The following is a 57,671-nucleotide window of genomic DNA, read 5'->3' as shown; positions in this document are numbered from 1 at the left end:
AATCTCCTGGCCGGCAGCGTAGTTGCTGGTCCAGGAGGTGGAGTTATTCTCAATGCGCAGAGTCTGGTCACGGCAAATGAACTTGCGGTGATCGTTCTTAATCATCGAACCGGGCAACAGGTGAGACTCGGTCAGAATCTGAAAACCATTGCAAATACCCAGAACAGGCAGGGGCGAAGAACCGGAGGTACCGGCAGCGTTAGCGGCATCAATCACCGAACGCATCACGGGAGCCTTCGCGGCAATAGCGCCGGCACGCAGGTAGTCACCGTAGGAGAAACCACCGGGAATAATGACGGCATCAACATTCTTCAGATCAGCGTCGTCGTGCCACAGCTCGACGACGGTACCGCCAGCCAGACGGACAGCACGCGCAGCGTCACGGTCATCCAGGGTGCCGGGGAAAGTCACCACGCCAACGCGTGCATCAGCGAAGGCGGGGTTCGGGGCGGAAGTAGAAAAGTCGCCAACCAGGGGGACTTCAGTAGGTGCGAGGGACTCTGCCATAGGTCTTAGTCCTCCAGAACCGAAACGTTCACGACGTCTTCAATCACGGGGTTGGACAGCAGCTCCTCAGCAGCCTTGCGGGCAGCTGCGAGGTGCTCCTCAGTAGCCTCACCCTCGACGGTCAGCTCGAAGCGCTTGCCCTGGCGAACATCCACGAAGGAATCAACACCGATACGGGGCAGCTCGTGAGAAATAGCCTTACCCTGCGGGTCAAGAATTTCGGGCTTGAGCATAACATCAACAACAATACGGGCCATGTGTGGGCACTCCTTGGGTGCGTGGGTTCTGTATGAGCCGTATCTCATCTTACCGTACTAACGACCGTAACGGGGGTATGCGTTCGGTTGGTGGATACCCTAAGAGGCTCGAATCACGTCTTTTACGCCTCGAGGGGCGGAAGATAGCGCGCGCACACCTCCAGCAGGCGCTCGCGCAGGCCAATCGAACGCTCGGACAGCTCACGCTGAATACGCACGTACTCTGCCTTACCCTCGGCAGTCTCCACCGGGATTGGCTCGTAGCCCCACTCGCGAATCTCGTAGGGGGCCGCGCGCATGTCCAGCTCGCGAGCATCCCATGCCAGGTCGAAGCAATCCATGACCAGGGTTGAATCAACCAGCGGCAGCAGCTTGTACGCCCACTTGTACACGTCCATGTTCGCGTGCAGGCACGCCGGCTGCTCCAGCACGCGCTGCGTCTCACGGGTGGGCTGCAGCTCGTTCATCGGCGCCGCCTGCGGCATGAAGAAACGGAACGCGTCAAAGTGCGAGCAGCGGATGCGATGGCTCTCCACCACCCGGTCCGTGCCCTCCGCGCCCAGGCGCAATTCCAAGTAGTCGTGGCGGATATTGTTCTCCACCGACTTGTACGCCATCGCCCACTCGTGCATGCCGAAGCAACCGAACTGGCCCTTCTTCGCGGCCGTATTGCGCAGAATCTCGTGGGTGAAGGCGAGGGCGGTGGCGCGGCGCTCCACGAAGTCGGTGACGTCTACGGTGACGGCGGAGGCCGCCTCCGCCTGAGCGCGCGCCTGCTCGGGGGCGCATCCGGCCTCTAGGAGTTCCTGCTCGGTGGCCGGTCGGTAGAAGCGCCAGGAGGCGCGCTCGGGGGCGTCCAGCAGAATGACGCCGGCGCCGGGGTGCCAGCGCTTGAACTGGCCGGGCTTGAGTGTGTAGTAGGTGAAGAGGAAATCCTCCACGGGGTGCACCTCGTGGCGGGCGCGACGCTGCGCAAAAGGGTCGGCGTAGCGGCCGGCGCGCACCTCGTGGGCGGTCGCGGCGGCACGCCATTGACGGGCATCCATCATTCGAAGCGTCGTCTGAAGAGTAGTCATTCTTCTAGCCTAAACGATGCCGTGACAAGGTGTGGCAGGAAGTAAAACTACTTTATTTAGTGAAGATATCAACAAGACTGTGTTCATCCTCGAGCTCCCAGAGCTCTTTGAGAGCTTGCTCCTTCTGAGCAACGGTCTTCTTGAGAAGTCCCTTACGGAAAGCATCAGCATCCTCGGTGCGAATACGGAAGTGGCTACCCACCTTATGCGCCGGGAGGTCACCAGAGCGAATAGCCTTCATGAGTGTCGGGCGTGAAATACCGATACGCTGCGCCGCAATCGTCGTCGTCAAATCGTGAGGGACAACCTGAACATCGATACTTTGCCCGTTAGCCAGGGCATGCAGGACGTGCTGAATGACCTGGTTGAGGGCATCGCCAAGCTGCTGGCTTTCTCGGCCCGAAACGGTCAGCTCAATGGTGGTTTCTTCAGAGTTCTTAAGGATTTCCCGTGCCTCTGCGCGAGCCTGATTGAGGGTATCTTCCTCCAGAGGGTTGGTTAGGGTTGTGGTCATTATCTTCTCCTTGGTGCTGTTGCCGGCAGAGCCAACCTCCGAAGATGCCACGCCGGTGGGGTGAATATCATTCGGTGAGAGGCTCATCCACGGTTGATACAACCCTAACCCTATCTGAAATAACTGTAAAGCATTTCAGTTATTTCACATGTGCACTGATAAAAGGGAGGGGCGGCGCCGGACCAAACCGGCGCCGCCCCTTACCGAAGCGTGCAGCTCGTGAACGAGCTAACCCTCTCAACCCTAGCGGCCGGTGCCACCGTACACGGTAGCCTCGCCCTCGGTGTCCAGGCCGAACGCGGTGTGCACCGCGCGAACAGCCTCATCCAGCTTGCTCAGCTCGGTAATCACCGAAATACGAATCTCAGAGGTCGAAATCATGTCGATGTTCACGCCCGCCGAGGACAGCGCCTCGAAGAAGGTGAACGAAACGCCGGGGTTGGTCTTCATGCCCGCGCCAACCAGCGACAGCTTGCCGACCGACTCGTTGTAAATAACCTCCTGGAAGCCCAGCTCAGCCTTGGCATCCTCCAGCGCCTTCAGCGCGGTGGGGCCCTGCGCCTGGTTCAGGGTGAAGGAAATATCGGTCACGCCGGGGCGGTCGGTGGGAACGTTCTGAACGATCATGTCCAGGTTTACCTTCGCCTCGTTAATCAGGCCGAACACCTTAGCGGCCGAACCGGGAACGTCCGGAACGCCAACAACGGTAATCTTTGCGCGGGTGCGATCGTGCGCGACACCGGAAATCAGGGGCTGCTCCAAGGGAATCTCCTTCAGATGAATGGGGGTCAGTTCCGCGGACTCCTCCGGAACCACGATAGTGCCTTCAAGGTCCGAGAACGAAGAACGCACGTGAAGCTTCAAGTTAAAACGACGAGCATACTCGACGCTACGCAGGTGCAGAATCTTTGCACCGTTCGCCGCCATCTCCAGCATCTCCTCGCTGGTGATGGTATCCAGCTTGTGCGCGGTCGGCACGATGCGCGGGTCGGCGGTGAACACGCCGTCCACGTCCGAGTAAATCTCGCACACATCGGCGTTCAGCGCGGCGGCCAGCGCAACGGCGGTCGTATCGGAGCCGCCGCGGCCCAGGGTCGTAATGTCGCCGCTCTGACGGTTCATGCCCTGGAAACCGGCCACAATCGCGATGTTGCCGGCCTCGACGGACTCACGGATGCGATCGGGGCGAACCTCCACGAGGCGCGCCGAACCGTGCACGCCGTCGGTAATCATGCCAGCCTGCGAACCGGTGAAGGACTGCGCCTTAGCGCCCAGGTCGTTAATGGCCATCGACAGGACGGCGGTCGAAATGCGTTCACCGGCGGTCAGCAGCATGTCCAGCTCACGCGAGGGAACGACATTGCTGGTGACCTCTGCGGCAAGGTCGAGTAGCTCATCGGTGGTGTCGCCCATAGCGGACACCACGACGACCACATCGTTACCTGCCTTCTGAGTGTCCACGACGCGGCGGGCTACGCGCTTGACGCCCTCCGCATCCGCTACGGAGGAACCGCCGAACTTTTGGACGATCAGGCTCATAGAATTCTCCAGGTCTGTTATATCTGTGCCGCCGGCAGAGCGCCGGCTCCTCACCTATAGTAGACGGCGTTCAGGCCGGGCGGCTAACTTGCCAGCCGTATGTATTGACTTGTGGAATATTACCGAATGTTACGCGGGTCGTGGCGGGCCCGGGAGCGCGAACCCTACCGCGCACGTACTAGTGGTGGAAGGCTAGGTCCACGGGTTCACGTAAGTGACACCCGGCAGCGGCGGAACGTCCGGCTTCGGGGTGCGTAACGGGGCGTTCTGAATCGAGCGGATGCGCTCCTCGTAGTCGGCGCTGCGGAACACCTCGTGAGCCTCCTCGGGCTCTTCGGGGTTCTCGGAGGCAGCGGAGCCCTGGGAAACGGTGGGGTCCTCGGAAGCAGTGGAGTCCTCGGGGCTTTCGGACGTCTCAGGGTTTTCGGGTGTTTCGGCGTTCTCCGCTGCGGGCTCCTTGGCGGCGGGTTCGGCCTCGGGGGCCTCAGCCTCGCCGTTTTCGGCGGCCGGAGCCTCCCCGCCGTCCTGCAGGACCCGTTCGATGAGCTGCTCATCTACCGTGGCCTGCACGCCGGCGGGCGCGGGAGCCTCACTGGCGAGAGCCCCCGGGGCATCCAGGTCGTCGAACATGCTCGAATTCCAGCGGCGACGACTCTGCTTCGCCTCCTGAGCCTGAACCTGAGCCGCCTGCTCACGCTCCTGCTCCTCCTCGCGGTTCACGCGCTCAAAATCCTCGGCGGCAGTATGAGCCACCGCCGTGCCCTCGCTAATGACGCGGCGGCCCTCCAGCGCGCGGCCCAGGGTAATCTCGTCCGCGTACTCCAGGTCGCCACCGACCGGAAGACCCGATGCCAGGCGCGACAGACGCACACCCAGCGGCACGAGCATGCGCGAGAGGTAGGTTGCGGTCGCCTCACCCTCAAGATTCGGGTCCATCGCCAGAATAATCTCCTGGATGCGCTCATCCGCCAGGCGGGATACCAGCTCGCGGATGCGCAACTGCTCCGGGCCCACGCCCGCCAGCGGGTTAATGGCGCCGCCGAGTACGTGGTAGCGGCCGGTGAAGGAACGGGTGCGCTCAATCGCCACGACGTCCTTGGACTCCTCGACCACGCACAGCACCGACGGGTCGCGGCGCTCGTCGCGGCAGATGGGGCACAGCTTCGTCTCGGAGACGTTACCGCACTCCTCGCAGAAGCTCACGCTGGTCTTCACCGTGGAAATCGCGTTGGCCAGGCGCGCCATATCGGCGGCGTCAGCGTTCAGGATGTGAAAAGCGATGCGCTGAGCCGACTTGGGGCCCACGCCGGGGAGGCGTCCGAGCTCGTCAATGAGGTTTTGTACTGCACCCTCGTACATGCTTCTCCAATCTGCCGTGGTCCGCGGTGAGTGTCTAGGATACTCCGCGTGGGGGGCTACTTCGGTACCAGTGTGGCCCAACCCCCTGACAGCTTAACGGGGATTCGGGCAGAAAAATGCCCGCCGGCGCCGAAAATTCCTGTCATTCTCGGCGCCGGCGGGTGCGTTGGACGCGTTGGGCGGCTCACTGGAACGACCGGCCAAAACGCGTGCCCTTGGGTGTCTAGCCCTGGTGCAGGGGGCGCTCGTCGATGACGGTGCCGCCGATGATCTTCTCGATGGCCCGCAGGCCGATGAAGGTGCTGTTTTCGACCTTCTCGTCGTCCTCCGAGATGTAGTCCTCCTCGGTCACGACGTGCACGGGCTTCGTGGGCACCACCTCGGATGAGGCGGGCTCGGCGGGAGGCTCAGGCTCGGTAACCGGTTCAGAAGCCGACTCATTGGCCGGCGCCGGGGCCAGAGGACCCGCCGCCAGAGGACCGGCGGCCAGGGGTCCTGCCGCCAGAGGGCCTGCGGGCGCAATCGGCTCAGCCGTGGGAGCCGCCGCCTCGGGGGCCTCGGGCATTGCCTCGGCCGGTTCGTTGTAAGAGGGCTCCGCATCATAGGGCGGCTCGTCCTCGAACGGAGGCTCCTGCGCATCGCTACGACCGGGGGCCTCCTGCGGAACCCCGCTGCCGGAGGCTGCGAAGGAATCGCGCTCGCCAAAGCCGCCGGCCGGAGCATCCGTGCCGGGCTGAGAGAGCGGTCCTGCGTGGGGGCTCGGCTCAGGCTGGGCCGGGGGCACCTGCGCGGGGAAAGGCTCTGCAGGGGAGGGCTCCACAGCGGCCGCGGGCGCAGCCTCCTCGCTCTGCGGGATGGGTGCCACGTCCCAGGCGCCCAGGGGCGCATCCACGCTGGTGGCTGCCGGAGACGCGGCGTCGTTCACCGGCTGACCGTGGCGACGCCACGCATCCTCACCGCCGCGGGGGCCCTCCGCCAGGGGTGCGGTGGGCTGCTGAGGAGTCGGCGCGGCGGGCTGAGCCTCCCGCTGGGGTACAGGGGCGCCCGGCTTGAGGGGCTCGCCGGGCTTGACGACCTCGGCGTGAATCGTCACGGGGCCGCGCAGGAACTCGCTCACGCGGGCGGTTAGCTCGGGGACGTAGCCCTTGACCGCGCGCAGGGTTGCGATGTCGGCGCGCACGTAGAGCACGGTGCCCTCCATGCGGGCGGGGTAAACCTTCGCCAGCTGCTCCGCGGAACCCGGAACGCTCATTCGGTTAAGGATGGCACGCCAATTGCCCTGGACCGCCGCCAGCGGGTCATTCGGATTAAGCTTCAAAGGCGCTGAGGGCGTACCCTCCGGAGCGGCATCAGCTGCAGGGGAAGCCGGAGCATTAGGTGCCGTCGGGGTGGTACCCGCCAGGGGCGCACCGACCGGAGCGGCAGGAGTCCGAGTCGAAGGTGCCTGCGCTGCCGGGGCCAGGGGCGCAGAGCTAAGCGGACCGCCGGCCAGTGGGGGAGCACTCGCCCCAGCCTGCTGAGAGCCGCCCTGCTGAGCCGCCTCCTGAACCGGGGCGCTAGGAGCCTGCGCGTTAGGCGCCTGAGTCTTAGGGGTCAGGCCTGCCGCAGCCATGCCCGCCGCACGCGCGGCCGACATACCTGCCGGGGCCTGAGAACCAGCCTGAGAACCGGTCTGCACGCTTGCCGGGGCGGAACCACCGGCGGCCACGCGGCGCTCCAACACCTGCAGGCGCGAGGCCAGCGCCGCAACCTCCGCGCCGTTCGCCGATCCCTCCTCCACCGGCAGAAGCAGGCGGGCGCACAGCAACTCCAGCTGAAGCTGCGGGTTAGCGGTGCCCGTCATACCGTTCAGTGCATCGTTGACGGTTCCCGCCGCCAGGGTCAGTTCGCGCTCGGTCAGCGCCTGAGCCTGAGCGGCCAGGCGCTCCAGCTGATCCTGCGGAACGCCCTGCAGAATCTGCGCGGCCGATTGCGGAACAGCCTTCACCACAATCAAATCGCGCAGACGCTCCAGCAAATCCTCCACAAAACGGCGAGGATCCTGACCGGTTGCCACCACGCGAGACACCGCGCCAAACAGCGTTGACGCCTCCCTGGCGCCCAGCGCCTCTACGACCTCATCCAGCAACTGGGCGTGCGTGTAGCCCAGCAGGGCCACCGCAAGGTCGTACTCAATACCCTTCTCGGAGGACGCACCAGCCATCAGCTGATCAAGAATCGACAGCGAATCACGCACAGAGCCACCACCGGCACGAATCACCAGCTGCAGCACGCCCGGCTCCACCGCCACCTGCTCCTGGTCGCACAGGGACTGCAGATACGGCAAAAGAACCTCCGGCGGCACCAGGCGGAACGGGTAGTGGTGGGTACGCGAACGAATCGTGCCCAGCACCTTATTCGGCTCGGTCGTCGCGAAGATGAACTTCACGTGCTCCGGCGGCTCCTCCACAATCTTCAGCAGGGCGTTAAAGCCCTCGCGGGTGACCATGTGGGCCTCGTCAATAATGAAAATCTTGTAGCGGTCACGCACCGGCGCCAGGGTCGCGCGCTCGCGCAGGTCACGGGCGTGGTCCACACCGCCGTGGCTCGCCGCGTCCATCTCAATCACGTCGAGGGAACCGCCGCCGTCACGCGAAAGCTCACGGCACGAATCGCATACGCCGCACGGGGTGGGGGTCGGGCCCTGCGCGCAGTTCAGGCAGCGCGCCAGAATACGGGCCGAGGTGGTCTTACCGCAGCCGCGCGGTCCGGAGAAAAGGTAGGCGTGGTTGACGCGGTTCTTCTCCAGGGCCGTCATGAGGGGCACGGTAACCTGCTCCTGCCCGATGACCTCGGCGAAGGTCTCGGGGCGGTAACGACGATAAAGGGCAGTGCTCACGGCAACCTCTTAAGCTCGGGGATGCGGATAGGACAGTCCCTACCATTTTAGACGCTTTACCCCGCGCCCGAGCGGCCCGCCGTCACCGCCCGGCGAACCCCCGCCGGAGGTTCGGGTGCGGTGTTTGCACGGGCTCTGTTCAAGGGTGCGCGACCGAGTGCCGCGAGGATGCGCCGGCCCGCAACTACCGCGCGTTCGCCCCGAGTTCCCAACGCGCCAAAAATCCGGTACACTGGTTCTTGCCTCTTACGTGGCGTTATCTTGGAAAACTCCCCCAGGACCGGAAGGTAGCAAGGGTATTCGAGCTATGACGGGTGCGTAAGAGGTTTTTTCATGCCCAAAAACGGGTACTTGGATAGTTCGCACCCGTCATATGCACTACGTGCCCGCTCCGCTGGCGCTTCGCGGCTTCGAATCCGGATTTGATTCTTCGCGCGCTCAGAATCCGGATTCTCAGCGGGTGCGTAAGAGGTTTTTCTATGCCCGAAAACAAGCCTTTCTCCTGAGAATGTGCACCCGTCATGTCCGTCTCGCTGTCGTTCGACGGCTTCAACCCAGGATTCCGCCTCGTTAGGGCTCGGCGGCTTCGGCGCATGATTTATTGCCTCGCGCGCTCGGAATCCTGCGCCTCAGTTCGCTCGCTCGGAATCCTGGGTTTCAGCGGTTGCGTAAGAGGTTTTTTCATGCCCAAAAACGGGTGCGTAGGCAGTCGGATACCCGCCACACTCAGCAGCAATGTGCTTTCTATTACTTTTCCCTCATAAGGCTTGCGTGGCATCGCAAACCTGTAGTAAAGTTTTATTCGTTGCCTACGCAATGCGCAGGGAACATAGCTGGAGGATTCGCCTAGCGGCCTATGGCGCACGCCTGGAACGCGTGTTGGGTTAACAGCCCTCGGGGGTTCAAATCCCCCATCCTCCGCCACCGATCCCCGGTCTTAGATTCTAAGGCCGGGGATTTTTTGCACCCTTGCTACTATTTCCTCAGAGCCCCTCGGGGTCCGTGCCGCCGGGCGTCCGAAAAACCTGCAGAAAGCACCACCATGATTTTCAAAAAAGTAGGCGACAGCCGCCCCTACCCCCAGCACGGCATGACCCACGCCGACTGGGGCGGTATCGCGCCACAGCAGGTGCGTCTCGACACCCTCATCACCACCCAGAAGACCCTCAACCTTGAAACGCTCCTGGCCGAGGACTCCACCTTTTACGGCGACCTCTTCCCGCACGTGGTCAAATGGGGCGGCGAACTCTACCTGGAGGACGGTGTGCACCGCGCGCTCCGCAACGCCCTGCACCGCCGCGCCGTCATGTACGCGCGGGTGCTCGACCTGGACTCCATCTCACCGGCGCTGTTGCCCGGGGCCCGCAACTAGGCAACGCCGGGCGGCTTTCCGAGCCCGGACCGCGCGGTTGCCCGCAGAACCGTACAACGCAGGTGCCGAGCCATTCTATGAACGGCTCGGCACCTGCGTTTTAAAGTTTTAACGTATATCTGCGCGACGGAACTCCGTCGAACACGCCACCGCGGTAGAAAGGGGCCTACGCGGCATCCTTCTGGCCGGAGTCGTCCTGCGCGAGGGCCAACTGGGGCGCGAGTTCCTCGGAGTCCAGGCGTACCGGGTTGCCCTCGGTATCGAAGCGGGCGCCCAGACCCATCTGAATAAAGCGAATCGTGTTGAGAATCTGGTGCTCTCGGGTCTGCTCGTCCGGCGCGTCCTCGGTGCGTCCCGCGCTCGAAGAAAGCGAGCCGTGCACCAGCATCGCCAGCTCGCGGATATCGTTCTGCGGAATGTACTTCTCGGCGATGGCCGCCGAAAGGATGTTTGCCAGGACCAACTGCAACTCCTGCACGTGCTTGCCGAGCTTCGCGTAGGACTCGGGGGAGAGCATGGAGCGCATGGCCGGGCCCGGGGGCAGGTGGCGGCGCGCCAGGTCGTTGATCTGCAGGCGGATGTACACGGCTAGTTGGTCTATGGGGTTCTCGATGCCCTCCAGACCTTCGCGTAGCTCCTTGAGGAAGCGTCCGGTCTCGTCCAGGGCGTAGGCGACCAGCAGTTCACCCATGTCGGCGAAGTAGTTGTACACGGCGGTGCGGCCGATGCCCGCGTTCTTGGCGACGTCGGTCATGGTCAGGCCGGGCAGGCCTCGGGTGTAAAGAATCTCGCCAAAGGAGTTAAGGATGGCGCGCTTGGTGTTCTCGCGCTGGGCGGCGTTGGTGGCTGCAGAAATACGTGGCATAGTGACACCTTACCGCAGAATGTCAGTAAATGACGAATATATCGAATGTGTCACCAAGAAATTTGCCTACTTTATGCGAATTTTACGCCGGGAGGCGGTAAAACCCCTCGAAAACCCCTCGAACAGCCCGGATACCTCGCACCGCGCGGGCCGAGGGAGGCAGAAGCTAGCTCAGAGGTATCCCAGGCGTGTAGCTGCAGAGAGATCCGCGGCCACCAGCGCGGGAATGGGGTAGCCCGTGTGCCCGCGCCCAGGAATAACCTGCAGGGCCGTGCGCGCGCCGAGCGCCTCGTAGAAGGCGATACCCTCCTGCGCCGCAATACGCGCCGACCAGCTACCCTCAGTGCTCGTCGCCATACGCCGCCGAGCCGAAGGGGAACGCCCATCCAAAACACCCACGTGCCAGCTCATCAGCAGATGCGCATGCGAAGACGGGCTCAACGCCGCCCGCTCACGCACCCGCGCAGGTATGCCGTCAGCGCCGCCGCCACCAATGAAGGTGGCACCGCCACCGTGAAGCCAGTCAATATCGTGCGACAGCAGCTCATAGCTGAGGAACTCCGCACCACCCGAATAGCCCGCAAGCCAGACGCGGCTCATATCCACCCCGTACGCCAAGGAAATCTCCTCAATCAGGGCGCGAACCATCCTGCCGTTTGAGCGGGCACGAACCCACCAGTTATAGGTCAGCGGAGGCGCATAAGAATCGGTGTCGGTAAGGCGCGGCTCCCGCAGACTACCCGGCGACAGCACCGGCACCGACAGCATATTGAACTCAGCCGCCACCTGCGCCAGCTCGGCACGCAACGGGGAGGTGCGGCGCAGCAGGCGGCTTCCGGCGCGTGAGATGTGGTCGCCGTCGAAGTAGAGGAGCAGCCCGGGCGCCCGGCCGGTAGCGGGGTTGCTGAGCAGGTTGAGGTTATCCACGCGGTAGTAGATAGTGCGCCCTCGGTGCGAGAACGGGCGGTAACCCACAATCTCCGAAGAGGCGAGTACGAGCGGCTCAAATACCGTGGCGGCCGCTCGAACCAGGCGCGCCGCGCGGGGGAGGAGCGGATGCAACCGCGGAATGTGCGCGCTGAGCCGCCGCTGGTTGCGGTGGATCAGCGGACGACGCAGGCGGTGGCTCAACCTCTTCATGGCTCCATTGTAGGCAGAGCCTCGAAGCCGGACGCCACCTCTCGCCGCGGGCCAAAACGCCCCAGAGGCGCATGGCGCGGCTGCGCCCGAGCGTCCGAACTTTAGCGCGGGCGGCCCCCAACCTGCCCGGCGCACGGTATATGGGTACTATTAGAGAGGCTCGGGTGGCAGACGAGCCCACCGAACGCGGTCCACGTGCCGCATTTGAAGTTTACGGTGGTCAGCCCACCACACAACCACCACTAGAAACACAACGCATGAGAAAGAACCTGGGGAGAGTTATGGCTAAACCCGTTAGCGAGTCGAAGGCTCAGACGAGCACCGTGAAGGTGCCGTGGGCCGGTCGTCGCGGCTACTTTGATCTGTTGCTGGCTGCATCCTGCGTCATCCTGATTATCTCGAATATTGGCGCAACCAAGGGCGTGGAGTTCGGCCCGCTGCCCTTCGATCTGCCTGTCATCGGTAACACCATCGTGACCGACGGCGGTTTCTTCCTCTTCCCCCTGGCCTACGTGATTGGCGACCTGCTCTCCGAGGTGTACGGCTTCAAGCGCGCTCGCCGCGCCATCGTGGCTTCCTTCGTGGCAGCCGCCTTTGCCGCCGTGTGCTTCCTAGTCATCATGTACCTGCCGGCCGCGGGATTCTACGAGAACCAGAAGTCCTTTGAGGCGGTGCTGGGCCCCGTGTGGCAGATTTACGCCGGTTCTCTGCTCGGCTACCTGTGCGGTCAGACCCTGAACGCCTGGATCATGGTGTCCATGAAGAAGGCTACCAAGGGTCGTTTCCTGTGGCTGCGCATGATTGTCTCCACCCTGGCCGGCGAGCTGGTTGACACCTTGATTTTCTGCTCGATTGCGGCTCCGGTGCTCGGCATCGAGACCCCCGAGGCTTTCCTGAACTACGTGTTGGTCGGCTACGTCTACAAGTGCCTGGTTGAGGTTATCCTCATGCCCATTAGCTACCCGGTCATCGGCTGGTTTAAGCGTCACGAGCTGGAGTACGTGGCCTAGCCCCGACACCGGACTGACGCACGGGGCCGCTCGATCGTTTTGTTCGGGCGGCCTTCCTCTATTCACACTTCATTTTTCGATACACAGCATTCCTAACGAAAGCGACACGTTATGTCTACACTGCGGGAGAATACCTCTGAGCAGTCGAAGGGCGACTCCCTGAGTCGTTCCCTGTCCCACGGTCAGCTGACCATGATTGCGATGGGCTTGGCGCTGGGTACGGGTCTGTTCCTGGGCTCGTCCTCCGCGATTAAGATTGCGGGCCCGGGCGCTATTGTCTCCTACGCGATTGGTTCGATGATTGCGGCGATTATCGCCGCCTGCGCGGGCGAGATGTCCGTGCGTCACCCGGTTCAGGGTGGTTTCGGAACGATTGCGAGCCGCTACCTGAACCCCTTTAGCGGCTACATCACCCGCTGGGCCTATTGGGCCTGCACCGTGCCGCTGGCCGGTGCCGAGCTGGTGGCCGTGGGTCATTACGTGGCGTTCTGGTTCCCTCAGATTCCACTGTGGGCTTCGGTGACGTTCTTTGGCGTGCTAATCCTGGTACTGAACCTGGTGAGCGTGAAGTCCTTCGGCGCGTTGGAGTTCCTGCTCTCCTCGATTAAGGTATCTGCGGTCATCGTGTTCATGGTGATTGGCCTGCTGCTGGTGTTCGTGGGCCTGCCGAACCACGGCGCTGCGGGCGTGCAGAACCTTGTCAACGACGGCGGCTTCCTGCCGAACGGCCCCATGTCGATTTGGATTTCGATGGCCGTGGTCATGTTCTCCTTCGGCGGTGTCGAGATGATTTCGCTCTCCGCCGCGGAGGCGAAGGACCCTGCCCGCTCGGTGGCCTCCAGCGTGAAGGCGATGATTTGGCGTCTGTCCACCTTCTACGTGGTGTCCATGGCGATTATTCTGTGCCTGGTGCCGTGGCAGACGGCGGCGCAGAACTCTGAGCTGACCGAGTCCCCCTTCGTGATGGTCTTCTCCGAGATGGGTATTCCCTTCGCGGCCGACATCATGAACTTTGTGGTGCTGGTGGCAGCCCTGTCGGGTGCGAACGCCTCGCTGTACGCGGCAACCCGTCTGATGCACGCCCTGGGTGCCGATAAGATGGCCCCCTCGGTTGCGGCCCGCACGACCTCCCGCGGCGTGCCGATGGTGGCCCTGCTGATTTCCTTCACCGGCGTTGTCGTGGCGACCGTGATGGCCGTGGCCAAGATCGGTAACATCTTTGCCCTGCTGATGGCCCTGGTGACCCTGTGCATACTGATTGTGTGGATTATGATTCTGCTGACCTACCAGGCCTACAAGAAGGACCAGGGGGATGCCTCCTCCTTCACGGTGCTGGGCGGCCGCTTGACGGCAGGGCTGGCCCTGGTGGGCGTGCTGGGCACCCTGGTGGCCCTGTTCATGCTGGACGGCTCGGGCGTGCAGGAATCCATTATGGTGGGCGTGGTCTTCTTCGTGCTGATTTCTATCGGCTACGTGATTGCCTCGCGCCGCCTGGGCGGGTTCAAACGCCCCGACCTGGATGCAATGCACGAGGCCGAGGAGCTACAGACCCGAGCCACCGAGTCTTAGTCTCAAGTTGAGGTTATAGGATGGGGCGTCGCGGGCAAGAGCCGCGGCGCCCCGTCGCATCCGGTAGCTCCCGCCTCTGCCGCAGGACGTGCGAACCGGCACCCGTACAATGGAATTATTCGCGCCCGCGACCCAGCGGTTTTGACCCCTCGGTTTCTGCAGCGCGAGCACACAGCACACATCACGCCCTCGGGCGTACTAAAGGAAGGCACAGCCGTGTCCCACAATGACAGCACCCGCGGCCCCGTCGCCGCGGGAACCGCCGAGCCTCGAACCCTTAAGCGTTCCCTGTCCCACGGGCAGATGACCATGATCGTGATGGGTTCGGCTCTCGGCACCGGCCTTTTCCTGGGGTCGGGCACCGCGATTGCCATGGCCGGCCCTGCGGTTATTCTGACCTACGCCATCGGTTCGGCGCTCGCTTCGGTGATTGGCGCGGCGACCGGTGAAATGGCGATTCGCTACCCGGTGCGTGGCGGTTTCGGCACGATCGCGACCCGTTACCTGGGGCCCTTCGCGGGATTCCTGACGCGCATCGCCTACTGGACGGCGACGGTGCTGATTGCCGGCGTGGAGCTCGTGTCGGTGGCGACCTACCTGAGCTATTGGTGGCCGCAGTTGCCGCTGTGGGTGGGCATCGCGGCATTCGGCGCGGCGCTGATTGTGCTGAACCTGACGAGCGTGAAGTCCTTCGGCATGCTGGAGTTCTTCCTCTCCTCGATCAAGGTCATTTCGATTGTGGCCTTCCTGCTGGTGGGCCTGTGCCTGATTTTCTTCGGCCTGCCCGGCCACGCCGCGGTGGGTACCGCAAACCTCTTCAATGACGGCGGTTTCATGCCTAACGGCCCGGAGTCGGTGTGGCTGTCGCTGGCCGTGGTGATGTTCTCCTTCGGCGGTATTGAGATGATCTCGATCTCTGCTGCGGAGGCGAAGGACCCCTCCCGTTCGGTGCGTTCTTCCGCGAAGGCGATGATGATTCGCCTGGCGACCTTCTACGTGCTGGCCGTTCTGATTGTTGTGGCTGTTATTCCGTGGCGTTCGGCATCGGGTCTGGGCGACGCTGTGGAGGCATCCCCGTTCGTTCTGGTCTTTGAACAGCTCGGTATTCACGGCGTGGCGCACTTCGTGAACTTTGTGGTTCTGATTGCGGCACTGTCCAGTGCGAACGCGAACCTGTATGCGGGTGCGCGTCTGCTGCACTCCCTGGCGGTTGACGGTATGGCTCCTCGACCGCTGGCCGGGGTGAACCGCGCGGGTGTGCCTGCGCGTGCCGTGTGGCTGTCGACCAGCGGCATGGTGATTGCTATTCTGCTGGCGCTGTACAGCCCCAAGGAGGCGTTCCTCTCCATGATTTTTGTGATTATGGTGTGCGCGCTGACCGTGTGGGTTCTGATTCTTTTCGCCTACATCGTGTACAAGCGCGTTGAGCCCGCCGCGCACGGGTTCCGCCTGTGGGGTGGACGCTTCACCGCCGGCGTGGGCATTGTTCTGCTTTTCGCGGTGTGGGTGGCGCTCTTTAGGGTGCGCGGTTCCGCGATTCCCTCCGTGGTGGGCGTGGGCTACTTCGTGGTGCTGAGCGTGCTGTACTTCGCTCGTATCCGTCACAGCCACACGATTGACGACCAGACGTTTGCGGAGGCGCAGCGGGCGACGGAGGGCTACGACGCGGCGCAGCACGACGCCGACCATGCCCTCGAGACCGCGGCAAAGCTGGGACGCTAATCCCTCTCGCGGCTCCCCCGCGGCGCGAACGTCAAGAAACGAAAAATACGGAAGATTAAGGCTTCTTCCGTAATATAACCGTAAAAATAACGCAGGCCCTCGAAAGAGGTCTATTATAAATAGTGAACCGTATGATCTTGTATGCGTTCAAATGTCTGTGTGTTGGATGAGGCCTGAAAGCATCGTAGCTTTCGGGCCTCATCGTTTTAATTCGAGCCAATATTTTTAGTAGTGAAATTTCCGAAGAACATAGATTTTAATGTAAATATGTGTTTATGTGTGAATTTTCCGGAGTATTTCCGAAAGGAGTAGAGTTAAAGCCATGCAAAGCCACGAAAACCCTCAGAAAACCACTTCTGCGGCCGGCGCCTCCGCCGCCACGACCGCGGCCGATGAGCTGACCGTGTACGTCCCCGCCCGCTGGGGCGACATGGACGCCTACGGACACGTCAACAACGTTGCCATGCTCTCGATCATGGAGGAGGCCCGCGTGGCCCTCTTCGGCCCGCCGCCCTCCTCGGGACAGAAACCGACCGTGGCACCCAACCCGCCCATCCCGCTCTTCGACCTGGTGCCCGAGGGCGTTCAGGCCCTCATCGCCGAGCACGGCATCCGCTACCTCGCGCAGCTGCCCTACACCGGTGAGCCCGTGCCCGTACGTGCACGCGTGGAAAAGGTGAGCGCCGCATCCGTGCGTATCGGCTACTCGATTCTCTCCCCGGTGGATCAGCGCGAGTGCGTGCGCGCCTTCACCGTGCTGGCCTTCTGGGACTCCGTGGCGGGGCGATTGACTCGACTCAGCCCCGAGCAGCGAGGACTGCTGAGCTCCTTCCTGCCGAAGGAATAAACGCGGGAGGGTACGGGCCTGCGCAGCCCGGATGGCTTGCGCGCAGGCCCGTATTCAGGCGGTGTTCACGGGAAACGCGTATGCTTAAGGTACCTTCTGCAAAGGGTGCAAAAGGTACAGCCCAGGAGAGAACAATGTCGTTTCACCACACCCAGGTAGCCCCCGCAGGCTGGGGTCGCCGCACCGTGCGCGCCACCGGATGCGCCACCGCCCTACTCTTCGCCCTGACCGGATGCTTCGGCGGCTCCCAGAGCACCGCCGAGTCCTCCCCGAACCCCACCGCCACGGCCTCACCCACCCGCCACCCGCTGCCTTCCTCCACGGCCACGCCGGCTCCGAACACACCGACGCCGCACGCAACGACCGGGCCGACCGTCACGGAAACCACGGCACCCGCCTCAACCGCTGAGCCCGCCCCCTCCGAATCCTCGGCGAGCGTTGAGGCAAAGGCAACTCCCGTCGCGGATGCCAGCCCCACCGCCGCTGAGACGCCGCGCGCGCCCGAGAAGGTGGAGGTCGAACGCGCCTCCGCCGGTGAGCGTTGCGGGCACATTGGCCGCAAGGGCTACCTGAAGACCGGCGCGGAAATCATGGTGCTGCGCGGCACCGTGGACTGCGCCCACGCCCTGGACGTGCTGACCGAGTACGTCACCACCCCGCGGGCCGACGACAACCTGACCCAGAACCAAATCGCGAAGGTTCAGGATGCCACCTGCTACTGGAACCCGCAGTACGAGATGGCCGAAAACCGCCGCGAAGATCGCGGCGCCCCCGAGTGCACCATCGGCGAGGACACCGCCTTCGTGGCTCGCCTGCAGAACCCGGACGCCCCCGAGATCCCGTTCCTCATGGAGCCTGCCCGCTACGATTCCGGTGCCGGCTACTACCGCTTCAAGAGCTACGACGAGCGCACCGTCTGCGAGCTGAACCCCGCCGAGTCCACCCTGACCTGCGAGCGTCGTCTGGGCGGTCAGCTCACCGACGGTAACGGCGCGGTGGGCCGCACCTTCTCGGCACCGGTGCGCGTCACCCGCATGAACTTTGCCACGGGAGCCTACGACGAGCGTGTGGAGGATGTCGCCCCCGCGACCCTGCACGCCGAGAGCACGACCGCAAACACGCTCATGCTGCGATCGAATAACGTGACGGTGTTCCCCACCGATTCCGGCAAGCAGATTACCTGCTACGGCGAGCCGGAGGAAGGCGCGATGACCTGCCACGACGGCGGAACCTACTCGGTGCCCATTGGCGGCGGCCAGTTCTAGATTGGAGTGAGATCTCGGACGTGACGAATCGCGGAGGGGGCTCCCCACAATGACGGGCCCATACATAGCTTGTGGAGGTGCGGCATAGCCCCCGCACAGGCGGCGTTCTAGAATGGTTAAGGAACCCGGAACCAAAGACGCAGAAAGGTCACCATGCAACCGGCACAGACCCCTCACCCGCACCGCCGGACGAAACGCTACGCCCCCGCAGCCCTTGGCGCGACGCTCCTGCTCGCCCTCGCGGCCTGCTCCGGAGGCGGCGGAACCTCGGCCTCGCCGAGCGTCACCGCGACCCCCAGCCCCAGCGCGACGAGCGCGAAGGCAACTCCCACCCCCAGCCCCACTCGCACCGTGACCGTCACAGAAACCACCCCGACCCCCGGAACGGTGCAGACCGCGACCGCGGAGGCGACCGTCACCCCGGGCACCATCACGACCGCAAGCGCTACGGCTACCGCGAGCGCGCAGACCGGCGGTCAGGCTCAGGCTTCTTCGACGGCCCGAGCTTCTTCGGCCCCCTCGAGCACCGCCTCGCTCTCCTCCTCCGAGGTGAAGTCCGCGGGAGGCACCTGCGGCACCCTGGAGGCCACCGGATACCTGAAGCACGACGCCACGATTCAGGTGGCTTCGGGCGCGGTGGATTGCCTCTTCGCCAAGGAACTGATTCGCCAGTTCGTAGTACAGAACCCCGCCGAGGTCACCGACAAGGCCAATGGCGAGCGTACCGTCATGTCGGCACGCTGCTACTGGAAGCCGGGCGACGGCGTGGACCGCGCGACCCCCGAGTGCGTGTCCCTGGACGGCGGTAACACCGTCATCACCGCGAAGTTGACCAACTAGCAGGCATCTCAAAGCCCGCGCGATTCAAGAGACGGACCCTATAGCATGAGCGCCGCGCTGACGATTCAATCGTCAGCGCGGCGCTCATGTTATTTCGAGAAGCCCGTGCGGTGGGGTCTACGCCTCGCCGCGGGTGGCGAGCACGTCATCCAGGCGGGCGAAGGTCGAACGCCAGGTGGTGCGCACCTCCTCGTGAACCGAGGGAGGCATGGGGCCGATCTCCACGACGATACGGGTTCCGGACCCCACGCCGTCGGCGGTAATCACGGTCTCGGGGAAGAAACGGTGACGCTGGTAGACCAGCACGCTGCCGGGGTTGCCCAGGTGATCGGGCAGCTGCTCGGCGTACTCAATCTCCTTGAAGGGCTCGATGGCCAGAAAGCGGCTCTGCAGGATGCAAGACACCGAGGGGTCCACCTCGTTGATCATGGACAGGCGCTGCATGCCGCCCACCACGGGTTCAAGCACCACGTCGGTGGGGCGCACGTGCCAGCCGGCCGGGCCGTACCAACGGACCAGCAGCTCGGGGTCCATGTACGCGCCGAAGACGTCTTCGATGGGTGCGGCAATCTCGTGGTCGAAGACGAGGAGCTCCTCGTCGGGGACGCGGGTGATGCTCATGGTTTTCTCCTGATGAGGTCGTGGGCTGTGCGGTCGGCGGGCTTAGGGCTTCTTACCGGAGTAGTAGTTACCGAGGAACTCGTCGCGGTACTCGAAGTAGGTGCCGTCCTTGATGGCCTCGCGGGCGTCGTCCACCATGCGCACGATGAAACGCTCGTTGTGGATGGAGGCGAGGGTCGCCGCCAGGCGCTCGTCGGCCTTGAAGAGGTGACGCAGGTAGGCGCGGGTGTAGTGGGTGCAGGTGTAGCAGTCGCAGCCCTCGTAGATGGGCGAGAAGTCCGCCTTGAAGCGCGCGTTGGTGATGTTGTAGCGGCCGGTGGGGGAGTAGACGGCGGCGTTGCGTGCCACGCGGGTGGGGGAGACGCAGTCGAAGGTGTCTACACCGTTTTCGATGCCGACGAAGATGTCGTCGGGTTCGGAGATGCCGAGCAGGTGGCGGGGCTTGGATTCGGGCAGCTCTTCGGCGCACCAGCGCACGATGGTGCCGAGGTTTTCCTTCTCGAGCGCACCACCGATGCCGAAGCCGTCGAAGGGCATGGAGCCCAGATCCTGGCATGCCTTGCGGCGCAGGTCCTCGTACTGTGCACCCTGAATGACGCCGAACAGCGCCTGGTAGGGCTTGCCCACGCGCTCAGTGGTCAGGCGCTGGTGCTCGGCGATGCAGCGCAGCGCCCACAGGCGGGTGCGTTCGAGCGCCTCCTCCTGGTAGCCGCGGGAGTTGTAGAGGGTGGTCAGCTCGTCGAAGGCGAACATGACGTCGGCACCGATCTGGTGCTGCACCTGCATGGACACCTCGGGGGTGAAGCGGTGAATCGAGCCGTCAATGTGAGACTTGAAATTCACGCCGTCGTCGTCAATGTGGGCGAGGCGTTCCTTGCCCTTGGCCACGTCGTCGTCGCCGAGGGGGCGGCCATCGGCGCCCTTAGCGTCCGCGACGGTGCCCATGTCGATGACCTTCTTGAAGCCGGAACCCAGGCTCATGACCTGGAAACCACCCGAGTCGGTGAAGGTGGGGCCGTCCCAGTTCATGAAGGCACCCAGGCCGCCTGCCGCGTCCAGGATTTCGGGGCCGGGCTGCAGGTACAGGTGGTAGGCGTTGGAGAGCAGAGCCTGCGCGCCGAGCTCCTTCATGGATTCGGGCAGGACCGCCTTGACGGTTGCCTTGGTGCCCACGGGGGTGAAGGCGGGGGTCTGAATCTGACCGTGCGGGGTGGTGATAACGCCGGTGCGACCGAGGAACTGTCCGCCGTTCGCGTCGATGCGTTCGGCGCCGGGGGAGGCGGTGTCCGCCAGGCGGCTGGTGATGGTGAATCCGAAGTCTTCGGTGGGGAAAGAGTTATCTAGAACGCTCATTCTTCTCTCGATCTGCGTGCGCTGTCCGTCTGAATGTTCATACTTAGGGTACCGGAAAACCCCGCCTCCTTTGCCGGAGGCGGGGTTGCAGGGGGGCGTATACCGGACTAGCCGGCGAAATCGCCGAGCATATCCACGGTCGGCACGAAGAAGAGGGTGCCGGTCACCGCGGTGCTGAAATCCAGCAGGCGGTCGTAGTTGGCGCCGTCCACGCCGGTGAACATGTTCATGAGCATCTTCTGAACGGTCGAGAAGGTGCTGGCGTAGCAGATGAAGTAGGTGCCCAGCTCGTTGTTACCCACGGTGCCGAAGGGCATGTTGTCGCGAATAACCTTGAAGTCGTCACCGATATTGGCGACGGCGGAGTGCGAGTTGGCGGGCTTTTCGTCCTCGTCCATCTCGATGTCGTCGTGCTTGGAACGGCCGATGACCTTTTCCTGCTCGGAGACGGGCAGGTTGTTCCACGCGGTCATGTCGTGAATGTACTTCTGCACGAACTGGTAGCTGCCGCCCTTGTACATGGGGTCATTGTCACCGATGAGGCCGAAGTATTCGCGTGCCGCGGGGGTCTGCGGGTTCTCAGTGCCGTCCACGAAGCCGATGATGGCGCGGCCGTCCCAGTAGCGGAAGCCGTGCACCTCCTCGAGCACCTCAGCAATATCGCGCAGAGCCGCGGTAATAGCGGACGCCATATCGTAAGCGACCGAAGGCTGAGTCGCACGGATGTGGAAGTGCAAATCACCGGGAGTGGACACCGCGGTGTGCTTATGGCCCCTAATCTCCTCGAACTCCACAAGCTCCTGCGGCAGCGGCTTGGGCAGATCCAGGGTCAGCCACGCGCTGTGGCTGATACCCAGCACAATGCTGGCGTTCTCGGGCGAGTAGCGGTTTGCGGCGGTGTGGTTGAGGTTAATGACGAGCCCGCAGAGGTTCTGGAACCCCTCAATGAGCGCATCCTGGCTGAGGCCTTCCTTGAACTTCCACACCATGAAAATGGTGTTAGCGTTCGGGCTGGCAGTGACCTGTTGTGATTCTGAAGCAAGCATAAAATTCACCGTACGCCCGCGCGCACGCCCCCGCAATGAACCCACCCCTAACATACGCCCGGGTTTTAGTAGCCGCGGTGCGAAGCGATATCGCGAGCATGGGCCAGGCGCGCGGCGGTCTCGAGAATAATCCAGGCCTGCAGCTGCGTGGAGAACTCTACGGGCACGCCGGGCTTGAGCGCCTCGCTCGTGGCCTGCGTGAAGCGCGGGGAGAACTGCACGAGCGCCCGACCGCGAATCTCGTTGGGATCGATACCCAGCTCGTTCATCGGCAGGTTCGGGTCGAATTCGCGGCGGCCCTCCCACAGGGCACGGGCGGTCGAGTAGATAAGGCTGGAGGCCAGGGCGCGGGCCTCGTCGCTCAGCAGGGGCGAGGATGCCGCCATGCCCAGGTAGCGCACCAGGATACCGGTGAAGAGGCCGCCATCGCCGTCGCCGTGAGAGATGAGGACGCGGCGGCGCGCTCCGGAGACAAATTCGACCTCCTCGGTCATGTGCTTCACGATGCCCACAATAAGGCGCTCCGCACGCTCGATGGGGTCCACCTCGCAGGGCACGCCGGAGGCCGCCAGGGTTAGCAGGGCACCCAGTGCGGTGCCTTGGTTGTAGGTGTACTCGCCGCGTTCGAGCTCGTACTCCTCGCCGCGAACGTTCACGCCGTCCATATAGAGCGAACGTTCTGCGTCCCAGAGGGTTGCGTTCATCCAGTCAATGAGGGCGGCGGCGGCGTGCGGGTCACCCGCGCGAGCGTATGCGATAGCTGCCGGTGCGGTGGCCGCGGCGTTCACGAAGTCGCGCTTGGACTTGCGCCAGCTCATGCCTCCGCCGGGCGCGAAGCCCTTGGCGAGCTGCTCGAAGAGGGCGGCCCCGGCGTCCTGCGCGGCCACGTCGTTTGCGCCGGTCAGCTCAATCGAGAAGGAGTTCATGCGGCCCACCGCGAGGGTCAGCCAGGCCATGTCGTCAAAGTAGTCGTTGGCGTAGCGGCCAAGGTTGCGCACGTTGATGCCGCGCAGCAGCGAGCGGGCGCGGTGCAGCTGCTCCTGAGCCTCGGTGATGCGACCCTCGCGCAGGTGGCGCTGGCCGGCGTCGATGATGCACTCGAGCAGGTGGGCCTGCCACCAGTAGTGCCACGTGTTGAGGCGCTGGCTCAGCGGGCGGGGGTCGGGTACCTGAATGGATCCGATGAGCGCTCCGGGCACGCCGAGGATGCGGTGCACGAAGGTGTCGGTGACGCTGACGGCTGCGGCCTCGGCGTGGGAGGAGGTGCGTTCCGCGTACTCGCTCATAGATGCCGGGGAGTGCGCGGTGTGGGAAGACGGCTGGGAATTCACGGTGCCCTCTATATGTGTACGGTGAAGTCTTACTTCTGCATTATCGCATTTTTTGGTGCCGGGTCATCACCGGTCCCTCCGGGGGTTCAGCTTGCCTCCCACACCGCGCTGTTCTTGCTCTCCCATGCACTTAATGTGCGACCGCTACGCAGGCTGATGGGCTCGCCGGTGATGGGATGTTCGAAGCTCAAAGTGTAGGCCAGCAGTTGTAGCGGGTGCTCGGAGCGGTCGGGCCCGTCGGGGAGCACGCGCGGGTAGAGTACGTCCCCAAGAATCGGGGCGCCCAGCAGGTTCAGGTGCGCTCGCAGCTGATGGGTCTTACCGGTGTGCGGGGCGAGGTCGTAGAGGCCCCACGGGCAACCGGGTTCGACGCCCCAGGCCTCGGCCTCGGCCGGGTCGGGGGTGAAGGTTTCCAGGATGCGCGCGGTGGTGAGGGTGTTCGGCTCCACGCCCCGCGCCACGCACTCCGTCTCAGAGAGCTGCCGGACCTGCAACACGTCGCGCACCTTCTGAATGTGTGAACGCACCCGCAGCCCCTCCGCGCTCAGGGCTTGTTCGGCGGCGGTGGGGTCGGCGGGCACCGGGGCCACGGCGCGGTAGGTCTTCGATACCAGGCGGTGCTGGAACATCATCTGGAAGGGGCGGCGCGCCTGAACGGTTTTGGCGAAGAGTAACACCCCGGCGGTGGGGCGGTCGAGTCGGTGAATTGGGATGAGCAGCGGGTTGCCCTCGCGCACGCGTAGCTTGGTCAGCGCGGTCTGCGCGATATAGGAACCGCGCGGGGTGGTGGGCAGAAAGTGGGGTTTGTCGATGGCCAGCACGTGCTCGTCCTCGTAGAGTACCGGCATGTCGGAGGGGAGTTCGGGCTCATCGGCGAGCTCGCGGAAGTACCAGATGCGCTCGCCGGGCGCGTAGGGGCTGGAGGCGGTCAGCACAGTGCCGTCATCCAGGCGCACCTCGCCGGTTTCGAAGCGGGAGTGAATAATCTGCGGGTCGTTCGGGTAGAAGCGCGCGATGAGGTAGTCGGCAATCGTGGCGGGGGCGCGTCCGCCGGGGGCGAGTTCCTCCGGGAGCTCCTCGGGGTGGGGGAGCACGAGCTGGATGGGGTCGATGCCGTTCTTCTGCGCCAGCGGAGGGGCCAGCAGGCGGCGATGCGTGCGGCGGGCGGGCTTGGCGTGCTGCACGGAGGTTTTCTGCGCGGAGGTTTTCTGCGCGGAGGTTTTCTGCACGGAGGTGATCCGGGTGGAGGTGCTCAGCTCCGGGGTGTTACGGGCCCTCGGCGTGTCGCGGTGGGAATCGTGGGTGGGCATGGCTCTACTGTACCGGTTGGCGCGGCGGCCTAGAGGAATCGCAGATTTATCTGACACTCATCTGCGCTTGTGGGAATAGGTGGGGATAAAAACGAAATACTCACACATTTTTGAAAATATTCGGGATTTAATTTAAAAAAATATAGCTAATTTTACAAAAACAAATGAATATATACGTTATTTTCGAAAACCCTGTAAAACCATCAGTAATAAATACTTCATTTAGAGTATATAGCCCATTGCAGATTAAAAGATGTGAAGCGTATAGAGACCTGGTAGGCTGAATAGCCTACGTCATAAATACTTTTAAAAAGGCTGAGAAGCGCATTAAAGCGTTACGATTAAGACACAGAAGTTCGAAAAATCGAACGAAGGGGTCGAAATGGGACAGAAACAGCGTAAGGAAGCTGAGATTAAAGGAACTCCCCCGGTTGCACCGGTACAATCTGACACTTCACACGCACCTCAAGGCACAGTCGCCGAGGCTAAAGTTTCTGCGCCGTCCACCGAACAGGGCGCAGAACACCGCACCGCGAGTGCGTTGCGAATGGAACCGCACGAGCGTGAAGAGCAGATTCTTCAGGTGGCTTCGGAACACTTTGCGCGCAAGGGCGTGCTCGGCGCATCCATGAGCGCCATCGCTCGCGATGCGGGCATCACCCGCGCGCTGCTCTACCACTACTTCCCCGGCAAGGACTCGCTCGCCGCGGCGGTCACCCGCCGCGAAGCTAAGGCGGTTCTCGAGGCGTTGGGCGAGCATAACGAGAACCCCGAAGAGGCCCTGCGCAACGCACTGCGCACGTACTTCCTCGTGGTGGCGGGCGTCCCCACCCCCGGCGGTGAGGACTTCCCCAATAACCCCACGGACTACCTCGAATGGATGCTCAAGCGTACCGGCATGCCGATTAACGACCGCACCCGCGTCATTCTCGGCGGCTGGTTGCAGCTCGTGGATTACTTCGCCCTGCACGTGGTGCAGCTCAACCCCCGCGACCAGCGCACCGTGCGCACCCGCGGTCTGGGGCTGGAAGAAGCCATTGACCTGTGCCTGGGCGCCGTCGATACCCTCACCGGAGGCTACTAGCCTCACGGTCCGCAAACTTCCCTCTCCGATGTTTGGTTGCAGGATTCGACGACAATGGGGCCGCGGATCCCCGGACGGATATTCCTCCGCCGGGCCCCCGGGCTCGAGCCGGTGGGCCGAGGTATCGCGCCACGGCCCACCGGCTCGAGGACCCCGAGAGCACGGCGGATTCCGGGAATACCATCCGGTTTGTGAGTAGGGAACGCAGAGCGCCCCGCACCTCCCTCATGGGGAGGCGCGGGGCGCTTTGTCGTGCGCGGAAGGCCCCTCGCAGATGCCTCGTCGCGTCGGGGAGTCGTCCTAAACCGGTACGGGCGAGCCGGCGCTAGAGAGGCCGGCGCATGGAGAGCCCGCGCACCGTGGCGTAGAACCCCTGATGCTGCAGGGCGCGGCGCAGAATCTGCACCGGATCCTCACCCTGCCGGTTGAGGGTGGGGGAGTCGGTGAGAAGCTCCACGTCGTTGACCTTCTCAATCGAGATCTTATCCATGCCGCCCGAGTCCATCATGCGCGCGATGGCCGGGGCGGCCGCCTCGAGCAGAACCGGGTCGGTCGTAAAGATGAGCAGGGTCTTCGCGCCGCGCTCCAGGTAGAGCACAGGCGCACCATCCACAAGCACCACGCAGGCGCCGGCCTTGCGAGCCGGGCGGTGCCGCAGGGGTGCCGAGCCCTCCGAGAGCTTCGACAGCTCGGGCCAGGCGAGGGCGGCACCGTAGGGGTTGGCCGGGTCCGTGGCGGCCAGAAGCGTCACCGTGAACGTGCCGAACACCTCCTCGGTCGCGGTGCGGCGCGGTCGCTCATCGCGCGGGCCGAGGCGGTCGGCCGCCGAGCGTAGCGCATCCACCGTGGCGGGGGCCGCGAACTGTGCGGCGCCCAGGCCCTCGATAAAGTAGCCGCGGCGCACGAGCGCACGGTCCTCGGCCTCGGAGTAGATGCGGTAGAGCTGGCTGAAGCCGCCGGGGGAGTCCTCGCCCTGCAGGCAACCGCGCGTAAGCACACCGTAGCGGTCCAAGAGCAGGTCGGCGCGCGCCAGGGCAGCCACCGTGGGATCCAGAGGCTCGCCCAGTAGGGAGTCTACGCGAGAGAAGCGGCCGCTATCCTGCGGGGCCACCGGCGAGGGACCGCCCCCGGCGTACCCGCCGCGCAGGGAACGGCCCATCGAGGCTCGCGCCGCCGCGATGCGGCCGGCTCCGCGGCGACTCACCCGCGAGAGGCGAGGGGCGGCCGCCGGGGTCGGATGCGCGCTCCTGACCCCCGCAAGCGTCGCGCGAACCGGGCCGAAGGAATCGTTCGTCAGCACGCCGGCCCACACGAGGCGCCACAGGGCGCTCGAGAGCTCGGCGGCATCCGGGAAGGAGACCGTCTGGCCGGGGGCCGCCGCCTCACCGAGAATCTGAACGACCCGCTCGCGCAGGGCCGGCACGAAGAGGCCGCCGTGGGCGAGCGCTTCGTGGATTGCGTGCTCGAGGGTGCCGGGGGTCTGCAGGCGCTCGAGGAGCTCGGGCTCCTCCTCCCGCAGAAAATCCGCGGGGTAGCTGGGGCCCAGGGTGAGCGGCGCGCTCTCGCTCAGGTGCAGGCGAATCCAGCCGTCGGAGCGCTGGGAAGCGCCGCCGAGCCGACCGGCCCCGGTGAAGAAGACGCGGCCGGTCATCATGAGCTCGTCGAGCAGGTGCGGGCGGTAGCCCTTCACACGGGCCGGCAGGATGAGCGTTTCCAGAGCGGAGGCGGGCATGCGCACGCCGGCCAGCTGGTCGATGGCGGTCAGCAGCTCCTCCTGCAGGGCGGGCTCGTCGAGGCCTTGAGCGCCGTTCGGCGCGCCGGTCTGTTCCTCCCGGGCGTTCTCGGGCGCGGCGGAGGTGAGGGGCGCGGGTGCCGCGTCGATAATTCGGGCCGTGCGTTGCGGCTCGAGGTACGCGCCGTAGGCGCTCGCCTCGGCCAGGGGCCGGGCCACTCGTACCGATAAAGAACGAACGTTCTGCCATGCGGGCAGGAAGAATCCGTAGGCCCGCGCGGGGACCGGCTCAATCTCCTGCCGCAGTGCCGCAAGCGAGCGGGCGCGAATCGTGCGTAGAACCTGCACATCCACCCACTCGGGGGAGCCGCCCGGCCCCTCGGCCCGCTCGGAGGCGCCCCGCATCACCTCGGGCAGGAACTCGCCGGAGGTCACGCGCCGCTGGCGCTGCAGGCGCAGCAGCACGGGGAGAAGCACGCCGGTGCCCACCGGAGTCAAGCGCGAGAAGTGGGCCGCAGCCTCGTGCACTCCGAAGGGAATGTGGGTGCGGGCAAAACGGGAGACCAGGTCCTCGAGCGGTTCGGCCACCGGCTCCAGGAAGGCGAGCGGTAGCGCCGCGGCGGGCATAATGCCCAGGCCGTCGCGCAGGCGGGCCGCATCCTCAACCGCGGCGTAGTAGAGCTGCGGGCCGCTTTCCGGGGTCCCCGGCCCCTCGAAGGAATAGGCGCGCCGCGCGTGCACGAGTCGCTCGGCCAGCTCGCGGGCGTACTCCTCGCTCGCCGGGGGTTCCGCGGGGCGGTGCTCGGCGGATCGATCCGAAGTTGCCGGCTCAGGCTCGACGGACTCCGGGCGGAGTCGCTCGGCCAGCTCGCGGGCGCTCAACGGGCCCAGCTGTCGCAGCAGGTCCGCCGCGCCCTCCACCCCGGAGGCCCGGTAGCGTTCGCCCGTGCGCTGCAGGCGGGCCAGGGTCTGCGTCAGCACCGCAGGGTCCAGTAGCTCGCGCAGCCCGGTCGTGCCCAAAAGCTCCGCGAGCATGGCCGGGTCCAGGGCTAGGGCGGCGGCGCGGCGCTCGGCGGCGGGCGCATCCGCATCGTAGAGGTGCTCGGCCACGTACTCGAAGAGCAGGGTGCGGGCGAAGGGCGAAGGAGCCTCGGTCTCCACCTCCATCAGGGCAATACTGCGAGACTCCAGGGCGCGGTGCACCTGTAGTAGGGCCGGCAGATCGTACACGTCCTGCAGGCACTCGCGGGCGGTCTCCAGCAGGATGGGGAACTCGGGGTACTTGCGGGCCACGTCCAGAAGCTGCGCGGCGCGCTGACGCTGCTGCCAGAGCGGCGTGCGCTTGCCCGGATTACGCCGGGGTAGCAGAAGGGCGCGGGCCGCGTTCTCGCGGAAGCGCGAGCCGAAAAGAGCCGAATCGGCCACGCTATCGGTGACGATGCCCTCCAGCTCATCGGGGTCGAAGAGGAAGAGGTCGGCCCCTGGCGGAACGTCCTCCATCGCGGGCAGACGCAGGATGATGCCGTCGTCAGCCGCCATGACCGAGGCGTCCACGCCGTAGCGTTCGATAATGCGGGCGCGCACCGCGAGGGCCCAGGGGGCGTGCACCGAGTAGCCCAAGGGCGAGTGGAGAATCAGCCGCCAATCGCCCAGCTCGTCGCGGTGACGTTCCACGATGAGGCGCCGGTCGGAGGGAACGGCACCCGTGGATTCGCGCTGCTCGCGCAGGTAGGCCAGCAGATTGTCCACGGCCCAGCGGTCCAGGCCGAGCTGCTCGAGCTGTCGGCGGGCGGCGGGCGCATCCGCGGCCTCCAGAGAGGCGAGGGCTCGGGTGAAGGCGCCCGTTTGCAGGCCCAGGGCATAGGGGCGTCCTGCGCGGTCGCCGTGCCAGAAGGGCAGGCGCGCGGGCAGACCGGGGGCGGGGGTAACGCGCACCGCGTCGTGGGTGATTTCCTCGATGCGCCAGCTGCTGGCGCCGAGGGTGATGACCTCGCCGGCTCGGGATTCGTAGACCATTTCCTCGTCGAGCTCGCCGACGCGCTTGGGGCCGCGTTCCTCGTCCCCGCCGACGAGGTAGACGGGAAAGAGGCCGCGGTCTGGGATGGTTCCGCCGCTCGTGACGGCGAGGCGCTGAGCCCCGGGGCGGCCCTCGATACTGCCGGAGGGTGCCTGCTCGGTGGGGGTTCGATCCCAGAGGATGCGCGGGCGCAGCTCGGCGAACTCGTCGGAGGGGTAGCGGCCGGCGAGCATTTCGAGCGTGGCGTCGAAGAGGGCGCGGGGCAGCTCGGCGTAGGGGGCGCTGCGGCGCAGAGCCTCGTACCAGGAGTCAACGCTGATGGGCCCGAGGGCGCAGGCGGCCACGGTCTGCTGGGCGAGCACATCCAGGGGGTTGGCGGGGATTGCGAGCGGCTCGAGGGTGCCGCTGCGCATACCCGCGAGGGTCACGGTCGCCCCGAGGAGGTCGCCGCGGTGCTTGGGATAGAAGACGCCGCGGGAGATATCGCCCACGCGGTGGCCGGCGCGGCCCACGCGCTGCAGGGCGGAGGCGACGGAGGGAGGCGCGGCCACCTGAATGACGAGGTCCACGTGGCCCATATCGATACCCAGTTCGAGGGAGCTGGTGGCCACCACGCAGCGCAGGGTTCCGCCCTTGAGCGCCTCCTCGATGAGGGTGCGCTGTTCCTTGGAGACGGAGCCGTGGTGGGCGCGGGCCAGGGGAGGCACGGCCTCGGGGGAGTTCACATCAGTCTGTGCGGCGTACTCCTCGGGGTCGATGCCCCGCCGGGCGAGCTCGCGGCGCAGGTGAATGTCGTTGAGCGCCGCGGTGAGCTTTTCGGCAAGCCCGCGGGAGTTCACGAAAACGATCGTAGAACGGTTGTTCTCGATGTGGTCGACGATGCGTTCCTGCACTCGGGGCCAGATGGAGGTCTCGGCGCGCCCCTCCGTCCCGCCCGCGGCCTCCGCGTAGGCCTCTGCGGGGTCAAGAACGGCGTTGAGGCCGAAGGAGGCGAGCTCCTCCGCGCCCGTTCCGCCCGTTCCGCCGGTTTCGTCCCCGGGCACTCCGGGAGCCTCGGAACCGGCCGAGGGCGCGGTGGGGAAAACCCCGATGGCATCCTCGAGGGTGTAGCCGGGGGCGGAGGGGCTTTCTGCGGAAGGGTCGGCGGAGGGATCGGCAACGGGCATGGCGGCGGGAAAGGCCGGTTTCGGTGCGCCTCCTGCCCCCTCGCCCGGCCCGTAGAGCCCCTGCCCGTAATCGTTTGCCCCGCCGAGGGCCGCCATATCGGGAACGGGAACGCTCAGGCTCAGGTCCCAGCGCTTGGGTACCGGTTTGTTGACGATGTTCACGGGCTGCACGCAGCCCAGAAAACGGGCCACAGCGTCGGGGTTCTCGATGGTCGCGGAGAGCCCGATGCGCTGGGCGGGTTCGGGCAGGAGCGCGTCCAGGCGCTCGAGGGAAACGGCCAGGTGCGCCCCGCGCTTGGTGGCGGCCAGGTTGTGAATCTCATCCACGATGACCGTGGTGACGCCGGTGAGGGTGTCGCGGGCGGCGCTGGTGAGCATGAGGTAGAGAGACTCGGGGGTGGTGATGAGAATGTCCGGTGGGTTGTTGATGAGCTTGCGGCGCTCGCGGGCGGGGGTGTCGCCGCTACGCACACCCACGGTGGTGAGGGGCTCCTCCGGCGCGTTTTCGGTGTCCGCGGCGCTCAGTCGCGTGATGCCGGCCAGCGGTGCCCGCAGGTTGCGTTCGACGTCGGCGCCGAGGGCTTTGAGGGGCGAAATGTAGAGAATCCGCGTGCCGCGCGGAGGCTGCGCGGTGCCGGCGGCCCGCTCACGGTGTTCGCGGTAGAGGGCGTCGAGGGACCAGAGGAAGGCTGCGAGGGTCTTGCCCGAGCCGGTGGGTGCAATGATGAGGGTGTTGCGGCCCTCGCGGATGCTCTCCCATGCGCCTTCCTGCGCGGCGGTGGGCGTGCTGAAGGCGCGGCGGAACCACTCGCGGACGGGGGCGGAGAAGTGGGAGAGTGCATCGGTCATGCTTCAATTATGACGCGTGTTACGGGTCACTTGATTTACGGGTGGTGCGGGGTGATGATGACTTGACAGATAACGTGCGGACCCCGCAATATTTTACTTGTAAAATAATTTAAGAACTCAGCAAAGGAATCATCATGACCCGCCTGAACGAAGAACAGCTCGTCGCGCTCTTCCATGAGCCTCGCACCGCCTATTCCTTCACCGACGAGCCCGTCACCGACGAACAGTTGCGCCGCATCCAGGAGCTCACCTTCTACGGCCCCAGCGCCTTCAACAGCCAGCCCCTGCGCATCACCTGGATCAAGAGCCCTGAGGCTCGCGAGCGCCTCATCTCCCACCTGATGGACGGCAACAAGCCCAAGTCTGAATCCGCACCCATGATTGCGCTGCTCTCCGCAGATCACGGCTGGGTCGAGAAGGCAGATACCTTCAACCCCAACTCCGCCGAGTTCATCAAGGGCTACTACGGTGACGAGAACCTGGCAAAGCCCACCGCCGATATGAACGCGCACATCCAGGCTGGCTACTTCATCACCGCGATTCGCGCCCTCGGCCTGGACGCAGGTCCCATGACCGGCGCAGACTTCGAGGGTCTGAAGAAGGAGTTCCTGGCGGGTACCAACGAGCAGCCTTTCCTGGTCGTCAATATCGGCCACGGCATCCCCTCCGGCTACGATCGTTCCGCACGCTTCAGCCACGAGGAAGCCACCCGCTCCGTCTAAAACGAGCGAAGCTGCCACATAACCTTGAGCCTAAGAATTAGGCTTAGAAATAGTTCAAGGGCGGTTCCCCGCGATGGGGAACCGCCCTTGAACTATATACGCGTTTAACGTCTTACTGCGCCGCCTGCTGGGTCGCGCTACCTAGCGTGCCCCAAACTGGCCCACGGACAGCTGCGGGACCGAAGAGGAACAAGCCGTCGTGTCGAAGGGTACGGTAACGCCGTCCCGATCGCCGGCAAGGCCCACCAGGAAGCCCTCCACCTGCCGCGCGCCGCAGCTATCGCCGAAGCGGCTCGTATTGATGGAGCGCATTACCACCGTGGTGCTATCACCCGGGGCGATGGTCACACCGGCGGGGTTCATGAACTCGGAGGAGTTAGAAGCCTCTCGCCCCACCCAATTACCCGAAGAGTCCGCGTAAATCACGCGCGGGTACCCGCGCAGGGAACAGGGTGAATCGCTGGAATTCTGGAAGTACAGCGTGAGGGTGCGTGCACCGGGGGAGTTGTTCGTCACGGAGACCGAAACGTTCAAATCATCCATGGAGCACTGCGAGGGTCCCTCGGCGTTCTTCTGGCCGGAATTATCGGATCGGCTTGAGCTACCGTTGTTATTACCGTTGCTGTTGCCACCGTTGTTACCGCCGGAGGAATTCGACGAACTCGAGTTCGAAGAAGAGGAACCGGAATCCGAGGAAGAATTCTGATGGTTCCCGGAATCGGAGTCGTTGTGCGCTTCACCGTTATTGCTATCGCTCTGCTCCGGGGGAAGGCCCTCGTGCTTTGCCTCGCTCGAGGAAGAAGACGAATGATCGTGCTTCGACTCGTGATTCTCCGAGCTAGACTCCTCGGCGTGAGCGGAGGAAGAATCCCCGTGCTCCGGGGACGCGCTATTGACAACTGTGATGGAGCCCGGGGCCACCGAAGCGCTGGGGCTCTCGGAAGCCACACTAATCGTGCCGGGCTTCACCGATGCGGAGGCACTCGGGTGTGCCGAGGTGTCCTCTGCACCCTGACCGGCCTGGGACGCGCCGCATCCACTGAGCGCGAGCACGCCGCAGAGGAGGGTGGTTGATGCGAGTACCTGAGCCGATTTAAACATTGTTACATCGCCGCCTGCATTTGGATTTCTGCTCCGTCCATACCGGGGGCGTACTCAACCTGGCAGCACAGGCGGGAATATTCGTTTGCGACATCATCAACCATGTCGAGCAGGTCCTGCTCGGCCTCGGTGCGCTCACCGGAAGCCGCGTAGTGCTCGGGGTCAATGAAGGCGTGGCAGGTTGCGCAGGATGCGTTACCGCCGCAGGTGGCGAGGACCGGCACGCCGTTGGCCTGGAGGGTCTCCAGGAGGGTGTGGTGGTCTTCCCACTGAATATCGTAGTGTTCGCCTGCTTCGTCAGTGACCTTAATCGTTACGCCCATGCGTTCTCCTTCTTCTGTAGTGATGCGTTTCTATTGTAGAGGCAGGGGCCGGTATTAACCCCACCGATGTGATACCCCGAACTCTAGCGTCACGCATCCTGCGGGAACGCATATTAATTTTTATGCTGAAGAGCACGTATAGCTCGCTTCTAGTCTACCCTTTGATCCCTTGACAAGCGGGGAAAGACCCGTCATTTACTCCTGCCCCGGGGTGCAAATAAATACCTTGGAAAGCATAAAGACGCAGGGGCGGGGCGCCGGGAGCACAGCCCCCGAGCCCCGCCCCTTCTGCGGACGCACGGCCTAACGCGCTCCGGGTCTGCCAACCCGGTCTATACGCACGGGCTATTCGGCCCGCCCACCCTCGGAACGCTGCCCTTCAGCTTTCTTGCTCGCGCTATCCGCGGGATGCTTGCCGCCCTCCGGCGCGGAGCCCTCCGCCGGGAGCGCATCCTTTGCGGGGCGGGTACCCCGCACGATGCCGCGCACGCTATCGCGCGGATCGGCGTAGCGCAGATCAACACCGAAGGTATTGCGAATCTGACGCGCAGAATTCAGGTGCCAACGCTGCGAGTCGGAGGGAGTCACCGACGTGACGGCCTTCTGCCCCGGAGCCAGCGCCTCGTGGCGGATATCGTAGTGCTTACCGCCCATCGTCACCGTGAATCCGTGCTCCTGCAGCAGCTGAACGAACTCGTCCACGTCGTGCGGGATCTTGCGGCCGCGCTGGCGCTTTCGTCCGCTCATGCGCGGCTGAGATTCAAAGGGATTACGGTTCGCGGCAACACCGCGCGCAATGCGAATGACCTGCTGATCGGAGTGCGAGAACTCCACCTGGTAACCGTTGAGGGAGTACACGGTGCGGCTCGTACCAGGAATGGGCTGGCGGTTATCGGCCTCATCCAGGATGCGCGTAATGTACTCGCTCGTCAGGCCCAGCGCCTTGAGCTGGCTCTGAGCCTCGAGGGAGAGCTGGTAACCGCCGGCCGAGGCCTCGAGCGGGCGCAGGGCCAGAACCTCCACGGTGAGGGGGTTCAACACAACCTGGTAGCCCAGATCCTCGTGGGTGTAGAGGGTGACCTCGCGGCCGTAACGGTTTTCCTCGGCGGTCTCCTCGCGCACCACGCTCTTGGGGGATTCGATAATCTCGAGCAGCAGGGCGTAGCCGAGGTCGTGGCGCATCATGTAGTCCATGACGCCGGGCAGTACCCCGTAGATGCGGCGGCTCTCCGGCACCTCGCCGTAAAACTCCTGCTCGATGCGTGCGGCGATACGCTGATTCTCGAGCGGCACCTCGGTCAGCGGGATGAGCCGCTGGTTGGAGGGACGAATCTTCGCGCGCGCCGCGGCGGGCTTGGGAGTCTTGCGGTAGGCCTCCACGAGGGCCTGCTGCTGCTGCACGAATTCGTGGGCGATGAGCGGCATCAGGGTGAAGTAGAGCTCTGCGGCCTCGGGGCGAATCGCGCCGCGCTCATCGAGCAGGGAGGCGCCCTCGTCGTTGGTGAGGTCCCAGGTACGCTCCGTCCCCTCCTCCGCCTCGCGGTAGCTGTAGCCGGCCAGGGAGGCCAGCTCCTGCAGGCGCACGTACACCTCGAGAGGAACGGTAATCTGCTTGGCCGACATTACTTCTCCTCCTCGGCGTTCTGAGCGTTCTGATGCTTGGGCTGTTCGGATGTGGCGGCCTCGGCCTGCCGGTTAATGGCATCGCTGAGATCCTCAATCTGCGCGCGGCGAAGGCTCTCGCCGTGCAGGGCCTGGAAATCGGGGGTCTTGGTCAGGGAGAGCACGGTCCGCTGATCCGGGGAGATGGTCATCTCCAGCCCCTCCGCGGCGTAGATGCGGGTCCAGCCCTCACCCATGCGCACGCTTTCGGGGTTCTCGAGCGTGCGGACCATAATGTCGAAGACGAACTCGGGGTTCTTGGAGAGGAAGACGCGGGCGCGCTCGCTGAAGGCCATTTCGAGGGCATTGAGCGGGGTGTACTCGCCGCGGGCCAGGGTGGTATTGGCCCCGTCATTGCACTCGGCTTCGTACTCGTCGACGACGGTTATTAGCTCGGCGGAGGCGGTGTTGACGTCCACGCGGTAGTCGTCATGTCTGAAGCGAATCGTCCAGTCGTTGACTCGTTCCGCCGTGCCCTCGCGCAGGACGGTGCGCACGAGGTCCTCGGTGAGTCCCTCGCGCTCCATGCGCTGACGCAACCCGGGACGGATGCGGTAGGCGCGCTCACGATCTTCCGCGGTGACCCCTGTGGGGCGGGTGGGAGCCTCGGGCGCAACGTTCTTCGTCGCGGTCCGCGCGGCTCCGGCGGAGGGCACGGGCATCGGCGTCGGGGTGCTCGGGGTGTCCGAAGCGATGTTTTCGGGGGCGGCGTTCTGCTCAGTGGCCTGCTCTGCTGCCTGCTGCCGGGCACGCAGGCCCTGCAGGTACTCCTCGATCTGCGGCGGACGGTAGGTGAGCGACGCCTTGCGGAACATGCTGGGTGAGGGGGCCGCGGAGGGCGCCGGCGGTTTCGGCGCGGCCGGGCGCGTCTCGGAGGAAACCTCGAGGGGCGCGGGGGCAACCGGTGCGCTGGGCTTCGGCGGGGCAGGTTTGGGGGCTGCAAATTGGGCGGCGGAGGGCTTGGGTGCGCTGGGCTTCGGGACGCTGGGCTTGGGGGCCTCCGAGGGGGCGAGACCCTTCTCCTCGACCGTCTGCTCTCCGGGAGTCTCCTGCTCGGCTACCGGTCGGGCGCGGCGAGCCATCAGCGCGGGGGAGGGCTTGGGCTTCTCCGCAGCCGGTGCAACGGCCTCGGCCGATTCACTCGTTTCTTCGCCGCTCTGCACGACGATTCCCTCGGTAGCTTCCCCGGCCTCGGTAACGGTTTCTGCATCGTTACCCTCTGCGCCGGTGTCTTCGGTGCCTTCTGCGGTGTCATCTCCTCGCAGGAGGGCGGCCATAAGCTCCTGACGCGAGGTGTACGGGATAATCTGGTCGGGCGTATCGATATAGCGCGGGAAGTTTTCGTAGAGAATTTTTGCCGCGCTCTCGAAGAGCTTCTCAACGCTCGGCACCTCGGCGGGGGCGCAGGGGCAGAGCAACTCGCGGCGTTGATTGTCGTAGAGGGCCCAGTGTGCGCATCGCTCGCTGGGGGCGAAGTAGTCGAGTGTTCCTAGATCTGCAATATCGATAAGCGCACCTATGAGGGATTGCGGGATGGATAACTGAGCCATGGTGCTCCTTCGCGTGATGTGTCCCTCCAACTTGGGCGTGGAAGGTCTTGTTTCCATCCTATGCGTTTTTTCACCGGTGTGCGCCGGCGCACGTCATATTGTGCGGGTGAAATGCGGATTTTTGGTGAGGATGCACCCGCCGCGCCCACAATAGGCAGGGGAAGGTGGCCCCGTCCGGGCTCACATGTCCGGGGATACAAAAAATCCCCGGTTCCGAAGAACCGGGGATCGGTGGTGCGCCCGAAGGGATTCGAACCCCCAACCTTCTGATCCGTAGTCAGATGCTCTATCCGTTGAGCTACAGGCGCATGTTCCTCGCTTCGGATTTCTTCAATCCGTCGCGGCAACAGGTAATACTATACGGAGGTTACGAGGGGCCTGCAAGTCGAAAAACTCAAAAGGGTCCCATTTTTGGGTCACCGGAGTGTTGTAATGCCTCGTTTTACCGCGAAATTCCGGGGTTTTTGGTCCCCGGAAAATTTTTTAAAATATTTTTGTGCTGCTCTGAACAGGAGGTGGGGAGCCTCCGAGGAGACTCTCCATCCCGTGCGATTCTTACCCTCCGGCCCTCGAATTTCTCATTGATTACCCTCGGTGTCTTCCTGCTGAAGGTGTGACGGGCGGAACGTAAGAAATAACGTCATAGAAGGATGTTCGGGTCGTTAATGCGTTATTCTGTAAGCATCACGAGGAAGTGGCTTCTGTCCAAGCGTGCATATTCACCATTATTTGCACGCTTGTAGTTTTTAACTGCTTCTTCGCTACCGCAGACCTATCGCGGATCAACGTAGTATCCGCGGTATTTACCGATTGAAGGGGAAAACGTCAATGGCTGACACCTCAACTCGTACTCTCTCTGCCGAACTCGAAAAGGAGCTGCAGAGCGCACCCACCACCCACCAGGGTCTTCTGGAATGGGTTCGCGAGGTTGCCGCGCTGACGCAGCCCGACCACATCTACTGGGTGGACGGCTCCGAGGAAGAATATAACCGCCTTGCGCAGGAGCTGGTGGACGCCGGAACCTTTGTTCGCCTGAGCGATCACGAATTCCCGAACTCCTACGCCGCTTTCTCCGACCCGGACGACGTGGCACGTGTCGAGGAGCGCACCTTCATCTGCTCCGAGACCGAAGAGGGCGCCGGCCCGACCAACAACTGGCGCGACCCCGTCGAAATGAAGCAGACCCTGACCGGCCTGTTCGAGGGCTCCATGCGCGGCCGTACCATGTACGTCATTCCCTTCGTCATGGGCTCCCTGAAGGCTAAGAACCCCAAGATTGCTGTTGAGCTGACCGACTCCGCATACGTTGTGTGCTCGATGCGCATCATGGCAACCATCGGCAAGGACGTTCTGGCCAAGCTGAACGAGACCAATGGCTTCTTCGTCAAGGCCCTGCACTCCGTTGGTGCACCCCTGGAGCCCGGCCAGAAGGATGTTTCCTGGCCCTGCAACCCCGAGAAGTACATCGTCCAGTTCCCCGAGACCCGCGAAATCTGGTCCTTCGGTTCCGGCTACGGCGGCAACGCACTGCTGGGCAAGAAGTGCTACGCACTGCGCATTGCATCCGTCATCGGTCGCGACGAGGGCTGGATGGCAGAGCACATGCTCATCCTGAAGATGACCAACCCCGAGGGCAAGGTTCGCTACATCTCCGCAGCGTTCCCCTCGGCTTGCGGTAAGACCAACTTCGCAATGATGGAGCCCACCATTGACGGCTGGAAGGCTGAGATGGTCGGCGACGACATCGCTTGGATTGAGTTCGACGAGAACCACCAGGCACGCGTGGTCAACCCCGAGGCCGGCCTGTTCGGCGTGGCACCGGGTACCGGTTACTCCACCAACCCGAACGCTATGAAGGCTATTGCCAAGGGCAACACCATCTTCACCAACGTTGCACTGACCGACGACGGCTCCGTCTGGTGGGAGGGCAAGACCGACGAGGTTCCCGCACACCTGATTGACTGGACCGGCAAGGACTGGACCCCCGAGTCTGGCCGCCCGGCAGCTCACCCGAACTCCCGCTTCTGCACCCCCGCATCCCAGGTGGATATGCTCGCTCCCGAGTACTACGACCCCGAGGGTGTGCCGCTGAGCGCCATCGTTCTGGGTGGCCGTCGCAAGACCACCGTTCCGCTGGTGTCCGAGTCTGACAGCTGGGAGCAGGGCGTGTTCCGCGCCGTCACCCTGTCCTCGGAGACCACCGCGGCCGCTAAGGGCGCCGTCGGCGTGATTCGCCGCGACCCGATGGCCATGCTGCCCTTCATCGGTTACAACGCCGGTGACTACTTCCAGCACTGGATTGACCTGGGCAAGAAGCACGGTGCAGAGAACATGCCGAAGATTTACTACGTCAACTGGTTCCGCCGCACCCCCGACGGAGGCTTCGCATGGCCCGGCTTCGGTGAGAACTCTCGCGTGGTCAAGTGGATTTTCGACCGCCTGGATGGCAAGGCCGGCGGCGAGGAGACCTTCCTGGGCACCGTTCCCACCAAGGAAGACCTGGACCTGACCGGTCTGGAAATCTCCGAGGAAGAGCTGAAGGCTGCCCTGGCTGTCTCGAAGGACGAGTGGGCCGCTGAGCTTCCCGGCATCGACGAGTGGCTGGCTAAGTTCGGCGATAAGCTGCCCGCCGAGGTTCGCGAGCAGCGCGATGCCCTGGCCAAGTCCTTGGAGGACTAATTTGGTGAGGCTAAATCGCTAACTCTTTGAGCGGTTGAAGGGGCGGAATCTCGGTTGAGGTTCCGCCCCTTGCCTATCTGCCGGGCACCGAGCGCGCGAATTTGAAATGTAAAGCTATGCACCGTAAAAGATAATGCGAACGAGCCGAAGAAATATTTGGACACCTTCAACCGAGTGGGGAAGAGGCCTCTAACTTTCAGCACATGGAGCGCATCGATACAATGCCTGTGTATGTTTTTGACGCGCCCCGGTCGATCGATGTGGTGCGCGTGCCACCGGATGCTCGGCGGGTTCCCCGCTGAAGGCGAAGTAGTAAAGGAGTATCCATGCGTTTGACAGCATTCTCGGATGTCTCGCTCCGTGTGCTGATGCTCCTGTCTGCCCTGGAGCCGGGGCAGAAGCTGTCGACCCAGAAGATCGCGGAGGGCGTGGATACCCCCTACAATCACGTAGCGAAGGCCGTGGCGTTCCTGGTGAACCAGGGGTATCTGGATTCGACGCGCGGTCGCTCCGGAGGTGTAATGCTCTCGGAATCCGGGCGTTCGGTGACGGTGGGCACCATTCTTCGTGCTACTGAGGGTGACATCCCCATGATTGAGTGTGAGGATGAGAACGGCCACTGTCCCCTGGATAAGTTCTGCCGCCTGCGCAACGTACTGGCGAGGGCTCGCGAGGCTTTCTATGCTGCCGTGGATTCGGTGACGATTACCGAATTGACCGCGGGTGCCAGCCCCGTGGGTCCGATCCTTCTGGAGCTCGGAATGGCTCCTCCGGAGAACGCGATTCCCGCTTTTTCGTAGGTCATCTGGAGGCTCGGCGGAGAGCCTTGCCGACTAGTTCCGGGACGACTACTCGGGGCTGTAAACGTGCACTATTTTCGAAAATATGCAGATTTGAGCTCACGGTACAAAAATGTGAGCAGAGTCATTATTTCGTGAGTGTGCAAACTTTCTCGTGAAAATATATATTCATTGCAGAATTTTTATGCATGCACCGTCGCTAGTCACTCGCGAAATCAGCTTTTCTAGCGCAAATATATTGTGTCTCACTTAGTTGACACTTCAGGTCTAAACAAACCTTAAGTACCCGTGAGTCGGGGTGCTCCCGGCACACAGTACGCCCTGAGAAAACGCAAACATAGGTCAAAGTGTTAGGGTAGGGGTGTTTTATAAACACTTTGTCACCAACGGGGTGACCTTCGGGGCACCTCGGGGTCGCCACCAACGTCGGCCCGCAACGCTTCCGGATCCCGTGGGTGACCGTTACAGGAAGAAGGCATACACCGATGCTCTCCGAAAAGTCCCGCCCGGTTATCGAGGCGACCCTGCCCATCATCGCCGAGCGCATTAACGACATCACTCCCGACTTCTACCGTCGAATGTTCGCCGCCCGCCCCGACCTGATGGACGGCATGTTCTCCCGCTCCTCTCAGCTCGAGGGCACCCAGCCCCGCGCACTGGCCGGCTCCATCGCCGTGTTTGCCTCCTACATTGTCGAGCACCCGAACTCCTACCCCGACGAGGTCCTCTCTCGCGTTGCACACAAGCACGCCTCCCTGGGCCTGAAGGAAGAAGAGTACCCCACCGTCTACAAGTACCTCTTCGAGGCTATCGCCGCTAACCTCGGCGACCTGGCCACCCCCGAAATCGTCGACGCCTGGACCGAGGTCTACTGGCTCATGGGCAACGCCCTCATCAAGCTGGAGAAGGGCCTGTACGCTTCTCAGGCCAACGATGTGACCCGCGCACCCTTCAAGGTTGTGGACCGCAAGGAGACCGGCGAGAACGTCGTCGTGCTGACCTTCGAGCCCGCCGATGACACCCCCATGACCGAGTCCAAGGGCGGCCAGTACGTCTCCGTCACCGTTCCCGCACGCGACGGTCTGCGCCAGGCACGCCAGTACACCCTGCTGCCCAGCGAGAAGAACCAGCGCCGCATCGGCGTGAAGCTCGACCCCAACGGCGAGATGACCTCCATCCTGCACGAGCTGAAGATTGGCGACGTCGTCGAGATTTCCAACCCCTACGGCGACCTGACCCTGGAAGGCTTCGGCGACCCCGAGGCACCCCTGTACCTCTTCTCCGCGGGTATCGGCACCACCCCCATGCTCAGCTTCCTCTCCGAGCTGGTTGAGAAGGGCTCGAAGCGCCCCGTAACCGTGGTCCACGCAGACCGCCGCCTGGACACCTGGCCCCTGCGCGAAGAGCTCGTCGAGCTCGTCGGCAAGCTGCCCAACGGTCGCCTCGTCTCCTTTATCGAGGGCGAGGGCGGTGACTACACCGGCCGCGTGGACGTCTCCAAGCTGGACGTTCCCTCCAACGCCAACGTGTACCTCTGCGGCCCGCTGCCCTTCATGCAGGGCGTGCGTTCCGCACTGGTGGATGCGGGTGTCCCCGGCAAGAACATCAACTACGAGATCTTCGGCCCGGACCAGTGGATGCTCCACGACCAGGCACGCGAAGCGTAAAAACCTCGCAAGCCGGTTCGTCGACTGGGTTCCCCTGTTTGACAGAAAAACTTAGTCGGAATCAGCAATCAAAATAAAAAATCCCGCCCCGCAGACATATTCTGCGGGGCGGGATTTTTTAGTAGCTAGCGAAGAGCTTAGCCCTGGCGAACCAGAGCCAGAACCTCGTCGCGGACGCGCTCCATGGTGGCGACATCCGGTGCCTCAAGGTTCAGGCGCAGGAACGGCTCGGTGTTCGACGGACGCAGGTTAACCCACCAGCCCTCTTCGGTGTTGGTGAAGGTGGTGCCGTCGGAATCCTCAACAACCACGGGAGCGTTAGCGTAGTGTGCACGCACACGGTCCACAGCGGCAGCCTTGTCTTCAATCTCGGAGTTAATCTCGCCGGAGGCAACGTACGGGGAGTACTTCGCGCTGATCTCGGAGAGGGGCTTGTCGTTGCCACCCAGAGCAGCCAGCACGTGCATAGCGGCCAGCATACCGGTGTCGGCGTTGAAGAAGTCCTTGAAGTAGTAGTGAGCGGAGTGCTCGCCACCGAACACACCGTTCTCCTTGGCCATGACGGCCTTGATGAAGGAGTGACCAACGCGGGTCTTCACGGCGCGGCCGCCCAGCTTCTCAACGAGCTCGGGCACAGCCTTCGAGGTGATCAGGTTGTAGATGATGACGGGCTCTTCGTTGCCCTCAGCCTTGGCACGGGCAATCTCGCGCTCGGCCACCAGAGCGGTCACGGCCGAGGGGGTCACTGCGTTACCCTTCTCGTCAATCACGAAGCAGCGGTCGGCGTCGCCGTCGAAGGCGAGACCGATGTCTGCGCCGTGCTCCACGACAGCCTTCTGCAGGTCGACCAGGTTGGCCGGCTCCAGCGGGTTGGCCGGGTGGTTCGGGAAGGTGCCGTCCAGCTCGAAGTACAGGGGAACGATTTCCAGGGGCAGGCCCGGCAGGATGGTGTCGCCCAGAACGGCGGGGGTGGTCATGCCGCCCATGCCGTTACCGGCGTCCACCACGACCTTCAGCGGGCGGATGGAGGAGAGGTCCACGAGCTTGCGCAGGTACTCTGCGTAGGGCTTGAGGATGTCCTTCTCGGTCACGGTGCCGACCTTCTCAACCGAGGGAATCTCGCCGGCGTCCAGGTACTTCTGTGCCTGGTCGCGGATGTCAAACAGACCGGTTTCGGAGGACACCGGAACGGCGCCGGCCTTAGCCATCTTCATACCGTTGTATTCGGCAGGGTTGTGGCTAGCGGTAAAGGTAACACCGGCGGCGTTTTCAACGCCACATGCAAAGTAAAGAACGTCGGTAGAAATCAGACCGATCTTTTCAACGTTTGCGCCGCGAGCGGTTGCACCCTGGGCAAATGCATCCATGAATTCGGGAGAGGAGGGACGCATATCGCCGCCGACCAGGACGGTCTGGCCCTGCAGTCCCAGAACATCGACAAATGCCGCACCGGTAGCGCGAACAGTCTCTGCAGTAATGGTCTCGCCGACGATGCCACGCACGTCGTACGCCTTGAATGAGTCATGTAGATTAATAGTAGTCACGCCTTTTATTTTAGCGGTAAAGAAGTCTACTAAGCCCCTATAATGGGCAGGTAAAACCTTATAAATTCCGCTGAATATATGGGTTTTTTATCACGTCACTTATATCAAACAGCCCCCGGCGAGAGGTATTTTTCCCCATGGGTGAGATTTTTTCCCTTAAAAACCAGATTCAGAATTATGCGTGGGGTTCACGCGAAATTCTAGGACGTATGCGTGGCGTGCCCGTACCCACCGAACAGCCCGAAGCTGAGGTGTGGGTGGGTGCGCATCCGGCTGCGCCCTCGCGCGCTACCGTGGACGGCGCCGAATCCCCGCTGAACGAGCTGATCGTGGAGAATCCCTCCCGCTTCCTGCGCCCGGACCGAACCTCCGACTGGTTCCCCTTCCTCTTTAAAATCCTTGCGATTGACGCCCCCCTGTCCATTCAGGTGCACCCTACCCCCGAACAGGCCATCGCCGGCTTCGAGGACGAGCAGGCCCGCGGTATCGCGATTGATGCGCCCTACCGCAACTACAAGGACCGCTACTCCAAGCCCGAGACCGTCATCGCGCTGAGCCCGATGCGCGTGCTCACCGGCGTGCGCCCCGTCGAGCAGCTCAAGACCCTGGCCGCCGCATTCGGTGCCGCCTGGCTGGCCGAGCGTGCCGAGCTCAGCCCCAAGCAGCTTCTGACCGAGATTATCCGCCTGCCCGAGGAGACCGCCTCCGCCGCAGTGCAGCACCTGGTAGACACCGCCCCCGGGCTGCTGGGCGCCTCGAACGATGTGGTAGCCGACGCCGCCGAGCTCGTGCGCATCGTGGACGGCAAGTACCCCGGTGACCGCGGTCTGCTCGTGGCCTTCGTGATGAACCTGGTGCACCTTGCTCCCGGCGAGTCCGCCTTTACCCCCGACGGCCAGGTGCACGCCTACGTTTCGGGTACCGCCATTGAGCTGATGAACCCCTCCGATAACGTGATGCGTGCCGGCCTGACCGCCAAGCATATCGACACCGAGGAACTCATTAAGGTGCTCGGCGAGAAGCAGGACGCCCCCGTCATCCAGCGCCCCAACCCCGAGGACGGACCCCTGGGCACCTACGCCATGTGGGATGAGCGCATGAGCGTGACCCGTGTTCGCGTTGAAGAGGGCAAGCCGCTAAGCTACACCTTCAAGGGCATTAGCGCGGCCCTGAGTGTCGCGGGTAAGGTGACGATTCAGGCCAAGGACGGCAACGGCACCGAAGAGTTCGTTCTGGGCGCCACCGAGTCGGTACTGCACGTGGGTGAGCCCTCCGAGGCCGTGCTGAGCGGTAGCGGCGAGCTGTATATCGCATCCTACGTTTAATATCTAAGTTCCGTTAGGGGTTTTAGATACACAGACTTATAAGAATCCGCGGTTTTTTCGATATCTATATCGGTGAAGCCGCGGATTTTTTATTCTCGGGTTTTGAAGGTTTGGGGTGCGGCTTTGCAAAATAGTGCCCGTTCCCCTGTTATCTGTGGCCTGGGTAACCTATAATTGTTGGTATAAGTATGCATAGGTTCGTTCTTCTATGCATAAAACCCGGGTGATTCCGCCCGCCGCGGCAGCTGGACGCATCCACCGTCAGTATTCGCACCATCCCCAAGGAGAACACCGTGAAGATCATCATCACCGTTACAGGCATCGACCACGAGGGCATCATCGCCGCGGTCACCACCGCCCTGGCTGAGCGCAAGGTCAACGTCCTGGACGTCTCCCAGACCATCATGGGCGAATACTTCACCATGATTATGCACTGCTCCTTCAACAAGGACGAGCAGAACCTCATCGACCTGCAGGAAGCCATGGTCGGCGTCGAGCGCGAGCAGAGGGTGCAGATCCGTATTCAGGCCGAGTCCATCTTCAAGGCAATGCACACCCTCTAGGCGGCCACCATGATGAACAGCAATATTCTCGAAACCATCCGCATGATCGAGGAAGAAAAACTCGACATTCGCACCGTCACCATGGGCATCTCCCTGCTCGACTGCGCCGACTCCGACGGCGAAGTAGCCCGCCGCAAGATTTACGAAAAGATCACCACCCGCGCGGCAAACCTCGTGAGCGTCTGCGAAGGCATCGAGGCCGAGCTCGGCATCCCGATTGTCAACAAGCGCATCGCCGTCACCCCCATCGCGCTGGTGGCCGGTGCATCCGATGACGAGGACTACGTGGAGTTCGCCCGCACCCTCGACGCGGCGGCCAAAGCCGTGGGCGTGAACTTCGTGGGCGGCTTCAGCGCCCTCGTCGATAAGGGCATGACCCCCGCCGACGAAAAGTTGATTCGCTCCATTCCCCGCGCCCTCGCCGAGACCGACGTGGTCTGCTCCTCCGTGGATATCGGCTCCTCCCGTGCCGGCATCAACATGAGCGCCGTCAAGCTCATGGGCGAAACCATCCGCGCCACCGCCGACCTGACCGCCGATACGCACGGCTTCGGCTGCGCCAAGCTCGTGGTCTTCGCCAACGCCGTCAGCGACAACCCCTTCATGGCCGGCGCCTTCCACGGCGTGCAGGAGGCAGACACCACCATCTCCGTGGGCGTCTCCGGCCCCGGCGTGGTGCACCGCGCCCTGCAGAAGGTGCGCGGCGAATCCTTCGACACCTGCGCGGAAGAAATTAAGAAGGCGGCCTTCAAGATTACCCGCGTGGGCCAGCTGGTCGGTACCCTCGCCTCCGAGCGCCTGGGCGTGCAATTCAACATCATCGACCTCTCCCTGGCACCCACCGCCGAGATCGGTGACTCCGTGGCTCACATCCTCGAGGAGATGGGTCTGGAAACCGTCGGCACCCACGGCACCGTCGCGGCCCTCGCGCTGCTCAACGACGCGGTTAAGAAGGGAGGTCTCATGGCCTGCTCGAACGTCGGCGGTCTTTCCGGCTCCTTCATTCCGATCTCTGAGGATATCGGCATGATTGAATCCGCCGCCGCCGGCCAGATTACCCTGGATAAGCTCGAGGCTATGACCGCCATCTGCTCCGTCGGCCTGGACATGGTAGCCGTTCCCGGCGACACCTCCGCCGCGACCCTCTCGGCCATGATTGCAGACGAGGCTGCCATCGGTGTGATGAACCACAAGACCACCGCCGTGCGCGTTATCCCGGCCGTGGGTCTGGGCGTGGGCGATATGGTCGAGTTCGGTGGCCTGCTGGGCCGCGCGCCGGTCATGCCCACGCACACCCCGAGTGCAGAGGCGTTTATCGCCCGTTGCGGCCGTATTCCCTCGCCGGTGCACGGTTTCCGTAACTAGGCGGGTGCCGGTTCGCCCGGGCTAACGCGAGCGTACGGTACCGGGCGAAGAAATCGCTGTAATAAAATGCGGGGGCCTGCTTAACCTCGGGCGCGAGCCTACGCGACGAAGCGGCTCATGAGCGCCTCAAGCGCCAGGCGCGCGTTCGCGTTCGTGCGCAGGCGGCGCATGGTAATCTCTATCGCCTGCACGTCCTGCAGGAGCTGCTCGGGGGAGCGACGCTCGCACCACGCTGTCAGCGGCTCGCGCAGGTGCTCGTTAATGAGCGGTAGCTGCGCCGAAAGGGAGAGCGTCAGTGCATCGCGAAGTACGGTCTGCACCTGGGCCACCGAATGCAGCAGTGTATCGGAAGCCACGCGCTTGGCCCGGCGCTTCTGCTGGTCTTCAAGCCTGCGCACCTGGGCGCGCAGGGTCGGAGCCACGCGCTCGCCCTCGCGGATGCCCAACAGGGCCATCAGCTCGGCGCGCTCCCGCTCATCCTTTGCAGCGGAGACCGCCTGGGCATCCTGTTCTGCCAGGTCGGTGAGTTTTTCCGCCGCGCTAAACGCCGAAGAAATGGAACGGACGTTCAGAATGAGGGAGGTGGTCATCTCCCGGCGGGCCATGGCCTGCTCATCGGTGGCCAGGCGGTACCCCTCCTCGGCGTCGCCCATGGCCAGGCGTGCCGCGCGGCGCGCCAGCGGGTCGGCCACACCGCGCGAGAGAAGATACCCGTGCACCTGCTCCTCCGAGGGCACCGGCAACTGCACCGGACGGCAACGCGAACGAATCGTGACCAGCACATCCGTGGGAGAAGGAGCCGTCAACAGCCAGATGGTGTGCGGGGGCGGCTCCTCGATGGCCTTGAGTAGCACGTTCGAGGTGCGCTCGGGCATGCGCTCGGTATCCTCGAGCAGAATCACTCGCCAGCGGCCCACCGTCGGGCGGTCCTGGGCCTTCATGACCAGCTCGCGTGCCTCCTCGATGCTGATGTTCGTGGCCTCGGTCCTAAAGTGCGTGAAGTCCGCATGCGAACCGTTCATCACGGTCACGCAGCCCTTGCACTCACCGCATCCGCGGTTCTGCGGATCGGGCTGTTCGCAGAGCAGGGCCGCGGCAAACACCTTGGCCGCCTCGCGATGGGGCGCGCCGGCCGCGCCCGTAAACAGCCAGGCGTGGGTCGGGCGCGAGGAAGCGGCATCGCGGCGTAGCTGGTCGCGCTCGCGCTCAGGAATCAGCAGAGAATCCCACAGGCTCATGCATCCCCCTCGGTCTTCTGCTCGGTTACCCGCGGCGCGGCGGAACGATCGAGGATACGTTGGCTCAGCAGAGGCTCGACCACCTCAAGGACGCGGGCATGCACCTCATCGATCGTTCCCACACCGTCGACGATGCGGTGCGAACCGTTGGAATCCTCGCGAGCAATCCGCTCAAAAGCGGAGTGGATGCGCGCCTTAAAATCGGCGCCCTCGGCCTCGATGCGGTCCACAGTGCCGCGCTCGGTCATGCGCTCCTGCTCGGCGCGCAGGGGCACGCTCAGGAGCAGGGTTGCGTCCGGCACCAGGTCTGCGGTGGCCCAGCGGCTCAGGTCAACAATAGTGTTCATCCCGAGATCGCGGCCCACGCCCTGGTAGGCGGCGGAAGAATCGATGTAGCGGTCGCAGAGCACGATCGCTCCCTCGGCGAGTGCGGGGCGAATCAGCTGAGCCGCGTGCGCGGCGCGGGAGGCCGCGAAGATGAGCGCCTCGGTGCGGTCGTCAATAGCACCCTGGCCCGCCTCGAGCACGAGGGCGCGTAGCTTCTCGCCGATTTCGGTGCCACCCGGCTCTCGGGTGGTGACGACCCGGTAGCCTCGGGCGCGGAGCGCCTCATTCAGCAGGGTGAGCTGGGTGGTTTTGCCGGCGCCGTCGCCTCCTTCGACCACGATGAAGAGCCCGCGGCGGTTGGCGGGGTCCGCGGAATCGGGGAGGGGGGTGTAGCTGAGAGTATCCATCACCCCTTAAGGGTACCGGGTTCACCGTGGGCCTGCGGTGCGCGTCGGCAGCCTGCCGGTGGGAGCCGCAACGGCCTTCGCGCGGGACTTGGCAGCGCCCCCGCGTAAAAAGCGTGTTAATCCTGAGCGGAAAATGCCGGGTGAGGTATGCGTTCGAGGCCTCGGTGTGCCAGGCTTAAGGCATGAGTGCAGATAACCATGACATGAACTATTCCGCTGAAACCTATGTAGTCGCCGGTGGCCGCCCCGCCCACGAGCATGATGCGCCGGTGAACCCTCCGATTGTTCTGACTTCCACCTACCGCGGCGTGGACGCCGTCAACATTGAGCACGACCGCGTGTACGCCCGTTTCTCGAACCCGACTTGGGAGGGCATGGAAGAGGTTGTCGCTAAGCTGGAGAACGCTTCCCAGCCCGGCCTGCTGTTCCCCTCCGGCATGGCCGCCGTTTCCTCCGTGATTGACCTGGTGCCGGTGGGCGCTATCGTCCTGATTCCTAAGCACGCCTACATGGCGTCCGTGACCCTGTGCAAGGACCTGGAGCGCCGCGGCATCATCGAGCTGGTGCGCGTGGACATTGAGGACACCGCCAGCGTTATCGCAGCCCTGGAGGACGCCGCATCCCGCGCCGGCGTGACCCCGGAAAACGTGAACTACTCCTCCCCGAAGGTCCTGGCCTGGCTTGAGAGCCCCACCAACCCCATGCTTGAGGTGGGGGATCTGCCCGAGATTCTTGCCGCAGCCCGCCGCCTGGGCGTCGTGACCGCCGTGGACAACACCTTTGCCACCCCGATTCTGCAGCGTCCGCTCGACCTGGGCGCCGACGTTGTGGTGCACTCGGCCACGAAGTTCCTGGCCGGCCACTCGGACGTGCTGCTGGGCATGACCCTCACCTCGAACGAGGAGCTGTACAAGGCGATGCTGCACTACCGCATCACCAACGGCGCGATTCCCGGGCCCATGGAGGCCTGGCTGGGTCTGCGCGGCCTGCGTACCCTGGCGCTGCGCGTGGAGCGTGCGGTGCAGAACGCGCAGGTGCTGGCCGAGCGTCTGAGCGAGCACCCCTTTGTCTCGGAGGTGCGCTACCCGGGTCTTGAGAGCCACCGTGGCCACGAGGTCGCGAAGAAGCAGATGTCCGGCTTCGGCGCGATTCTGTGCATCACACTGGATACCGACGCGCAGGGCGCCCGCAACGTGGTTGAGGCGCTGAAGGTGTGGACCCCCGCCACCTCCCTCGGTGGTGTGGAATCCCTCGTGGAGCGCCGCCGCCGCCATGGCAGCGAGCCGGAGTCGATTCCCGAGTCGATGCTGCGCCTGTCCGTGGGTATCGAGAACGTCGATGACCTCTACAATGATCTGGTCGAGGCCTTCAAGGCCGTTCGATAAGGCACCGTTAGCTACGGTAGTGTGCTAGGGTACTGGGTACCCGGCTATACGGCCGCTCGAGTGAAGGAATACAATGTCTCCTATTGTCCTGGTCCTCTACGCGACCTTTCTGATTAACCTGCTGCTGTCGGCCGCCGGTGCCGTGATCGGCGTTCTGGCGCTGTACCGTGCATGGACCGCGCCGGCCAACGCCTACGAGTTCGCGGGCAAGCGTCCTAAGAACACCTGGCTTGCCCTGACCGGCGTCTCCGCCGTGGTGCAGGTGCTGGGCGTCTTCTCGGCCTTCACCGGCGCGGGTAACACGATGCTGATGCTGCAGCTGATGGCTGCCGTGGTGAGCGGCGTGTTCCTGGCCGGCGTGTGGCCCGTAGTGGGTGGCCGCCGCTTCTAGGAGGTTTTCAGCGGAGTATCCGCGCCCACCTTGTGGCCGTCGCAAGCGCATACGGTGAGCCCCGCATACCGCGTCCCGGAACGATTTCCGGGCGCGGGGTGCGGGGCTTTCTGCCAGCTAAGCGGTGCATCCGGCAAGTTTTTGGGAGAACCCGGATTTTCTGCCCTCGAAGGCATGACAAACCGGCGGGTAAATGAAAAAATAGAAGCATGACTTACAAACTAGTACTCCTGCGCCACGGCCAGTCCGAGTGGAACGAGAAGAACCTGTTCACCGGCTGGGTGGATGTCAACCTGACCGACAAGGGCCGCGCCGAGGCTAAGCGCGGCGGCGAGCTGCTGGCAGAGCGCAACATCCTCCCCGATGTTGTGCACACCTCTTTGCAGCGTCGCGCCATCAACACCGCAAACATCGCCCTGGATGCAGCGGACCGCCTGTGGATTCCCGTCAAGCGCACCTGGCGCCTGAACGAGCGTCACTACGGTGCCCTGCAGGGTAAGAACAAGTCCGAGATCCGCGAGGAATACGGCGACGAGAAGTTCATGACCTGGCGTCGTTCCTACGACGTTCCGCCGCCCCCGCTGGACGACAACGACCCCTATTCGCAGGCACACGACCCTCGTTACGCCAACGTTGAGAACGCTCCCCGCACCGAGTGCCTCAAGGACGTTCTGGGCCGTATGCTCCCCTACTGGGAGTCGGACATCAAGCCCGACCTGGCAGCAGGCAAGACCGTTCTGGTGGCAGCGCACGGTAACTCCCTGCGCTCGCTGGTGAAGCACCTCGAGGGTATCTCCGACGAGGACATCGCCGGCCTGAACATCCCGACCGGTATCCCGCTGTACTACGAGCTGGATGAGAACTTCAAGCCCACTAAGGCTGGCGAGTACCTCGATCCCGAGGCCGCTAAGGACGCCATCGCAGCCGTGGCAAACCAGGGTAAGTAATTACCTCTCGCGAGGTTCGCTCTGCAGAGCGCCCGCGTGATTATGAGCCGCTCACCGTTTCGGTGGGCGGCTCATTGCGTGGGCCGACCTCTTGGGTGGGCGGCTGTTCAATATACTTGTGGAAGATACCCACGCAGGAGGAGAACGTATGGATGCCGGTCTGATCGCCTTCATCGCGGGCATGATAGGTCTGCTGGTCGGCGTCCTGAGCATGAACGCGGTGGCCCGTAGTGAGCGTGAGCGTGAGCGTAGCCTCGTATCCGCACCGACGCTGCGTGACGGTGCGGCTCAGGTACTGGCGGTGATTGGCCGCGCCTACCTGGTCATCGACGAGGTGGGGGGAGTGGTTCAGGCCTCGCCGGGCGCCTACGCGATGGGCCTGGTGCGCGGGCATACGGTCACCTCGCCCGAGCTGGCTAGCATGATTCGCACGGTGCGCCACCGCGGCATTTTTGCCGAGCAAAGCTTTGAGATTGACCGCGGCGAGAGCGAGGCACTGGTCCTGGATGTTCGCGTGGCCTCCCTGGGCGACGAATACATCCTGGTGCTTGCCGACGACCGCACCGAAATTTCTCGCGTGCAACGCATGCGTAACGACTTCGTGGCGAACGTGTCGCACGAGCTGAAGACACCCGTGGGCGCGGTGAGCCTACTCGCGGAGGCGATTGAGCAGGCTAGCGATGACCCGGAGGCGATTGAGTACTTCGTGGGCCGCCTGCACAAGGAGACGCGCCGCCTCTCCGCGCTGGTGCGCGACATTATCGAGCTCTCACGATTGCAGTCGACCGACGTGATTGCCCGTGGCGGCCCGGTGTCCGTGCCCACCCTGGTGGCGGACGCGATGGACCGCTCCCACCTGGCTGCCGAGGAGAAGGACATTCAGGTTTCCAGCCGCATTGAGGACGCCCCCGAGGTGTACGGCGACGCCGAGCTTCTGGGTATGGCCGTGCAGAACCTGGTGGAGAACGCGATTCGCTACTCGCCCGAACATACGAAGGTGGACATTCTGGTGCACCGCGTGGCCGATCAGCTGCTCATTGAGGTGTCGGATCAGGGGGTGGGTATTCCCGAGGATGAGCAGAAGCGCATCTTCGAGCGTTTTTACCGGGTGGACCCGGCTCGCTCTCGTCAGACCGGCGGCACGGGCCTGGGCCTGAGCATCGTGAAGCATGTGATGACTCAGCACGGCGGCAGTGTGACGGTGCGTTCGATGCCGCAGGAGGGCTCGACGTTCACGTTGGCCCTGCCGCTGACCGAGGCGCCGGAGGCACCGCTCACAGTGTAGTGTTAGCGGTATAGGTTTTATGGGAATCAAGGATAAAGTATGACGAAAATTCTGATTGTTGAGGACGAAGAGGCCCTGTCGGATCCCCTGGCCTTCCTGCTGGGGCGTGAGGGTTTTCAGACGGTTGTGGTGGACAATGGCCTGGACGCGCTGCCCACCTTCGAACGCGAGGGTGCCGACCTGGTGCTACTGGACGTGATGCTTCCCGGCATGCCCGGCACGGAGGTGTGCCGTAAGCTCCGTGAGGTGTCCTCGGTACCGATTATCATGCTGACCGCCAAGGACTCCGAGCTGGATAAGGTGTTTGGCCTTGAGCTGGGCGCCGATGACTACGTGACGAAGCCGTACTCGGCGCGCGAGCTGATTGCACGCATCCGCGCGGTGCTGCGCCGCCGTTCCGCCGAGCCCGACATGCCGATGGACGCGGTTCTTACGGGCGGCCCCGTGCGCATGGACATCGATCGCCACGTGGTGACGGTCAACGGCGAGGAAGTACCCATGCCGCTGAAGGAATTCGAGCTGCTGGAGATTCTGCTGCGCAACGTTGGTCGCGTGATGACGCGCGGACAGCTGATTGAGCGTGTGTGGGGCGCGGACTACGTGGGTGACACGAAGACCCTGGACGTGCACATTAAGCGCCTGCGTTCCAAGATTGAGCCGGATTCTTCGGCACCGCGCTACGTGGTGACGGTTCGCGGCCTGGGCTATAAGTTCGAGAATTAGCGTCGAGCCGAGGAGAGTACGTATGAGCTTTACCGCTGATTCCGTGACCGCCGAGGCCAACGCACAGAACCGCTTCGTGCAGAACCAGCCCGCGCAGAACCGGCAGAGCAAAGACCCCTCGCGCGTGGCCATTATCGTGCTGGGTGCAGGTTCGGGAACGCGCCTGGGCGAGCCGATTCCGAAGGCCGCGGTCCGCGTGCAGGGGCGTACGCTACTCGACCATGCCCTGCAGGGCGCCCGCGAGTCGCGGATTGCCGAGCACGTGGTGGTGACGGTGCCCGCCGGGTGCGAGAGCCTCTGCCCGGAGCTCCTTGAGGACGCGCACCGCGCCGAGGCGCTGGTGACGGTCGGCGGTGACACTCGCACCGCATCGGTGGTGGCGGCTCTTGACGCGCTTCGCGAGGCCGAGATCGCGGTGGATTACGTGCTGATTCACGATTGTGCCCGCTCTTTCACCCCGCCGGAGGTGTACCACCGCGTGCTGGAGGGCCTGGGCACCCGCGTTGCCGCGGGGACGGTGCGCGCGGTTATTCCGGTGTTGCCGGTGGTCGATACCATCAAGACGGTGGACGCCTCCGCGGTGGTTACTGGAACCCCGGCTCGCTCGAGCATGCGCGCCGTACAAACCCCGCAGGGATTCGAGGTGGTGGCGCTACTGGCGGCTCATGAGCGTAGCCGAGCCCTGCCTCCCGAGGAAGCCGAGCTGCTGACCGATGACGCGATGGCGATGGAGGCAGCCGGCGAACCGGTGCTGACGGTGGCCGGGCACGAGGACGCCTTTAAAGTGACCACCCCCATGGATCTGAAGGTGGCGCGGGCGCTCTTTGGCGGAACGCGCCCCTGAGTATCCCCTCTTCTTCTGTCTAATATCTATTGAGCGAAGGACCCATCATGACTGTTATTCCGCGCGTCGGCACCGGCGTTGACGTTCACGCTTTTGGCCCGGAGGGCACGCCCCTGCACATCGCCGGCCTGCACTGGCCGGGGGAGCGGGGCCTGAGCGGCCACTCCGATGGCGACGTGGTGGCCCATGCTGCCGCGGATGCGCTCTTCGCCGCCTCTGGCACGGGGGACTTGGGCTCGAACTTTGGTGTGGACCGCCCGGATATGAAGGGCGCCTCGGGTGTTCGTATTCTTTCGGAGGCCGTGGCGATTGTGCGTGCGGCCGGTTTCGAGATCGGCAATGTGAGCGTTCAGCTGATTGGTAACCGCCCGAAGTTCTCGCCGCGCCGTGAGGATGCGAACCGCGTGCTCAGTGAGGCGGCGGGTGCCCCGGTGACGGTGATTGCGACGACTACCGACGGTTTGGGTTTGACCGGTCGCGGGGAGGGCGTGGCGGCGATTGCGACGGCTCTGGTGTATGAGCGCCACTAGGCCTCTGCCCGACTTGCCCCATTCCGTAACCTATCGCCCCGGCGTCTGAGCCGACCCCGTAGAATGAGAGTGTGACTATGCGTTTTTATGATTCAGCTTCCGCGACTATTCGCGAGTTTGAGCCCGTCGTGCCCGGTGAGGCGCGTATCTATTATTGTGGTGCTACGGTGCAGGGTGAACCGCATCTGGGCCACATCCGTTCGGCGTTGGTTTTTGACCAGTTGAGCCGTTGGATGCGTTACCGCGGTTTGAAGGTGACGACGGTCCGCAATGTCACTGATATTGATGACAAGATTTTGGCGAAGTCTGCTGATTCTATGGAGCCCGGTTTTGAGGGTGAGTTCCCGAATGAGCAGTGGTGGGCGCTCGCGTACCGTTTTGAGAAGGTTTTTGCTCAGGCGTATGCGGCGTTGGGTATTGATCCGCCGACCTATGAGCCGCGCGCGACCGGTCATATTCCCGAGATGTTTGCTCTGATTCAGCGCCTGATTGACCGCGGCCACGCCTACCCGGCGCTGGATGACTCGGGTGACGTGTACTTTGACGTGCGTTCCTGGGAGAAATACGGCTCGCTGACCAACCAGAGCATTGACGATATGCAGGATTCGGCGGATGCCGATCCGCGCGGTAAGCGCGACCCTCGTGATTTTGCGCTGTGGAAGGGCTATAAGGAGGGCGAGCCGCTGACCGCTTCGTGGGAGTCCCCGTGGGGTCGTGGCCGCCCGGGTTGGCACCTGGAGTGCTCGGCGATGGCCGGTAAGTACCTGGGTTCGCGCTTCGACATTCACGGCGGCGGTCTGGATCTGCGCTTCCCGCATCACGAGAACGAGCTGGCCCAGTCGACCGCGGCCGGCGATGATTTCGCGAACTTCTGGATGCACAACGGCATGGTCACCTACGAGGGTGAGAAGATGTCGAAGTCTATCGGTAATACGATTTCGCCGGCGCAGATGCTGGAAATGGCCCGTCCGCTGGTGGTTCGCTACTACCTAGGTAGCGCGCATTACCGTTCGGTGCTGGACTATCGCCCATCTTCTCTGCAGGAGGCGGCAACGGCTATTGAGCGTGTTGAATCGTTCCTGGCCGCAACTCAGGATTTGCTGAAGCCCGACCGCGAGGTGCCCGAGGCTTTCGCCGAGGCGATGGATGACGATATGAACATTCCTCGTGCCCTGGCGGTTCTGCATGAGCAGACTCGCGCGGGTAATGCAGCGCTCGCTGCCGGTGAGGACGCTTCGGAGGCCGCTAATGCCGTGATGGCTATGGCTGAGGTGCTGGGCCTGGCGCAGCTGATGAGCTTTAACGCTGAGGGCGCCTCGGATGCCGAGCATGAGGCTCTGGACTCCCTGATTCAGGCGGTTCTGGCGGAGCGTGCGGATGCGCGTGCCCAGAAGGATTGGGCTAAGGCCGATGCGATGCGCGACCTGCTGTTCTCCGCGGGTGTGAAGGTGCGTGACGGCGCTGAGGGTTCGAGCTGGAGCATTGCGTAGGTTGGTGGCGTGCCCCGCGTTCTGCGTTGGGGGCTTAGGCGTTGCGGGTCTTTTCGCGTAGACTCGTATTCATTATTTTGACGAAGGAAGAGAAGAATGGCTAAGGCAGGTTCGCGCCCGGGCGCTACCAGCAAGAAGAAGGGTGCTACTAAGGGCACCGGCGGTCACGGCCGTAAGGCCCTTGAGGGTAAGGGCCCGACTCCGAAGGCTGAGGATCGCGTTTACCACAAGGCGTACAAGATGAAGCGTGCGGCTGAGCGTCGTGCGGCGACCGGTACGAACCGTAAGTTCCAGACTCGTTTGGGCGGTAAGCGCGCCAGCGATGAGCTGGTGACGGGTCGTAACGCGGTGCTGGAGGCGCTGCGTACCGAGATTCCCTCGAAGCACCTGTATATTATGAGCCGCATTGAGGTGGATGACCGCGTTCGCGAGATCATGACGATTGCGAATAAGCGCAACATCCCGATGCTGGAGATTCCGCGTAGCGAGCTGGATCGTCTGACCGATGGTGCGGTGCACCAGGGCGTGGCGATGCAGATTCCGCCGTACAAGTACCCGGATGCTACCGATCTGGTGCTGGATACGATGGAGCGCTGGCACTCGGGTAAGCTGTCGACTCCGCCGCTGTTTGTGGCGCTGGATGGCATTACCGATCCCCGTAACCTGGGGGCGATTATTCGTAGCGTGTCGGCGTTTAGCGGTGACGGCGTGATTATTCCCGAGCGTCGTTCGGCTGCGGTGACCGCGGGTGCGTGGAAGACCAGTGCCGGTGCGGCTGCTCGTATTCCCGTTGCAATGGCGACTAACCTGACTCGCGTGATTCAGCAGGCTAAGGAGCAGGGCATCTTTGTGATTGGTCTGGATGGCGGTGGCGATATTGAGCTGCCGGCTCTGGAGCTTGCGAACGAGCCGCTGTGCGTGGTGGTTGGTTCGGAGGGCAAGGGCCTGTCCCGCCTGGTGACTGAGAACTGCGATCAGATTGTGTCGATTCCGATTGATTCGGCGATGGAGTCGCTGAACGCGGCGATGGCTGTGGGCATCACTCTGTACGATGTGTCCCGTCGTCGTGCGGTGGCTGCCGAGTAGGTTGTCGCGATAACCGTTCTGTAGGTTTATGAACGTAAGGGGGAGGGCGTCCCGTGAGGGGCGCCCTCCCCCTTTGCTCTTGATGGCGGGTACGCCAGGGAACCGGGTCAGGGAACTGGTCGAGGAGCGGAAACGTAAGGATGCAGGGGAGGGGCGGTAGCCCCTTCCCCCATCTTTTCTTCGTTTCGGGGGCCTTTTGCGCTTCCGTAGGGGTTTCGGAGTGATTTTTGGGGGATTTTCGGGCTTTCGTGGGGATTTTTAAGATTTTTTCGAAGATTTTTTGAGGCCTTTACCCCGCATTGACTAGGGGTTTTGTTCCACTGTTCAGGTCAGAATGAACCTAAAGGCCCTTATTTGTGTTCTACTTCACTCATATTCGGGTTGCGGGCCCGTATTCGGGTCTGTATAGTTGTATGAGTCGCCGAGGCGAGGAGGAAAAAACGAAGAA

General features: G+C 63.6%; 46 protein-coding genes, 2 tRNA genes and 1 other RNA gene (1 of these 49 running past the window's edge). 26 read left to right on the top strand and 23 right to left on the bottom strand.

The window, feature by feature from the left end; translation table 11 throughout:
• The 7 genes from purQ to AC3E6W_RS07095 all read right to left on the bottom strand — a co-directional run.
• Nucleotides 1–507 carry the 5' portion of a phosphoribosylformylglycinamidine synthase subunit PurQ gene (purQ, locus tag AC3E6W_RS07125; RefSeq protein ID WP_070679697.1) on the bottom strand. Its footprint begins 306 nt before the window's first position, so the window shows 507 of its 813 coding nt (coding positions 1–507); it begins with the start codon at nucleotides 505–507; its stop codon lies off the left edge, out of view.
• Between the two features lie 5 nt (nucleotides 508–512).
• A complete protein-coding gene (purS, locus tag AC3E6W_RS07120; RefSeq protein WP_005507194.1) occupies nucleotides 513–764 on the bottom strand; it encodes a phosphoribosylformylglycinamidine synthase subunit PurS in 252 nt (83 codons plus the stop codon).
• Between the two features lie 122 nt (nucleotides 765–886).
• Nucleotides 887–1,840 carry a 3-methyladenine DNA glycosylase gene (locus AC3E6W_RS07115; protein WP_490652706.1) on the bottom strand — a complete coding sequence of 318 codons (954 nt, stop codon included), beginning with the start codon at nucleotides 1,838–1,840 and terminating at the stop codon, nucleotides 887–889.
• A gap of 52 nt (nucleotides 1,841–1,892) precedes the next feature.
• Entirely contained in the window at nucleotides 1,893–2,354 is a 462-nt protein-coding gene (locus AC3E6W_RS07110; protein WP_490652705.1) for an excisionase family DNA-binding protein, read from the bottom strand.
• A 243-nt stretch (nucleotides 2,355–2,597) separates the two neighbouring features.
• Entirely contained in the window at nucleotides 2,598–3,893 is a 1,296-nt protein-coding gene (locus AC3E6W_RS07105; protein WP_049333969.1) for an aspartate kinase, read from the bottom strand.
• A gap of 192 nt (nucleotides 3,894–4,085) precedes the next feature.
• Nucleotides 4,086–5,252 (bottom strand): recombination mediator RecR, encoded by a 1,167-nt coding sequence (recR, locus tag AC3E6W_RS07100; protein ID WP_294647978.1) that lies wholly within the window; start codon nucleotides 5,250–5,252, stop codon nucleotides 4,086–4,088.
• A gap of 223 nt (nucleotides 5,253–5,475) precedes the next feature.
• Nucleotides 5,476–8,130 carry a DNA polymerase III subunit gamma and tau gene (locus AC3E6W_RS07095; RefSeq protein WP_490652704.1) on the bottom strand — a complete coding sequence of 885 codons (2,655 nt, stop codon included), beginning with the start codon at nucleotides 8,128–8,130 and terminating at the stop codon, nucleotides 5,476–5,478.
• Between the two features lie 237 nt (nucleotides 8,131–8,367).
• On the opposite strand from AC3E6W_RS07095, the gene ffs reads away from it, so the two are divergent.
• From ffs to AC3E6W_RS07080, 3 genes are all read left to right on the top strand, one after another.
• Nucleotides 8,368–8,464: signal recognition particle sRNA small type (ffs, locus tag AC3E6W_RS07090), an RNA gene on the top strand.
• 501 nt (nucleotides 8,465–8,965) lie between these two features.
• A tRNA-Ser gene (locus tag AC3E6W_RS07085) sits at nucleotides 8,966–9,054 on the top strand.
• Nucleotides 9,055–9,172: 118 nt separating this feature from the next.
• Nucleotides 9,173–9,502, top strand: a complete 330-nt coding sequence (locus AC3E6W_RS07080) for a type II toxin-antitoxin system VapB family antitoxin (protein ID WP_049333972.1) — start codon at nucleotides 9,173–9,175, stop codon at nucleotides 9,500–9,502.
• A 166-nt stretch (nucleotides 9,503–9,668) separates the two neighbouring features.
• On the opposite strand, the gene AC3E6W_RS07075 is transcribed toward AC3E6W_RS07080, so the two are convergent.
• Together AC3E6W_RS07075 and AC3E6W_RS07070 are read right to left on the bottom strand one after the other, a co-directional pair.
• Nucleotides 9,669–10,367, bottom strand: a complete 699-nt coding sequence (locus tag AC3E6W_RS07075; RefSeq protein ID WP_490652703.1) for a TetR/AcrR family transcriptional regulator — start codon at nucleotides 10,365–10,367, stop codon at nucleotides 9,669–9,671.
• A gap of 171 nt (nucleotides 10,368–10,538) precedes the next feature.
• Entirely contained in the window at nucleotides 10,539–11,507 is a 969-nt protein-coding gene (locus tag AC3E6W_RS07070; RefSeq protein WP_490652702.1) for a hypothetical protein, read from the bottom strand.
• Between the two features lie 281 nt (nucleotides 11,508–11,788).
• Between AC3E6W_RS07070 and AC3E6W_RS07065 the strand changes: the two genes are divergently transcribed.
• From AC3E6W_RS07065 to AC3E6W_RS07040, 6 genes are all read left to right on the top strand, one after another.
• Nucleotides 11,789–12,517, top strand: a complete 729-nt coding sequence (locus AC3E6W_RS07065) for a queuosine precursor transporter (RefSeq protein ID WP_294648037.1) — start codon at nucleotides 11,789–11,791, stop codon at nucleotides 12,515–12,517.
• Nucleotides 12,518–12,628: 111 nt separating this feature from the next.
• On the top strand, nucleotides 12,629–14,086 hold the full coding sequence (locus tag AC3E6W_RS07060; protein ID WP_490652701.1) for an amino acid permease: 1,458 nt from the start codon (nucleotides 12,629–12,631) through the stop codon (nucleotides 14,084–14,086).
• A gap of 216 nt (nucleotides 14,087–14,302) precedes the next feature.
• Nucleotides 14,303–15,808, top strand: a complete 1,506-nt coding sequence (locus AC3E6W_RS07055; protein ID WP_490652700.1) for an amino acid permease — start codon at nucleotides 14,303–14,305, stop codon at nucleotides 15,806–15,808.
• A 322-nt stretch (nucleotides 15,809–16,130) separates the two neighbouring features.
• Entirely contained in the window at nucleotides 16,131–16,655 is a 525-nt protein-coding gene (locus AC3E6W_RS07050) for an acyl-CoA thioesterase (RefSeq protein ID WP_490652699.1), read from the top strand.
• 134 nt (nucleotides 16,656–16,789) lie between these two features.
• A complete protein-coding gene (locus AC3E6W_RS07045; protein WP_490652698.1) occupies nucleotides 16,790–17,920 on the top strand; it encodes a phosphoglycerol transferase in 1,131 nt (376 codons plus the stop codon).
• A gap of 153 nt (nucleotides 17,921–18,073) precedes the next feature.
• Nucleotides 18,074–18,760, top strand: coding sequence for a hypothetical protein (locus tag AC3E6W_RS07040; RefSeq protein WP_490652697.1), 687 nt, complete (start codon nucleotides 18,074–18,076; stop codon nucleotides 18,758–18,760).
• 117 nt (nucleotides 18,761–18,877) lie between these two features.
• On the opposite strand, the gene AC3E6W_RS07035 is transcribed toward AC3E6W_RS07040, so the two are convergent.
• From AC3E6W_RS07035 to AC3E6W_RS07015, 5 genes are all read right to left on the bottom strand, one after another.
• Entirely contained in the window at nucleotides 18,878–19,381 is a 504-nt protein-coding gene (locus tag AC3E6W_RS07035; RefSeq protein ID WP_070483353.1) for an SRPBCC family protein, read from the bottom strand.
• A gap of 42 nt (nucleotides 19,382–19,423) precedes the next feature.
• Complete coding sequence (gene tgt / locus AC3E6W_RS07030) at nucleotides 19,424–20,734, bottom strand: tRNA guanosine(34) transglycosylase Tgt (protein ID WP_313967930.1); 1,311 nt, start codon at nucleotides 20,732–20,734, stop codon at nucleotides 19,424–19,426.
• A gap of 107 nt (nucleotides 20,735–20,841) precedes the next feature.
• Nucleotides 20,842–21,780: a Dyp-type peroxidase gene (locus AC3E6W_RS07025; protein ID WP_490652696.1), complete on the bottom strand. Its 939-nt coding sequence runs from the start codon at nucleotides 21,778–21,780 to the stop codon at nucleotides 20,842–20,844.
• 65 nt (nucleotides 21,781–21,845) lie between these two features.
• A complete protein-coding gene (locus tag AC3E6W_RS07020; RefSeq protein ID WP_314507500.1) occupies nucleotides 21,846–23,111 on the bottom strand; it encodes a glycoside hydrolase family 76 protein in 1,266 nt (421 codons plus the stop codon).
• 86 nt (nucleotides 23,112–23,197) lie between these two features.
• On the bottom strand, nucleotides 23,198–24,421 hold the full coding sequence (locus tag AC3E6W_RS07015; protein WP_490652694.1) for a pseudouridine synthase: 1,224 nt from the start codon (nucleotides 24,419–24,421) through the stop codon (nucleotides 23,198–23,200).
• Between the two features lie 382 nt (nucleotides 24,422–24,803).
• On the opposite strand from AC3E6W_RS07015, the gene AC3E6W_RS07010 reads away from it, so the two are divergent.
• The gene (locus AC3E6W_RS07010; protein ID WP_239663092.1) at nucleotides 24,804–25,505 is read left to right on the top strand and encodes a TetR/AcrR family transcriptional regulator; all 702 of its coding nucleotides are present in this window, start codon (nucleotides 24,804–24,806) and stop codon (nucleotides 25,503–25,505) included.
• A gap of 325 nt (nucleotides 25,506–25,830) precedes the next feature.
• Here AC3E6W_RS07010 and AC3E6W_RS07005 read toward each other — a convergent pair whose 3' ends face one another.
• A complete protein-coding gene (locus tag AC3E6W_RS07005) occupies nucleotides 25,831–31,269 on the bottom strand; it encodes a DEAD/DEAH box helicase (protein ID WP_490652693.1) in 5,439 nt (1,812 codons plus the stop codon).
• 134 nt (nucleotides 31,270–31,403) lie between these two features.
• Between AC3E6W_RS07005 and AC3E6W_RS07000 the strand changes: the two genes are divergently transcribed.
• Nucleotides 31,404–31,991, top strand: coding sequence for a malonic semialdehyde reductase (locus AC3E6W_RS07000; RefSeq protein ID WP_049333987.1), 588 nt, complete (start codon nucleotides 31,404–31,406; stop codon nucleotides 31,989–31,991).
• Between the two features lie 141 nt (nucleotides 31,992–32,132).
• On the opposite strand, the gene AC3E6W_RS06995 is transcribed toward AC3E6W_RS07000, so the two are convergent.
• From AC3E6W_RS06995 to AC3E6W_RS06975, 5 genes are all read right to left on the bottom strand, one after another.
• On the bottom strand, nucleotides 32,133–33,092 hold the full coding sequence (locus AC3E6W_RS06995) for a DUF4232 domain-containing protein (RefSeq protein WP_490652692.1): 960 nt from the start codon (nucleotides 33,090–33,092) through the stop codon (nucleotides 32,133–32,135).
• Nucleotides 33,093–33,094: 2 nt separating this feature from the next.
• Entirely contained in the window at nucleotides 33,095–33,415 is a 321-nt protein-coding gene (locus AC3E6W_RS06990) for a 2Fe-2S iron-sulfur cluster-binding protein (RefSeq protein ID WP_049333989.1), read from the bottom strand.
• A 345-nt stretch (nucleotides 33,416–33,760) separates the two neighbouring features.
• A complete protein-coding gene (locus AC3E6W_RS06985; protein WP_306540188.1) occupies nucleotides 33,761–35,038 on the bottom strand; it encodes a cell wall biosynthesis glycosyltransferase in 1,278 nt (425 codons plus the stop codon).
• Nucleotides 35,038–36,627, bottom strand: a complete 1,590-nt coding sequence (locus AC3E6W_RS06980) for a hypothetical protein (protein ID WP_049342695.1) — start codon at nucleotides 36,625–36,627, stop codon at nucleotides 35,038–35,040. The genes AC3E6W_RS06985 and AC3E6W_RS06980 overlap by 1 nt, the downstream gene beginning before the upstream one ends.
• A gap of 232 nt (nucleotides 36,628–36,859) precedes the next feature.
• Nucleotides 36,860–36,935 (bottom strand) — tRNA-Arg (locus AC3E6W_RS06975).
• A 520-nt stretch (nucleotides 36,936–37,455) separates the two neighbouring features.
• Between AC3E6W_RS06975 and AC3E6W_RS06970 the strand changes: the two genes are divergently transcribed.
• From AC3E6W_RS06970 to AC3E6W_RS06960, 3 genes are all read left to right on the top strand, one after another.
• A complete protein-coding gene (locus tag AC3E6W_RS06970) occupies nucleotides 37,456–39,306 on the top strand; it encodes a phosphoenolpyruvate carboxykinase (GTP) (protein ID WP_049333992.1) in 1,851 nt (616 codons plus the stop codon).
• 326 nt (nucleotides 39,307–39,632) lie between these two features.
• The gene (locus tag AC3E6W_RS06965) at nucleotides 39,633–40,106 is read left to right on the top strand and encodes an RrF2 family transcriptional regulator (RefSeq protein WP_049333993.1); all 474 of its coding nucleotides are present in this window, start codon (nucleotides 39,633–39,635) and stop codon (nucleotides 40,104–40,106) included.
• A gap of 485 nt (nucleotides 40,107–40,591) precedes the next feature.
• A complete protein-coding gene (locus tag AC3E6W_RS06960; protein WP_294647179.1) occupies nucleotides 40,592–41,773 on the top strand; it encodes an FAD-binding oxidoreductase in 1,182 nt (393 codons plus the stop codon).
• Between the two features lie 137 nt (nucleotides 41,774–41,910).
• Here the strand turns inward: AC3E6W_RS06960 and AC3E6W_RS06955 are convergent, their stop codons facing one another.
• Complete coding sequence (locus AC3E6W_RS06955) at nucleotides 41,911–43,317, bottom strand: phosphomannomutase/phosphoglucomutase (RefSeq protein WP_490652690.1); 1,407 nt, start codon at nucleotides 43,315–43,317, stop codon at nucleotides 41,911–41,913.
• Nucleotides 43,318–43,454: 137 nt separating this feature from the next.
• Here AC3E6W_RS06955 and manA point away from each other — a divergent pair, with 137 nt between their 5' ends.
• From manA to AC3E6W_RS06940, 3 genes are all read left to right on the top strand, one after another.
• Nucleotides 43,455–44,642, top strand: coding sequence for a mannose-6-phosphate isomerase, class I (gene manA / locus AC3E6W_RS06950; protein ID WP_070483374.1), 1,188 nt, complete (start codon nucleotides 43,455–43,457; stop codon nucleotides 44,640–44,642).
• Nucleotides 44,643–44,935: 293 nt separating this feature from the next.
• A complete protein-coding gene (locus AC3E6W_RS06945) occupies nucleotides 44,936–45,205 on the top strand; it encodes an ACT domain-containing protein (protein ID WP_049342690.1) in 270 nt (89 codons plus the stop codon).
• A 9-nt stretch (nucleotides 45,206–45,214) separates the two neighbouring features.
• Nucleotides 45,215–46,570 (top strand): PFL family protein, encoded by a 1,356-nt coding sequence (locus tag AC3E6W_RS06940; RefSeq protein ID WP_490652688.1) that lies wholly within the window; start codon nucleotides 45,215–45,217, stop codon nucleotides 46,568–46,570.
• A 98-nt stretch (nucleotides 46,571–46,668) separates the two neighbouring features.
• On the opposite strand, the gene AC3E6W_RS06935 is transcribed toward AC3E6W_RS06940, so the two are convergent.
• Nucleotides 46,669–47,808 (bottom strand): DNA polymerase III subunit delta', encoded by a 1,140-nt coding sequence (locus AC3E6W_RS06935; RefSeq protein ID WP_490652686.1) that lies wholly within the window; start codon nucleotides 47,806–47,808, stop codon nucleotides 46,669–46,671.
• Nucleotides 47,805–48,542, bottom strand: a complete 738-nt coding sequence (gene tmk, locus AC3E6W_RS06930) for a dTMP kinase (protein ID WP_490652685.1) — start codon at nucleotides 48,540–48,542, stop codon at nucleotides 47,805–47,807. The genes AC3E6W_RS06935 and tmk overlap by 4 nt, the downstream gene beginning before the upstream one ends.
• Nucleotides 48,543–48,724: 182 nt before the next feature.
• On the opposite strand from tmk, the gene AC3E6W_RS06925 reads away from it, so the two are divergent.
• The 9 genes from AC3E6W_RS06925 to rlmB all read left to right on the top strand — a co-directional run bounded on the left by AC3E6W_RS06925 (nucleotide 48,725) and on the right by rlmB (nucleotide 57,223).
• Complete coding sequence (locus AC3E6W_RS06925) at nucleotides 48,725–49,927, top strand: trans-sulfuration enzyme family protein (RefSeq protein WP_294647174.1); 1,203 nt, start codon at nucleotides 48,725–48,727, stop codon at nucleotides 49,925–49,927.
• 73 nt (nucleotides 49,928–50,000) lie between these two features.
• Nucleotides 50,001–50,318 carry a DUF2516 family protein gene (locus tag AC3E6W_RS06920; protein ID WP_049342685.1) on the top strand — a complete coding sequence of 106 codons (318 nt, stop codon included), beginning with the start codon at nucleotides 50,001–50,003 and terminating at the stop codon, nucleotides 50,316–50,318.
• A gap of 209 nt (nucleotides 50,319–50,527) precedes the next feature.
• Nucleotides 50,528–51,265: a phosphoglyceromutase gene (locus AC3E6W_RS06915; RefSeq protein WP_049342684.1), complete on the top strand. Its 738-nt coding sequence runs from the start codon at nucleotides 50,528–50,530 to the stop codon at nucleotides 51,263–51,265.
• 148 nt (nucleotides 51,266–51,413) lie between these two features.
• A complete protein-coding gene (locus AC3E6W_RS06910) occupies nucleotides 51,414–52,550 on the top strand; it encodes a sensor histidine kinase (protein ID WP_049334004.1) in 1,137 nt (378 codons plus the stop codon).
• Nucleotides 52,551–52,589: 39 nt separating this feature from the next.
• Nucleotides 52,590–53,273 carry a response regulator transcription factor gene (locus AC3E6W_RS06905; RefSeq protein WP_049334005.1) on the top strand — a complete coding sequence of 228 codons (684 nt, stop codon included), beginning with the start codon at nucleotides 52,590–52,592 and terminating at the stop codon, nucleotides 53,271–53,273.
• A gap of 22 nt (nucleotides 53,274–53,295) precedes the next feature.
• Nucleotides 53,296–54,117: a 2-C-methyl-D-erythritol 4-phosphate cytidylyltransferase gene (gene ispD / locus AC3E6W_RS06900; RefSeq protein ID WP_490652682.1), complete on the top strand. Its 822-nt coding sequence runs from the start codon at nucleotides 53,296–53,298 to the stop codon at nucleotides 54,115–54,117.
• A gap of 47 nt (nucleotides 54,118–54,164) precedes the next feature.
• Complete coding sequence (gene ispF / locus AC3E6W_RS06895; protein WP_049342683.1) at nucleotides 54,165–54,647, top strand: 2-C-methyl-D-erythritol 2,4-cyclodiphosphate synthase; 483 nt, start codon at nucleotides 54,165–54,167, stop codon at nucleotides 54,645–54,647.
• Between the two features lie 71 nt (nucleotides 54,648–54,718).
• A complete protein-coding gene (cysS, locus tag AC3E6W_RS06890) occupies nucleotides 54,719–56,137 on the top strand; it encodes a cysteine--tRNA ligase (protein WP_070825148.1) in 1,419 nt (472 codons plus the stop codon).
• Between the two features lie 96 nt (nucleotides 56,138–56,233).
• Nucleotides 56,234–57,223 carry a 23S rRNA (guanosine(2251)-2'-O)-methyltransferase RlmB gene (gene rlmB / locus AC3E6W_RS06885; RefSeq protein WP_490652681.1) on the top strand — a complete coding sequence of 330 codons (990 nt, stop codon included), beginning with the start codon at nucleotides 56,234–56,236 and terminating at the stop codon, nucleotides 57,221–57,223.
• Nucleotides 57,224–57,671 lie beyond the last annotated feature (448 nt).

It is taken from the genome of Rothia sp. SCPM-O-B-18226 (M350), assembly GCF_058213595.1.
Note: the sequence above shows the minus strand (reverse complement) of the source record. Positions and strands in the feature narration are given on the sequence as shown.

Coding starts and splice junctions, on each gene's coding strand:
- AC3E6W_RS07105 (WP_049333969.1), bottom strand. CDS start 3,893: ATGAGCCTGATCGTCCAAAAGTTCGGCGGTTCCTCCGTAGCGGATGCG.
- AC3E6W_RS07045 (WP_490652698.1), top strand. CDS start 16,790: ATGTCGTTTCACCACACCCAGGTAGCCCCCGCAGGCTGGGGTCGCCGC.
- AC3E6W_RS06995 (WP_490652692.1), bottom strand. CDS start 33,092: ATGTTTAAATCGGCTCAGGTACTCGCATCAACCACCCTCCTCTGCGGC.
- AC3E6W_RS07025 (WP_490652696.1), bottom strand. CDS start 21,780: ATGCTTGCTTCAGAATCACAACAGGTCACTGCCAGCCCGAACGCTAAC.
- AC3E6W_RS06940 (WP_490652688.1), top strand. CDS start 45,215: ATGATGAACAGCAATATTCTCGAAACCATCCGCATGATCGAGGAAGAA.
- AC3E6W_RS06960 (WP_294647179.1), top strand. CDS start 40,592: ATGCTCTCCGAAAAGTCCCGCCCGGTTATCGAGGCGACCCTGCCCATC.
- AC3E6W_RS07000 (WP_049333987.1), top strand. CDS start 31,404: ATGACCCGCCTGAACGAAGAACAGCTCGTCGCGCTCTTCCATGAGCCT.
- manA (WP_070483374.1), top strand. CDS start 43,455: ATGGGTGAGATTTTTTCCCTTAAAAACCAGATTCAGAATTATGCGTGG.
- AC3E6W_RS07010 (WP_239663092.1), top strand. CDS start 24,804: ATGGGACAGAAACAGCGTAAGGAAGCTGAGATTAAAGGAACTCCCCCG.
- AC3E6W_RS07080 (WP_049333972.1), top strand. CDS start 9,173: ATGATTTTCAAAAAAGTAGGCGACAGCCGCCCCTACCCCCAGCACGGC.
- AC3E6W_RS07050 (WP_490652699.1), top strand. CDS start 16,131: ATGCAAAGCCACGAAAACCCTCAGAAAACCACTTCTGCGGCCGGCGCC.
- AC3E6W_RS06990 (WP_049333989.1), bottom strand. CDS start 33,415: ATGGGCGTAACGATTAAGGTCACTGACGAAGCAGGCGAACACTACGAT.
- AC3E6W_RS06980 (WP_049342695.1), bottom strand. CDS start 36,627: ATGGCTCAGTTATCCATCCCGCAATCCCTCATAGGTGCGCTTATCGAT.
- AC3E6W_RS07115 (WP_490652706.1), bottom strand. CDS start 1,840: ATGACTACTCTTCAGACGACGCTTCGAATGATGGATGCCCGTCAATGG.
- rlmB (WP_490652681.1), top strand. CDS start 56,234: ATGGCTAAGGCAGGTTCGCGCCCGGGCGCTACCAGCAAGAAGAAGGGT.
- AC3E6W_RS06925 (WP_294647174.1), top strand. CDS start 48,725: ATGAGTGCAGATAACCATGACATGAACTATTCCGCTGAAACCTATGTA.
- AC3E6W_RS06965 (WP_049333993.1), top strand. CDS start 39,633: ATGCGTTTGACAGCATTCTCGGATGTCTCGCTCCGTGTGCTGATGCTC.
- tmk (WP_490652685.1), bottom strand. CDS start 48,542: ATGGATACTCTCAGCTACACCCCCCTCCCCGATTCCGCGGACCCCGCC.
- tgt (WP_313967930.1), bottom strand. CDS start 20,734: ATGAGCGTTCTAGATAACTCTTTCCCCACCGAAGACTTCGGATTCACC.
- purS (WP_005507194.1), bottom strand. CDS start 764: ATGGCCCGTATTGTTGTTGATGTTATGCTCAAGCCCGAAATTCTTGAC.
- AC3E6W_RS06920 (WP_049342685.1), top strand. CDS start 50,001: ATGTCTCCTATTGTCCTGGTCCTCTACGCGACCTTTCTGATTAACCTG.
- AC3E6W_RS06910 (WP_049334004.1), top strand. CDS start 51,414: ATGGATGCCGGTCTGATCGCCTTCATCGCGGGCATGATAGGTCTGCTG.
- AC3E6W_RS07040 (WP_490652697.1), top strand. CDS start 18,074: ATGCAACCGGCACAGACCCCTCACCCGCACCGCCGGACGAAACGCTAC.
- ispD (WP_490652682.1), top strand. CDS start 53,296: ATGAGCTTTACCGCTGATTCCGTGACCGCCGAGGCCAACGCACAGAAC.
- AC3E6W_RS07060 (WP_490652701.1), top strand. CDS start 12,629: ATGTCTACACTGCGGGAGAATACCTCTGAGCAGTCGAAGGGCGACTCC.
- ispF (WP_049342683.1), top strand. CDS start 54,165: ATGACTGTTATTCCGCGCGTCGGCACCGGCGTTGACGTTCACGCTTTT.
- recR (WP_294647978.1), bottom strand. CDS start 5,252: ATGTACGAGGGTGCAGTACAAAACCTCATTGACGAGCTCGGACGCCTC.
- AC3E6W_RS06905 (WP_049334005.1), top strand. CDS start 52,590: ATGACGAAAATTCTGATTGTTGAGGACGAAGAGGCCCTGTCGGATCCC.
- AC3E6W_RS07110 (WP_490652705.1), bottom strand. CDS start 2,354: ATGACCACAACCCTAACCAACCCTCTGGAGGAAGATACCCTCAATCAG.
- AC3E6W_RS07070 (WP_490652702.1), bottom strand. CDS start 11,507: ATGAAGAGGTTGAGCCACCGCCTGCGTCGTCCGCTGATCCACCGCAAC.
- AC3E6W_RS07015 (WP_490652694.1), bottom strand. CDS start 24,421: ATGCCCACCCACGATTCCCACCGCGACACGCCGAGGGCCCGTAACACC.
- AC3E6W_RS06935 (WP_490652686.1), bottom strand. CDS start 47,808: ATGAGCCTGTGGGATTCTCTGCTGATTCCTGAGCGCGAGCGCGACCAG.
- AC3E6W_RS06985 (WP_306540188.1), bottom strand. CDS start 35,038: ATGTCGGCCAAGCAGATTACCGTTCCTCTCGAGGTGTACGTGCGCCTG.
- AC3E6W_RS07075 (WP_490652703.1), bottom strand. CDS start 10,367: ATGCCACGTATTTCTGCAGCCACCAACGCCGCCCAGCGCGAGAACACC.
- AC3E6W_RS07005 (WP_490652693.1), bottom strand. CDS start 31,269: ATGACCGATGCACTCTCCCACTTCTCCGCCCCCGTCCGCGAGTGGTTC.
- AC3E6W_RS06915 (WP_049342684.1), top strand. CDS start 50,528: ATGACTTACAAACTAGTACTCCTGCGCCACGGCCAGTCCGAGTGGAAC.
- AC3E6W_RS07065 (WP_294648037.1), top strand. CDS start 11,789: ATGGCTAAACCCGTTAGCGAGTCGAAGGCTCAGACGAGCACCGTGAAG.
- AC3E6W_RS07035 (WP_070483353.1), bottom strand. CDS start 19,381: ATGAGCATCACCCGCGTCCCCGACGAGGAGCTCCTCGTCTTCGACCAC.
- AC3E6W_RS06970 (WP_049333992.1), top strand. CDS start 37,456: ATGGCTGACACCTCAACTCGTACTCTCTCTGCCGAACTCGAAAAGGAG.